Below are 56,775 nucleotides of genomic sequence, written 5' to 3'. Positions count from 1 at the left end.
CTTCACCGGCAACTCGTTCATGGCCTGCCCCCACGGGTACGTGATCGAGGGGCGCGGGCTCTACCGGACGCAGGCCGCCCAGCCGGGCGGCAACTCCTCCCACTACTCGTGCACCCTGGCCACCGGCCCCACGGACACCATCACGCCCGAGCAGATCAACGCGGTCCGCGTGCTGCGGCAGTGGCTGATGGAACCCGACACCTCCATCTCCGGCAAGGTGTTGGGCCACCGTGACTTCATCTCCACGTCCTGCCCCGGCGACAGGGCCTACGCGATGGTCAAGGACGGCACCTTCGCCAAGGCCCCCGGAAACACTGAAGGAGACGACGACATGCCCTCTCACCGCAGGTTCGAGAAGGACAAGGCGCAGGCCCTCGAACCGGGCACCTGGGCGAGCCTGGCCTTCGACAAGCGGCACGACGGCGAGACCGGCGAGTTCTACGCCCTGGTCGGGGTCGAGGAGACCAAGGGCGCCTACTACGACATCTCGGTCGGGGTGACCCTGGAGGGGGTCAGCTCCGGCGCGGAGGTGCAGATCAGGGTCACCGAGTACGAACCCGACGGTGACGGCGGCTGGAGGATCGCCCGCAACCGGCCGCTCGACAGCCCCGTGCACGTGGGCGGGAAGGCGCACTTCACCTACTCGTGGAAGGGCAACCTCGCCGCCAAGCGCCGGGTGCGCGTGCGCGTGGCGCAGTTCGGCGACACCGAGGCCAGCATCACGTCGGCCACCGCCGACGTCTTCTACTGGAAGCGCTAGCGCAAGGACACCGGCCCGGCCCCGGGGCGACCACCGGGGCCGGGTACGCGGTGGTACCGCACAACGACTACGATGCGTCGTAGTTTGTCGTGGTCCGCTGACATGGGCGGACGTGTGGTGTACCCCGAGCGGAGGCGGCGTGGTCGACTGGCTGACCATGACCATTCAGATGGTGTCGTTGGCGATGGCCGTGTGGTGCCTCGTCTCCACCTTCCGCGACCAACCCATGCTCGTGCCACACCTGGTCGGCGTGGGTGTGCTGTGGCTGCTGGTGCTCGGGCAGGTCGGCGCGATCACGGTGGCGATGGTCGGCGGCGAACGCCCCGGCGAGACCGTCATGCTCGTCTCCTACCTGGCGACCGTGGCGCTGCTGCCGCCCGCCTGCGCCGTGTGGGGGTTCATGGAGCGCAGTAAGTGGGGCCCGGCCGTGATCGCCTTCGCCTGCCTCATCCTCCCCGTCCTCCTCGTCCGGATCGAGCAGATGTGGAGCCCCGTTGCCTGAGGTGACCGACCCCGCGGGCGACCGCACCCTGCGCACCGGCCCCGGCCGTCTGCTGGTCGCGGTGTACGCCGTGTTCGCGCTCGCGGCGACCGCCCGCGGCTCCTACCAGCTGGCCACCCGGTTCGACGAGGCTCCGCTGGCCTACGGCCTCTCGGTGCTGGCCGGGCTGATCTACCTGGTGGCGGCGGTGGGCCTCGCCCGGGCCGGTCGCACCTCGCGCATGGTGGCCCTGGTCTCGGTCTCCGTGGAGATGGCCGGGGTGCTCGTGGTGGGCGCGCTGAGCGTGTTCGCCGCCGGGGCGTTCCCGGACGACACGGTGTGGTCGCACTTCGGCAGCGGCTACCTGTTCATCCCCCTGGTGCTGCCCGCGCTCGGTCTGTGGTGGATTCTGCGCGTCCACCGCATGGACCGCGCCGCCGTCTCCTAGACGCTCTGTCCTGGACGCCGTCTCCTGGACGCCGTCTCCTGGACGCCGTGCCCTGGGCGGCGCCCAAACCCCGACCCCCTGTGGTGTACCCGACCCGACCGAACCGGCATGGATCGCCACCCTCCGGGCATGGACGTGGCCTATGGAGGTACACACCGGAACACGCGGCCCCGGCAGGGCTCCCCTCTCCCCGGCGGCGGTGGGCGGGCCCGTCGTCCTGGTCATCGGCCTGACACTGGCCCTCGTGGCCTGGAACGACCCGGTACCCGACCCGGACCGGCACCGGATCTTCCTCTCCCTGTGGTTGCTGGGCGCCGCCGTGCTGGCGGTCCGGCTGTTCCTGGACGGCCTGCCCTCCGCCCCGTTCCTGCCCCGGTGCGCGGTGACGTTCGGGATCGGGGTCGTGGGCGCCGCCTCGGCGGCCACCATGCCGTGGTCCGACCTGGGCTCGGTGTTCTGGTACCAGCTGTGGTTCTCCGTCCCGCTGCTGACCGGACTGGCGTACGCGGCCTTCGGCCCCGGCCCCACCACGTCGGCGCACGGTCCCGACCCCGGCCCCGACAACTGACGCACCGGCCGCCCCTCAACGACCCCGCGTCCCCTGCCGCCACCGAGCGTCGGGGCGCGGCGACTCTCCGCCAGGGCCGCCCACTAGGCTGTCGCCATGTCCGATCAGACACTGTCCCTGCCGGTGGCCGTCTCCGCCGCCTGGCTCCGTGACCACCGCGACGAGATCGTCCTCGTCGACTCCCGCTGGTACCTCGACGGCCGCTCCGGACGCGAGGCCCACCTGAACGGCCACATCCCCGGTGCCGTGCACGCCGACGTGGACACCGACCTGGCCGCGCCCGCCAGCGACGAGGGCGGCCGCCACCCGCTGCCGGCCGCCGCCGACCTCGCACGCACGCTGGGCCGCCTGGGGATCGGCGACCACTCCGCGGTGGTGGTCTACGACGACGCGAACGGTTCCGTCGCCGCACGCATGGTGTGGATGCTGCGGGTGCTGGGCACCCCCGCCGCGTTCCTGGACGGCGGCCTCCAGGCGTGGTCCGGAGAGCTGGAGCGCGGCGAGGTCCGCGCCGAGCCCGTGCACCGGACCGCGTTCCCCTGGCCCGCCGACCGGATCGTCGGCACCGAGGAACTCCAGCGCGAGCTCGCCGACCCGGACCAGCTGCTCCTGGACGCCCGCGTCCACGGGCGGTTCACCGGCGAGGAGCCCGCTCCGGTCGACGCGCGCGCCGGTCACATCCCGGGGGCGCGCAGCGCCGCATGGCCCGCCAACCTGGCCCCGGACGGTCTGCTCGCCTCCCCCGAGGTCCTGCGGGAGCGCTTCGCCGCCCTCGGCGCGGACACCGCCGGGACGGTCACCGCCTACTGCGGTTCGGGCGTGACCGCCTGCCACGACCTCCTGGCGCTGGAGCACGCCGGGTTCACGCACACCCGCCTGTACCCGGGTTCGTGGAGCCGCTGGGGCGGGGACGACTCGCTTCCGTTGGAGACCGGCGACCCGCTGGCCTGACCCGTCCCCCTCCGCCTTCCGCGCCCCCTTCGACCCTCTCCGCCACCACCGGCACCCGAGCCGCACCTCCGACAGCCACGCCGCCACGGGGCCCGCGCCGCACGCGCGGGCCCCGTGGCGGTTTCGTGGCGGCCCCAGCACGCTGCGTACAGGTCCCCCAGAAAGGCCGAAAACCACCTAGGCTGGGAAGGGACAACAGTCCGAATCATCCGGAACGTGCTGGTCCCGTGTCCGCCGACACCCCCGTGACGAGTGCCCCAGAGCCCTCCCTTCCCTGACCCGATCCGGCCAGGAGCGGAACCACACCACCAGGACCGGCGTCATACCGGACAGTAGGGCCGCCCGGTCCCGGGAGAACCCCCAAGACGTGCTTCACCGCGAAACGAGGAACACTGGTGATCGAACTCCTCCTGCTCCTGATTCTCATCGCCGGGATCGTGATCGCGGTCCTGATATACAAGCAGCGCTCCACCGCGCAGAAGCAGGACACGCCTCCCCCGCCTCCCCAGGACCCCTTCGCCGCGTCCGCCACCACCGACACCGCCGGTGACCCGCGCAACATCAAGGCGGGCGACATGATCGACTGGGGCAACGAGCGCACCTGGATTCGCGGCACGCTGCGCCTCTCCGAGGGCGGCTACGTGTGGTCCGAGCACTTCCTCGAGGTCGAGGGCGGCAAGCGCTGGCTCTCGGTCGAGGAGGACCCCGACGTCGAGCTGGCCCTGTGGACGGGCCGCCCGGACCTGACCATGGTCCCCCAGGGCAAGACCATCGAGCTCGAGGGTGTCACCTACAAGCTCGAGGAGAAGGGCTCCGGCTCCTACCGCTCCGAGGGCACCACCGGCCTCAAGGCCGAGGGCGGCATGGACTACGCCGACTACGAGTCCGAGGACGGCCAGCTGCTCGCCTTCGAGCGCTTCGACCACGGAAGCTGGGAGGTCAGCACCGGAACCAAGGTCGCCCCCGGTACCTTCACGATCTTCCCCGGGAGCTGACACCCACATGCGCGCGAGCATCAGCGCCCCCTTCGTCGACACCCAGGCCGACGACCTGGTCTGGTCCCTGAACCACCCCGTGGTCGAACCCCTCGCGACCCGCACCGTCACGGTGTCGGGCAGACGGGTCGAGCTCCGGGTCCTGGGGGCCTCGCACCAGGTCGTGATCCGGTCGGGTTCCGACGACGGGGAGCTGGTGGAAACGGTCGCCTGTCTGCCGGGTTCCTCCGGCGGGCTACCCGGCAACGCCGAGCACCCTCTGCCTGGGGTGGGCCACTACCGCTTCGACTCGGTCGTCGAGTCGTTGCCTCGCGCCGCACTCACCCGCCGGGTGGCGGAGGTCCACGACGTGACCTCCGACTCGCCCGGCGGGCTGCTCGTCGCCTTTCCCGGTGATCCCCTCGCGATCACGGCGCTGCACCTGACCTCCGGCAGCGGGGCGTCGCTGCGCTGGCGTACCTGGCACGCCTACCCGCAGAGCGACGAAATGGTGACGACGACCACGACCCTGACCCCTTAAGAGGAGGCCATCATGGCCACGACCACGACCCGGGGAGCCCGCGCTCCCAGACACAGAATCGCCGCGATCGGCGGGGCCACCGCCCTGCTGATCCTCCTCTCCGCCTGTTCGGGCGGCAACAACAGCGCCGACTGCGAGCCCAAGGCCGAGCCCAGCTCCAGCGCGACCAGCTCCACGACCTCGACGGGCACCACCGGTTCCACGACCTCGGCCTCCGGCCCCACGCCCAGCGCGTCCCCCACCGAGGAGTGCTCCAGCCGCAGCGGCGGCGGTGGCGGCGGTTTCTTCTTCTTCGGCGGTTTCGGCGGCGGCGGAAACAACAACAACTCCAACAGCGGCGGCAGCGGCAGTGACAGCCGCGGCGGCGGCTCGGGCTTCGGCAAGTAGTCCGCACGGTCGGGGGGTCGGGCCGGTCTGCGGTCCGGCCCCCCGACGTCCGTCGAGCCACCCCTTCCCTTCCCGAGAGAGCAGTTCCTTGAGCGAGACCACGGCCCACGCACGGCCCCGACTCCCGGTGCCGCCCCGTGCGGCCCGGTTCTTCGTTCTGCTGGCGGTGTTCATCTGCGCCGCCTGCGGCCTGGTGTACGAGCTGGCCCTCGTCGCGATCGGCAGCTACCTGCTGGGCGACACCATCACCCAGGCCTCGGTGGTCCTGTCGGTGATGGTGTTCGCCATGGGTGTGGGGTCGCTGCTGTCCAAGCGGTACCAGGCCCGCCCCGCGCTGTCGTTCGCGGTGGTCGAGGGGTTGTTGTCCCTGGTCGGCGGCTTGTCCGTCCTGTTGTTGTACGGGTCGTTCGCCTGGCTGTCGGCCTCCGCCTACCAGCCCACCCTGGTGCTGCTGGCGTTCGTGATCGGCACGCTGATCGGTATCGAGATCCCGCTGCTGATGACGCTGATCCAGCGCATCCGCAAGCAGGACGCCTCCGAGGCGGTGGCCGACCTGTTCGCCGCCGACTACGTGGGCGGGCTGATCGGTGGTCTGGCCTTCCCGTTCCTGCTGCTCCCGCTGCTGGGGCTGCCCAAGGGCGCGCTCATGGTGGGTGTGCTCAACGCGGTGATCGGTGTGGCCGTGGTGCTGTGGCTGTTCCGCACGGACCTGACCCGGCTCGCCTACGTGGGGCTGACCGTCGGGCTCACGTTCATCGTCGCGGTGCTGGGCCTGGCCTACTACTTCGCCGAGAACTTCGAGGTGGACGCCAGGCAGGCGATGTACCGCGACCCGATCGCGCACGCGGAGCGCAGCGAGTACCAGGAGATCGTGCTCACCCAGTCGCTGGACGGCCGGGACGTGCGCATGTTCCTCAACGGCGACCTCCAGTTCTCCACCCTGGACGAGTACCGGTACCACGAGTCGCTCATCCACCCGGCGATGGACGGCCCCCGCGGCGACGTCCTGGTGCTCGGCGGCGGTGACGGCCTGGCCATCCGGGAGCTGCTGCGCTACGACGACGTGGAGTCGGTGACCCTGGTGGACCTGGACCCGGCGGTGATCGAGCTGGCCTCCACGGAGCCGGTGATCCGCGACCTGAACGACGACTCCTTCCAGGACCCGCGCGTGGAGGTCGTGAACGCCGACGCGTTCCAGTGGCTGCGTGACAACCCGGACGACTTCGACGTGGTGATCGCCGACCTGCCGGACGGTACCGACGTGGGCACCTCGAAGCTGTACACGATCGAGTTCTACTCGCTGCTGGAGCAGGCGTTGGAGCCCGGCGGGCGGGTGGTGGTCCAGGCGGGTTCGCCGTTCTTCGCCTCGGACGCGTACTGGAGCGTGGGGCGTTCGCTGGAGGAGGCCGGGCTCGCCGTCACGCCGTACAACGTGGACGTGCCGACCTTCGGGAACTGGGGTTTCTACCTGGGGGCGTCCGCGGACGAGCCGGGCGGCGCGCCGGAGCTGGCCCTGCCGGAGGACGTGCCGGAGCTGCGGTTCCTGGACGACGACCTGCTGCGGGCGGCGCTGGTCTTCCCGATGGACCGCCGGGAGGGTGAGGTGGAGCCCTCCACGATGATGCACCCGAAGATCATCGGCTACCACCAGGACCGCCAGGCCTGGCGCGGGTACTGACCCCGCTGTCTCTGGCTCGAACGCGGTCGGCGCCCGTACCGGGGGTACGGGCGCCGAGCCGTGTCTGACACCGCGCGACCTGGAACCTTGGGCCAGTGGGCGGCCACGCGGTGGATCTGGGAGGCGGGACGGGTCGCGCGCGGAGTAGCCGGTTCTGTCGGTTCTCCCCCTGCGGCCCGGTGCCCATCCTCGCCCGGGTGGTGCGGGGCGTACGCACGCCACGCCGCCCGCATCGCCCCACATGACAACCCTTGGTACGGACTTACCGATCCTTGCCGGAAAGGGCTGTTTCCCGCCCCGTACACGCCCCGCCCTCCCCAGCCGTGTGCTGGGCGGCTGATCAGCGCTGGATCAGGCGGCTGTCGAAACCGGAGGCGACGAGGGAGTCATAGGCGTCGCGCACCGGCTGCGGCACCTCCTGCTCGATGGCGAAGCCGATCCGGGGATACTCGATGACGCGTTGGAGGTCACCGACCATCATGTCGATGACGGCCCCGGCGTCTCCCGCCCTCTTGGCGTAGTCGCGCAGGCCGAGCGGGGCGGAGGAACACACCACCTCCACGTCGGGCCACTGTTTCCGGGCGGTCGCATACGCTCGCCGCTCCATGTAGGGCATACAGAGCAGAAGCACGCTGTCGGGGAGAACTCCGTCGGCTAGCAGGGCGGCGTGGGAGTAGGTGATGTTCTGGCCGGTGTTCGACGCCTTGGTCTCCACGAGAATCGACGCGTCGGGGACACCGAGTGCCAGTGCCCGCTCACGGAAGTGCACCGCCTCTCCTCGAGGAAACACCCCAGCGGTCGAAGGGCTGTTCCCTCCGGTGAACACGAGGAGGGGGAAGAGACCAGAGTGGTACCGCTCGGCGGCGTGCTCGGCAACGCCAATGTCGTTACATCCGAGAGCGACCGCCACGTCGCACGGCCGGGCCGGGTGGTGCATGCGGTGGTACTCCCAGATCAGTTCCGCGTGCTGCCACTGCTCCTGGGTGATGGTCCGTGTGTCGTCCGCCATGTCTTCCTCCTCTGGCCCTTGGACCAGGTCTCCCGGGTACCAGAACTCTGCGGGGTCCCCAACCCACCTGGAGGTTTTCGCCTGGAAGAGCAGAGCCCGACCGTGCGAGCTGCCCCGTCATACGGCTCTTCACAGCGGGCGATCCGTGCGAACAGGGTCGCACTGAGGACCTCCGCCGACACGACGCCCCATCACGCTCCGGGTAGGGACACGGCGCTTGACGAACTCACCCGTTGCCCCGCCAGTGCTACGTGGACTCGATCCGAGCGACCTTACGGCCAGCCTTCAAGAAGACCTGGACATCCTCCGAAACATGACCTCCCGAGCTGAGGGCCTTGGTCAGCACCTCGTTCAAGGGCCGCTGAACGTCGTCCTCGGCAAGCGGAACGGCGTCCTGGCGTTCACCGGTCTCGATGACGAGGCGAAGACCGTTCTGCTTGGCGATGCGGCGGGCCGCCGAGATGCTCGGGGTGAACTCCAAGGTCCGGGCCAGCACGGTTCCGACCGCCTCCTCAGCGGAATCCGTACCGATGACCGGTAGCGTTCCGATGGCACCGAACGTACGTCGAGAGAACTGGGCCGTGAATCCGGCACGGGCCGCCATAGCGCTCTCGACCCCGTGCAACGCGGCGACGGCCTCACCGGCCAGAACCTTCTTCAGGTCCATCGGGTGCAGCGTCTTGTCCTCGATCCGCGCGGTGACGGCGTCGATTTCCTGATCGCTCCACTCGGTCCAGGCGCGCAGGTAGGGGGCGACCAGTCGGTCGGGGATCGACATGACCTTGCCGTAGACGTCCCCGGGTGTGGCGCTGAGGGCAATGTAGTTGCCCATGCTCTTGCTCATCTTCTTTCCGGTGCCGTCAGTGCCCTCGATCAGCGGCATCGCGACGACGAGTTGGGGCTTCTGGCCGGTGATCTCCATGACCTTGCGGCCCATCTGCATGTTGAGCAGCTGGTCAACACCACCGAGCTCGATGTCGGCCTCGATCTTGACGGAGTCGATGGCCATGACCACCGAGTAGATGAACTCCGCGGTGCTGAGCCCCTGGCCTTGGTCGAGGCGGGTACGGAAGTCCTCACGCTGCATCGACATCGACACCGGAACCTGCGCGAGAATCCCGATCAATTCGGGGAGCCGGACCTCAGCGAGCCACGTGCTGTTGTGCTGGAAGTCCGCCTGAGCGAAGTCGAAGAACGGGCTGACCTGATCCCGGTAGGTTGCCAGATTGCGAGCGATGTCGGCCTCGGTCAGGGCGGGTCGGTCACTGGAGCGTCCGGAGGGATCACCGATCTTCGCTGTCACGTCGCCGATGATCAGCACGACGTGGTGACCCATGCGCTGGAAGCGACTCAGGACGAGCATCGGCACCGCGTGTCCCAGATGGACATCGGCCGAAGTGGGATCGATACCCAGTTTGACCGTCAGAGGGCGCCCCTCAGAGCCAGCTGACTCGATGCGTTCGCGCAGACCTTCGACCGAGGGGAGGACGTCGACGGTACGGCCCGCGATCAGTTCCGCTTGTTCGGCCGGTCCGAGATCGGAGAGGTCCAGGCTCCTTCGGACGGCGCTCTCGGCGAGCAGCGCCTCAACGAGTTCGTCCGAGGAAAGGTCCTGCCGAAGCAGGCGGAGGGCGCGGGATATGGATTCGCCGAGGCGTGTCATGGCGTCCTTGCAAGGGAATGGGAAATGGTTCGTTCGATCGCTGTCAGAGTGTACCGGGGAGCTCCCCACGTGCTGTTCCATCTCAGGGCCACAGCTCTTTGACGTGCACGAGGTAGTCGACGAATCGCCCTTTTTCCGCGTCCCATCTCCGTGATCCCTCGCGACAGGCCTGGTGGATGGTCAGCAGCTCCTCGTAGGAGGTGTAGGTCATCTGATACATGAGTTGAAACACGGGGGACAGCGCGGGATCTCGCGTGAGGTCCGATGTGACCAGCTGCCGGATCTCGTCGGCATCGGACTCCACGGTGATCCCTGACCCCGGGATGCTCTTGGAGGACTTCGGGTGCCCATGGAACCCCCGGTTCATTCGCGTATAGATCGCGGATAACAAAAAATCACCGCACAACGGGACATCTTGGTCGAAACGTCCTTTCACTTGTTGTGCGAAGCGCACGTACTTGTGCTCGTCGACACCGAGTAGGACCAGAACCGCGTCATAGCTCTGACCGAGGGAGACGAAGTCCGCAGCCATGAGCGCGAGGGACAATCGACGGCGAAACGTCATGGTCTCGTCAACGAGGCCCCTCGACGCGTAGTAGGGGTGGTTGTCCTCTTCGGCAGCGTCGAAGTCAGCGTCCTCGGTGTAGCGACCCAGCAGGTACATGGTCGTCAACACGTCGACGCTGGTGGCCTGATCGCGCAGGACCCCGCGTGCGTCGTCGAACCCCAGCCGCGTGGCGAAGGCGCGGAACCGCTCGGCGAGCTCGCGGGTGAACCCGTAGGAACGGGTGCGTCCGTTGTAGGCGTCCATGTCCCCGAGGACGATCTGGCACGCCTCGCCACCCTGTTGCAGTCGGACCATCTTCATGATCTGCGAGGCGCTGGCCATGTGAGGTGGCCCTGACATGCCGAACCCTGTCGTGATGATCCGTCTACGGATATCGGTCGTGGCGAATCGGTCGGCCGAGTGGTGACACAGGTAGCGGAGATTCAGCTCATCGTGCTCGATACCTGCGATGGAGAAGTCGAATCGCCGAAGGTCGAAGGTGTCGTAACCGTACTCCCGCACGACGTTCTTGTAGTAGTCCTCGGAGTAGAACACGGGGGGTGTGGACAACGGGGCCTCCTGTTCGAGGATGGTCATGACGCGATGGCGCCTTCGGTTGTGAGCACTGCCTTGAGGGGTCGGTCGGAGTCGCAGGTACGCATCCGTTCAAGGACCTCGGGAAGCTCATGGAGGGGATAGCGGTCACGGGTGAGTGCCGCTGCCCACTCCGGTCGCGCCGCGAGGAGGTGCAGGGCCTCGGCGAAGTCGTGGCCGTCTCGGCGGCAGAAGGAGAACGACCCGGTGATGGTGAGGGACCGGCGAAAGACTTCCCTCAGGTCCCGGCCGAGACGGACACCGGGCTCGTAGGCGTTCTGCACCACCACGTGGCCCCCGTCCCGGACCAGAGTGAGAGCACTGTCCAGTGGTTGGGCATCGCGCCCGCTGGCGGCGTCCACCACGGCGTCGAAGTGCGAGTTCGGGAAAGCCCCGACCAGGCCGAGGGTGGCGTCGTCGAGCTTGCCCTGGAGCACCGCCACCCTGGACATGTCGCGCACCATCAGGCTGACGTGCCATCCGAGGTGGACGGCATAGGCCGCTGTACAGATCGCCACGGCGCCTGAACCGATGACGGCCAGACGACCGCCGAATGTGGGGGGCAGGGCACAGCGAAGGCCGTGGATCGCGACGGCCAAGGGGTCGGCCAGGACTCCGTACGCCAGGTCCGCTTCCTCGGGCAACTCGGTCACGGCGGTTCGTGGAACGGTGAGGAAGTGGGCGAAGCCACCCGGAAGGTCCCACCCCAGGCGCCGAAGCTCTGGACACAGGTGAGTCTCGCCGCGGGAACAGCGGACGCAGTCGTCGCAGGGGATGAGGGGGTCGATGACCACGGGGCGGGCTGAGGAGCGCTCGAGGTCCCACCCGGTGACCTCGTGCCCGGGGCACCATCGGCGTTCGGGGACGGCGATGGGTGAGCGGTTGAGCTTGGCGAGGTCGCTGCCGCAGACTCCGGCGAAGGCGACCTTCACCAGAATCTCGTCCGGCCCGGGTGTCGGAGGCTCCTGCGTGCCCCATCTCAGACGGCCAGCGAGGGCGCTCCAGGACCCCGTGCGGGAGTGTGCGTGCCTCATGTGCCCTCCCCGAAGAGAGCGCAGCTTGGGAGGTCCTCGACCCGCGCGAGCATCGGACCGTTCCATTGCTGTGCCCCGAATGCCAGGGCTCCGTGGCCGCCCCTGCGCCGGACTCCGATGGCTCGCAGCCCGACCGCGACGGCGCCTCTCAGTTCGTCGCCTCCTCCGTCCCCGCAGTACGACAACCGTTCGGGGATGATGGCCAGCTGAGCACTGACGCGGGAGTAGAGGTCGGGGTGGGGTTTGATCCGTCGGGCTTGGCAGCTGAACACTGCGGCGTCCACCACCTGGGCCAAGCGGCAGTGGGGCCACTCCTGGGCGATGTCGGCGGAAGCATCGCTCAGCACTCCGACCCTCAATCCTCGCGCTCGAAGGCCGCGCATCAGGTGGATGACGCTGTCGTCGGCCTCCAGTCGTTCGGCCGCTCGCCGCTCCAGGAGCCGTTCAACTTCGTTGGTCATGCTCGGGGCACCGCAGCGGCGTGCGAAGTGGGAGGCGAGTGAGGCCCGGGTCCGCAGCCGCCCGTCGTGGCGTTCGGCCCAGCTGTCGACGAGGAGCGTCTCGACGGCTTCGTGACGAGCGTCGGTGACCGTCGCGATCTCCTGCGCCATGGCCCGCCGATCCTCGCTCGTGGGGGCGTCCACGAGTGTGCCGAACAAGTCGAAGACGACGCCTTGATGGGTCGAGGTCATCCTTCTCCTTCCGTCTCTGCTGCTTCCCTGCCGAGAGTGCTCAGCGGTGCGGTTCCGAACACTCACGGGAGAGCCGACCGTTCGCGGAGTCTTCGGGGCCTACGGGCACGGCGAGCTACGTCCATGGGCACTCGTAAAGGTCGTGGTGCGCGGCCATGACCATCTCGTGCTCCGCCCGGCGGTGGTCGGCGAAGTCCGCGTGCCCATTCGTGGAGCCGTCGGCGTCCCCGTGAGTGACCGCCCGGTCCAAGGCCCGCAAGAACCGCTCGCCGTAGGCGTACGCGTTGCCGTCCGACCAGTCGAACCACACGGGCTCGGGCACCAGCTCCTCGTGCTGCCGGTATTGCTCGTGCAGGTATCCGACTGTGGAGACGATGGGCAGGAGGCCGAGGTCGAAGGCGAGTTCAAGCTGACCGGAGTGTGTGCCCCACCTGTAGGGCAGTATCAGCGCGTCGCAACCCGCGGCGGTTTCGGCCACCTCCGTGTCGGTGGGGAAAGGAGCGATGTCCACTTTCAGCCGGGGTTCCGTCACCGCCATCGACGAGATCAAGCCCCAGAGCCGGCGTTCTCCGTCGTGTTCGAGGTTGACTGACGCGGGCGCTCGTAGCAGCAGTTCGAGGTCCGTCTCACGCTGTTGGCGTCCGAACCTCCAGTTGTGGAGCACCGTGGAGACGTCTCGGTTCTCGCGCAGCGACCCGAACATCAAGTACCGGAACCGGCGCTTGGTCTCCCGCGCCAGTGGCGGGAGCTCGTCGGGCGAGACGACGTAGCCGTGCGGCGCGATGACCGTACGCACGGAGGGACCCAGCTTCGCGTGTAGTTCGGCCGCGGACCCCGATGTCAGACAGACGAACGGGACGTTCCACTCCACCAGCGTCCGCAGCTTGTGCTGGTACAGCCGCCGTGAAGTGAACACCGGCGTTACGTCGTGCGCCGTGAACACGACGCGTCTTCCCGCGCGGGCGCACTCGGAGAGCACGAGCCGCAGAGCGGACAGGTCGTCGAATTCGACATGGTGCAGGTGCAGTACGTCGAACCAGGTGAAGGGGCGTCGCGCGAGTATGTGCCTCAGGGTGAGATCGCGGGGAACTCCCTCAGATCCGTTGAGTATCCGCACGTGCGCGCTCGTAAGCTTTCGGGCGTACGGAGTGCGTGCAGGGACGTGTGCCACTCTGAGTCGGGCCATCACGACCTCCCCGCCAGGTCGAGCAGCATGTCGGCGGCTCGCCGAGGGCTGGCGTATCCCGGTACCGGGCCTGAGAGTCGGCCTGCTCGCTCCCGGGCCCGCGTGGAGCCGATGGCCGCCTCTACCGCTCCGCCCAGGTCGCAGGGATCGGGTGGCCACGGGACCTGGACACCGCACCCGGCCCTCGAGACCGCTTCGGCGACGTAGTGCTGGTCTCGGCCGCGCGGCGCCAGTACGAGAGGGCGCCCCCACCACAAGGCTTTGCTGACCAGCCCGTATCCGGCGGTGGACACCACAACGTCCACGTGGGGCAGCAGAAGGGTGTGGGAGGTGTAGCCGGAGATGACCGCGTTCGAGGGAACGTCGGCCCCCAGGTCGTGTTTGGCGGCCACGGTGGCGACCACGTCCACGTCTTGATCCGCCAAGGCGGAAAGAGTCGCGCGCACCAGGGCGAGGTCGTTCTGCCAAGCGGAGCTGTTGGCCACGAGGACTCGAGGGCGCCTTGGCGTCCTGATCGGCCGCGCTGGCGGGGCGACGTCCGTTTCGGTCTCGTCCCACGGAGGAAACGAAGTCCGTGCCACATAGCGGGGAGGTTCGCTCGGTCCTCGGCGGAGTAGCGGGTGTCCGAGCAGGAAGGTCAGGTGCGGAGACATCCGCAACCAGGGCGAGTCCTGTGGAGGCCGGGTCTCGGGACCCATGCTCACACAGCCGCGCAGGTCGTCCCACCAACGGCGATAGGCTTCGTGCTCTGGTTCAGGACCCTCCCACCAGATGCGGTGCATGGCGTCCACCTCCGCGCCCTCGTCGAAGAGGTAGTGCACGTAGGATGCCCAGGCGATGTTCTGGCACTCGGCGGCCAGACCCGCACCGACCACGAATGAATCCGCGAGCAGCACGCTGGGGCCAAACGACGAGGCCGCGCGTTCGACCTCCAGGAACTCAGCCCGTACGCGCTCGCTGAACCATGATCGGCCGAGGGCCTGCGGCCCCAAGGCGTGTCCGTCGGACTTTCCTCGTTCGGACCAGTCGTAGGAGATGCCCGAGGTGTACGGCCGGAAGCCGACCCCCAGCGTTCTGGCCAGGTGTTCCAATCCGCTCGGCCCGAGGAGCAGGACGTCCTTTCCTCGCCGCCGCAGTTCTTGGACCAGTGGCACGACGGGGTAGATGCTTCCCCTCTGCGCGTAAGGGACCCACAACACGCGGTCCGCGCTCAGTGCCCAAGGCGTTCCCCAAGGTCTCATGAGCGTTCCTCTCGCAGTTCCGCGAGCTTCTCCGCCGCTTGGCCGTCCACGATGACGCCCCACGCCCGCTCATACCCCTCGGCCAGATCTGAGACGAGCCCGGCGGCGTGCAGAACCAGGGCCGCATTGAGTGCGACGACGTGGACGTGTTGTGGATTTCCTCGCCCCCTCACCGCCTCCAACGCCCACCGCAGTGCCTCGTCCTGAGACTCGGGAGCGCTCAACGCACCGCTCCGAACCGCCTCGGTCCCGGGCATGGCGTCCGCTGAAAGAATCCGCGTCTCACCAACCTCCCCGTCCCGAAGCTCGCACAGGAGCGAGGCGTCGCCCACGCCCAGCTCGTCCGAGAAGTAGCCGGCACGGCATTGCGAGCCGACCACCACCGCGTCGCGGATACCAAGCTGGCGAAGCACGGACGCGGCAAGATCCACCCTCGGGTGCGACAAACCGAAGATCAGCTTGTCGCCGACCACCGGTGAAGCCAGGCCAGCGAGTCCGAACCCGAAGGGGGTGAGCACATGGAACCTCCCCCCGTAGACGCTGTCCAGGGTCGGGATCGTTTCCTCAACCGGGACGAACGCGAACCCGTGGCGTCTCACCGCGCTCAGCGCGGCCCCACTGGTTCGGCTCTGCCGCAGGCCCATCCGCGAGGCGAAGTCTCGGGACCCCATGATCGAGGACGTCGCGTAGGAACCGATCTTGATCACGTACGCGCCACCGGCCGCCGCGACGATGGCACTGGACGTGGAGATGTTGAACGTCTTGAGCCCCTTCTTCCCGCTGCCCGCGAGCACTACGAGCCCTTGGACGCCGTGCTCCAGAGGGGTCGCTGGAGTGACCGTGTCGAGGACGAGCGCCGCCCGAACGAGCTCCGTGACTTCACTCTCGGCAGGACCGCGAGCCATCAGTCCGGACATCAGGGAAGCCAGGAGATGTTCCTTGGCGAAGGACTCCAGGCCAAGGAGCTCGATCAAAGATCCCGCCAGCAGGCCAGGCGGCAGTGGAGAGCCCAGGCTGATCCGATAGATCGCTTCACGGAGCATCGCCGGTGGTGCCGTTTCCGGAACGCTTCCATTCCCCTTCGGGTACTCACCGCCGCACAAGGCCGGCCTCGAGGCGCGCATCGTATCTCCTTCAACATTCGGGGGGTAATGGGGTCGCGCTTAAGCAGACAAGGAATATGGATTCAGGAAATAAGGCAATTCCAGAGAGACAGCATGGAACCTAGACCAGGAAAATATCTCCGGACTGAAGCGACCCCAGGCCAGCCCGAAGGGAAGCCCCAAAAATGCGAGTACCACTCATAACAACCAAAGGGTGAACCGGACACCCTTGCATTCATTGAACCTTTCCATACTTCACGAGATCACCTGATGAACAGGAGGAATATTCGGCGCTCGAGCACGAGAGGATCATCCTTCTTCGGAACCTCGGCGTGCCGGTGCCGTGGCCAGGCGGCCTCAGCAGCGATGCTCAGAGGAGGGAGCATGACCTGTTCAGTCGTTCGCCATGAAGTTGCTGGGAGTTGGGATGCGGATCTTCTACGACACGGAGTTCTGTGAGGACGGGGTACGCCTGGACCTCATCTCGATCGGACTGGTTCGCGAGGATGGTGTCGAGTACTACGCGGTCAACGAGAATGTCGACGGGGGACGCGTCTTGGACAATCCCTGGCTGCGAGAACACGTGGTTCCCCATCTGCCACTGATCAACGAATACGGGACCGAAGGTTTTGCACTGGACAGCGTGGATGACTCGGTCAAGCCGCGTTCGGTGATCGCCGACGAGGTAGCGGCGTTCATCTCCGCCACACCCCACCCCAGTTTGTGGGCGTGGTTCGCGTCCTTCGATCACGTAGCTTTGACTTGGCTATTTGGCCCGATGGTGAATATGCCCGAAGAGATTCCGATGCGCACCAATGACCTCAAGCAGGAGGCGGAGCGGCTGGGCGACCCGATTCTCCCCGAGCAGCGGGCGGATCTTCACCACGCGCTGGCCGACGCTCGGCACAACCGCGTGGTCGCCGACCACCTCGATCGCCTCGCGGCCTCACGAGACCGTTGAAGCGCGCGCGTGAATGGCGCGTGAATCACCCGGGACAGTCCGAGGCCGACATGCACCGAGGGCTCGTCAGCGTTGACGCCGGAGTCGGTGTCGGCCGAGATCGTCTCGCCGACCAGCCCGACGGGTCGATGGAGGCGGGAAGCCAGAAATCTCACCGCGGGGCCTCCGCCAGGACCGATTCTCACGACGTGGGGGTGCTGTGCCCACAACCGTTTCAGCGCCCGCAACACCAACAACCCCTTCTCTTCACCATGGGTGTTCGCCGCAACATCCAGATAGCCGGGGGCGGACTTGTGCTCGGTAGCGAAGACAGCCAATGGGAACCTCCTCGGTCGGGGCACCGATGCGCCCCGCCGGTCAACTACGAGGCGGGACGGTGCCGGGCCACTTCAAGGAGAACCGAGATCGCCCAGGTGAGGCCAGAATGAAAGAGGTTCAATCACGATTCACTCATACGATCACACTCCGTGTGCGCGATAATCATCCGCATGACCCCCTCACCTCACCCTGCCGACTTCCCCACTGCGCTCGCCTACTGGCGCAAGCTCCGCCGACTGACGAAGAAGGCCCTCGCCGAGGCGATGGGCTTCGACCCCTCCTACATCAGCCACGTCGAGTCCGGGCGCTATCCGGCCAGTGAGGAGTTCGCGCGCCTGGCCGAGCAGAAACTGACCAGCGCGGGAGAGCTCTGGCGTTCCTGGCAATCGGCCCCCCACGCACGCCCCACGCCCGCCGGGGACGGTGAGTTGTTCGTCGACCTCGATCACGCCGAGCTGCGCTATCACAAGGGCACCTACACCGCCTTCATGCGGCGCCGTGTGGTCAACGGCGGCAACGAACCCGTCACCCGCTACCTGGCACGCATCAGCGTCGACCGCTACCCGGGCCAACCCGAACTCTCGAACGAGCTCTACCGCAACCATCCGCTGACGTGGGAACGGCTGAACCTGACCGCCACCTGTGACGGCGAGCCCATGACTTGGGTTGCCAAGCACGACCGGGACTCCTTCAAAGAGGTCTGGCTGAGCTTCGAGAACCAGAACTCGATGTTCCCCCTCTACCCGGGGCAGTCGGCCTCGCTCGAATACTCCTATGTCGTCGGCTCGGACCAATGGGGACAGTGGTTCCAGCGCGCCATCCGGCTACCGACCCGGGCGGTGAGCGTGGAGCTACGCTTCCCGGCTTCACTTGAGCCCGGTGTCTGGGGAACCGAGACCTCGACCACGGCGGCGGCCGTACCGCTGCGTTCGGCGATACGGCGCCGAGAAGACGACGGCGAAGTGATCTTCAGCTGGCACACGAACGATCCTCCGATCGGAGCCCGCTACCGGTTGGAGTGGCGATGGCGCGGCAACCCCGATCGCGACATCGACGCTCTCCCGGCGCTTCGCACGGCCAGCGACCGTATGCGGGCCGCGGGGATCGCGCAGGAAGGCGAGGAGATACTCGCACGGCCCGCGAAGCCCTTCCGCCTGCCCGAACAGGCGCAACAGGCCGAGGAGGTCGTCGATCAACTGCACCGCGCCGTTCAGCGAGTACGCGACCACCACCACTTCGGCAAGGGCATGGGGTTGGCCGCGCCTCAGATCGGAATCGATCACGCGGCGGCCATCGTGCTTCCGCCGAACCCCGACGCCGCAACGGTGCTCCTGCTCAACCCTGTGATCATCAACGAGACCGGCCAGACCGATTCCCAGTACGAGGGATGTCTGAGCTTCTTCGATGTGCGGGGACTCGTCCCACGTTCACGCCGTATCGAAGTCGAGCACACCAAGCCCGACGGATCGACCACCATCACGGTATTCACGGACGCCCTGGCCCGACTGGTGGCACACGAGGTGGATCATCTGCACGGCGTGACGTACAAGGACCGGATGGCCGAAGGAGTCTCTCCGATCCCGGTAGAGGAATACCGGGGCACCGGCAAGTCCTGGAGCTATGACCAAAGAACCGCACAAACGCCGCCGATGGAGGAGTCCCAGAAGCTGCCGTCATCGCCAATCCAGCGTTCGCCGTGCCGCGCTGATGACGTGGTGGGCTTCGCCCCCGTAGACCGCCGACTCACCTAGAGTGCGCCAGACCTTCGAGTACAGCGCCATGTTGTCGTCATCGTCAAGCCACAGCTCGGCGTGCCAGTCCTCCGCCACCACCAGACGGTCGTCGAGGAGCCAGAAGCCGTTGGCGGGAACGATCTTCACAGACGCCGCGAACGGGACAATGCCCAGCTCGACCGTGTCCATCCCGATCATCCCTGTAAGCCGGTCGAGCTGGGCTGCCAGGACCGCCGATGGGCAGATGAGCGAACGGAGCGAGGCCTCCCACATGAGCACGCGCACCTTCCGCCCCGGCTGGTAGAGCCAATCCTGCCTGCGCGCCCGCGAGCGAACCGCTCCCTCAACGTCACCCACGCCACCCAGTAGCCGGGCAAAACGTTCGACGACGTGGCGTGCGTACTCGGGGGTCTGGAGCAGACCGGGGACGACCGCCTCCTCCCAGATCCGTATCTCGGTGCTGCGGTCGATCTCGATGCTCAGCGACTCGTGCAGAGGTGTGAAGCCGTTGGCCAAGGCCTTTCGCCACGACCTGATGTGGGACTCGAACCCGGCCAGGCGGTGGACGAGCTCACCCCGGACCTCCGGTTGGCCCGTCGCCTCGGCCCAGGCACGCAGGTCGTCAGGGGTGGCCGTCTGCTTGCCGTTCTCCAGTTTGCTGACCTTCGAGCTCGGCCATCCCAGGCGGGCGGCCAGTTCCCTGCCGGTGAGCCGGCCGTCGGGGCACGTGAACCTCAGCTCTCGCAGCCGTGCGCCCAAACGCTTCTGGACTGCTGGTAGTCGGTGCTCAATGCCCCCCGGCCTCACGTCATCCGGTCGCTGTGAACTCGTCGTAGGACACCGCGTGATGCGTCGCCGCGTCGCGGATCATGGCGTAGCGCACCACCCGAGCGGGCTCGGTGACGAGCTCGATGCCCGTGATGGTGTCGGCCTCGTCGAAGCGGATCACCGCTACCAAGCGGGAGTCGAAGATCCAGAAGTCCTCGTCGCCGAGGCCCTTGGCGTCCTCGCGCCGAAGGTACCGGATGTCCTCTCCGACAGCCGCGTTGTGGCGTGCGTAGTCGAGGAGGAACAGCTGTTCGACGGTCATCGGGTGGTCGGCGACCCGGACGCGACCGACCGTCTTACCTGCCTGGGTTTGGGCCTTGATGTTGCCGAACCAGGGTTCGGTGAAGTCGCACGGGGCCGACCCCGTCTTGAGGAACTCCTGGAATTCGGGGTCCTCGCGGTCCGACGCGTATCCACGGCGGGTTTCCAGCCGCCAGGCGGTGTGCTGGAAGGTCTCGAACAGTCGGCGGAAGGTCGGTCGATCAACGAGGTCCGGCTTCTGGTCGGTCTTGGCTGGCCCCCAGTTGACGAGCAGCTCGGCCGGGACCGCCACGGCTGCCTCGCCCTCACCGAAGTGCCTGAGCTGCGCGAGGTCGGCCGGGTCGGTGATGGGCGTGCCCTGAACGATGATCTCCCCGGTGCCCTCGTCGGTGTGCAGGGCGGGACATCCGTCGACCTTGTTGGTGCGGATGGAACCGAGGGCGGCGGCCCACTCAGGACCGGAGAAAGCCAGGGGGCCCAGGTCGCGATTCTGGGTATCGCGGACCAGGTGCTCACCGGGGAGGTCGGCGACCTCCACGCAGTTACCACCGCCGCCATCGCTGTAGCTCGACTTGTGGAAGATGAGTTCGTCGATGTGAGGGTGCATGAGGGCGACCTCCGTTGAGGGTGAGGGCACTGACTGACACATGCTGGTACTGCCCACACCTGGGCCCCGTGCTCAGAGGAAGACATCCTGAGCCTCCGCAGCGGCGGGCCAAGGTCTGGTCTCAGACTTCCTGGTCGCCATACAGCAGGGTGTGTTCGCGGGGCGAACACCGGGGAGCCCTCGTTGGCGCAGGGAATCCCACTTTCCAGCTTACGATCGCGTGCTGCGCAACAGTGCGACCCACTCCGGCACGGAGAACGGCAGGTAGCCGTGCTCGGGGTACTTGGAGTCGCGGACTACGGTGCCACCGGGTACGTCCGCAACTTCAACGCAGTTTCCACCCGTGCCATTGCTGTAGCTCGACTTGTGCCAGCCCGTCATGAGAATCCCTCGCTTACTCCCCGAACAGGTTCAGATCTGCCGCGGGCCACTGCATCCCTAGAGGCGCACAGCCTCCACGAAAGCCTTCCACTCCATCCAACTAGCCTCAAGGTGGCCGAGGTGGAGATTCTTCGTGTCACGGATACCGGTGACCAGCCCTTCCGCAACCTCCACACAGTCACCACGCGCGCCGCTGTAACTGGACTTGTGCCACTCCGCCATGGGTACCCTCACTTGCTTGCTGAACGACTCCCAGGGGGACAATGAGATCCCCACCACGATCTCACTTCCGCAGGTTGATGGGAAGAAGCTTCTTCCCTCGACCGTTGAGTTCCCAGCACCTGAGCGGCAATGCGGCGTTTGTTGCGGATGGATTTCAGGCCTTTGGTCCTGGATGCGTGTGTCATCCCCGAGGTCTCTGATCCGGCAGTATGCAGAACGGTCCCCGCTCAACAGGCCTGAGCGGCTACGGTTCTGCGTGCTGCTACTGGCCGCGTAATGCTGCTACCAGGGCCGCCCACTCTGGAGCTGGGGCGTCCAGGTGGCCCAGGTGACGGTTCTGAGTGTTGCGCCCAGGCGCGGTAAGATGGTGGCCGGGTATTCAGGCAAGTCCCCGACCTCACAGCAGGTCGGGGACTTTTCTGTTGCACGAGCGGCTACGTCTGGGTACGGACTGTGGTGGTCATCGCGACCCACTGGTCGTGGCTGAACAACAGATGGCCCAGCTCGCGGTGCTGGGTGTCACGTACTGCGGTCGCCTCGGAGAGATCAGCGACCTCCACGCAGTTGTTGCTGCTGGCTGCGGAGTAGCTGGACTTGCGCCACGAGGCGTTGTTGAGGTCCATGGGGTCCTCTATTCAGGTTGGGCATTCAGGGTTGAGCGGTGAGCGCCTCCATGAACCCATAGCTGTCTTCGACGGACAACGCTGCTGCCTGGAGGCGATCAAACACCAGCGTATAGCGATTGAACTTCTCCGGTTCCTCCACGTACAGGCCGTCCTGGTCGGTCTCGATGTAGGCAACCACGCGGATGAGCGGGTACTCATCTGTGGAGGGAAGGGACAGCCTCGCCTCTCGACACTGTCCGAAGGAGATGGCCGCGACGCAACTGCTTTTGGTCCTAGGTTTCGTCGGGAGGTCGCGGGTATCCTGTCCCGGTACACAGAACCGGACCCCGCCAGCTCCGATGGCGGGGTCCGGTCGTTCGTGGGCTAGGAGGTCGCAGCCTTAACGAACGCTGTCCACTCCGCCGATGAGGCGTCGAGGTGCCCTAGGGGCCGGTTCTCAGTATCCCGCACGAGAACGGTTCTCCCCTCCGCCACCTCCACACAGCTGCCGTTGGCAGTGCTGTAGCTGCTCTTGTGCCAATCACGCTGTGGATGCTCTGTACTACTCATCTAGCTCTTCCTTGACCTTCCTGATGAACTCTGCGGACTGCCTCGGGGACAGGGCCTCCGCCTGGACAGCGGTGAACACCGCCAGGCAGGCCTGGACTCTGCGGCTGTCGTCCATCTGAATCTCGCCCTGCTGATGCTCTGCCGACGCCATCATCGGCTTGTCCGGGAAGGAATATACGCGGAACGGTCCTGCCGCTCCGGGGTGAGTCCCCGGGTTTGGGGGCACCACCTGTACTCGTACTACCCGGTTTTCCATGAGCGACAGCACACGATCGAGCTGCTGAGAGAGGATTCGGCGGCTCCCGATCACTCTGGTTACAGCAGTCGCTTCCAGGACCATGTAGATCAACGGTGGGTTGTTCTCCAGGATCACCTGTCGCCTCATGCGCGACTTGATCATCTCATTCAGCTCGGCCTCGTCGATCCCAGGTGACGTGTCAAAGTTCGCGGACCGCGCGTAGTCCTCGGTCTGGATCAACCCCGGGATCACCTGACTCTGGTACTCCCGAAGCTCGCTGATCATCAGCTCCAAGTGCTCTACCTCTGGATACCAGGAGGGTACCCCCGCAGGCTTGTGGGCGGCCTTCCACGCCCGATGAACTACACCGGAGCTTTTCAGGTGGTGGTCGATGTTCAGGGCCATCTCCTCAGACATCGCCCGGGTGCCGTGCTCATACGAGGAGAGGGTTGAGGGCACGATGCTTAGGGCGCTGGCCAGCTCTTTCTGCTTGACACGGGCATCATCGCGGGCGGCCTGCACCACAAGCCCTAGTTCCACCAGTTTCGGCTTGGCCAAGCGGGTCACGGGAAACCTCATTCACAGGGGTTCTACCAGGATGACCAATTCTGGGTGAAGTCTTCACCGAGATCCACCCTCTTCACGTCATTGTGACCGCTCAGTGATATCTCTGGCGCGGAGCGTGTTCGATCTTTCAGGGTGGTTTCCGACACCCGATGTGTTCAGAAACCAAAAAGCTCCGGTGGCCGATGTGGAAGGCGGCCGCCCGGAGCTGGCCCCCACCCCGACAGCACCGAGGTGAGAACGAATGCAGTGTACCGCCCCCAAACCCGTACACACCAGGTCGATCACAGAAGCCTGCCGCCGATTCCCCGGCCAGCGCGACCACGTGCGAGAAGTCCGCATCTGGGCCCGCGAGACGCTCTCCACATGGGGAGTCGGCGTCCCCGAGGACCTCGCTTTGGTGATCACGGAGCTGGCCACCAACGCGGTGGATCACACGTTCAGCGGGGACGAGGGCGGAATATTCACCGTGCGTCTCTACCTCCACGGAGACCATGTACGTGTCGTTGTTCGCGACGCTGGTCCCCGGGCGGGACGCACCCCCACCCGCCGGACCCCGGTCCCGACGGCCTTGCACGGCCGTGGGCTCACCCTGGTCGCTGCGTGCTCCACCTCCTGGGGTGCCTTGCGGTACGGCACCGGAGTCTTCGCTGAGGTCCCTCGGTGAGCCCTTCCCAGCTCTCCCAGAGAGCTCTCACAAGATTCCGCGGGTGAGGAAACCCCCTGGCCTCTGTCCGTCTGACTTCGGCTCATTCGACACATACAGATACAAAGCCCAGGCCCAAGCACCCGGCGCGAAACCCACCGCCCAGGGCTCACTCAGCCAACCCAACTCACGTCCGAGAAAGCAGAACCATGAACCCCGACCATCTGAGGCCCCCGCCCGAATGGCCCACCCAAGCGCCCCACAGTCCTCCCGGCCGCCTGCGAGGCCCGGTGATTCCTTCGCCTCGCAGGCCCGTCGAAACCGTCCCGGTGGAGGTCCTGCGCAAAGTCCTGGCCGGACTGCGACGCCTGGAGGTCACCCCATGAGGCCCGCTCCGCCGTTCTCCCCCGAACTCGCCCACCGCGAAGTGATGGCCCCCGTGGCGAGCTTCATCAAGCCGTTCCACTCCCACTACTTCTCCCGAACCGTCGGCCCGCCCTACCGCAAGCGGCAGTACTCCTTCGCCGGGTTGCCCGGTCTGATGCCCCTGGTCCGCGCGTTCCTGGACACCAGCGCGGCGGAGCGGTGTGAGGAGTTCCAGTTCCTGTTCACCCTGCTCGGATCGGAGTTGGCGAACAACGCCATCGCGCACAGTCGGTCGAGTGAGCGGGGCAGCACCTACACGTTGACGGTGGATCGGGGTGCGAAGGGGATGACGTTGATCTGCCGTGACCAGGGCAGCCGTCTGCCGCAGGAGAAGGGCAACTTCACCGCCGCCACGTTCGCCGACATCGAAGCCGGAACTGCGACGGGTCGGGGGTTGGCGCTGATCGACGCGTTGGCGGATCGGTGGGGCGACAACGGCGACCCGAAGTTCCGGCAGGTGTGGTTCTTCCTGGCCTACGACCTGACCGACAACCCGTGGATGCAGATCGACACCGAGAACGTCGACGACGCCGAGGTCATCGGTAGGAACGGGGTGGGGTGCTGATGTTGGACATCGACACCAGGGACCTGCTCGCGTGCGCCGGAGACGCCCTGACTGCTCCGGGGCACTTGACTCCCGCGCAGGTGGACGTGTGGCACAACCACACCCTCCGCAACCGCATGCCTCTGGTTCTGGAGGCGCTGCGGATCGCCGGAGACGAAGGCGACGCCGAACGGGCCATAGCGCTCATCGACCAGGCCGTACACGACTACCCCGCCCCCACCCGGATTCCCGGCAACAGGCCGGTACCGGGGTCCCGGCTGCTGGCTCAGCGCCACCGCGCCGACCACGACGACCCGGAACCCCCGAACGCCGCCTGAGCGCTCCGCGCTGCTCGAAGGCGTTCATGAAAAAGGCTCTGGCGGGTGCTGGAACACCCCCAGAGCAGGCCGACAAGCTTCACCCCTTGAAGAGAAAGAGATTGCCGACATGGCCATTGTGCCGCACACCCCTGCCCTGAACCACACGGTCGCCCCGCCCGAGCCCGCCGTGCGGTGGGAGTGCCGGGTCTACCCCGGACAGCTCTCCCACACCAGCCAGGTCCGGACCGACCTGAACACCGACCTCAACCGCATGACCGGGATTCCGGCCGAGGCGCGAGAGGAGATGGTGTTGTGCGTGAGCGAGATGTTCGCCAACGCCTGCGAGCACTCCCGCTCCGGGCAGGACCCGGACGGCAGGGTGGTCCGCACCCTGGAAGCACCGGTTCCGGGGCTGGTGAGGGTGTCGATCATCGACGACGGTGCCAGGGCAGGTACCGTCGTGGACTCTCTCCCGAGGGTCCCGCGCAGGAGGACCAAGCACGAGTGGGAGCAGGCCGAACGCGGACGGGGCCTGCTGATGGTCGGCCACCTCGCGGCCCGGTGGGGGTTCCGGCCCGTGCTGGACTTCCCCTTCTGCGAAGGACTGGGCACGGTCATCTGGGCCGAGTTCACCCTCCCGGCCCTGGCCACCGCTAGGGGCAACCGATGAAGGCGCACGTCAGCGCTCAGGTGCGGTCGGTCCTGACCGCACCCCGAGGCCACCGCTTCACCCGACCAGCCGGGCCTCCCCTGCGGGCCCTCCCGGTTCCGCCGAAGGCACCCCAGACACAGGCACCTCAGGCGGAGGTTTCCCGCTCGGAGATGCCCTGGGAGGAGACCCACCAGGCCCGCCAGGAACGCCTCCTGCGCCAGATGCACGACAACCCCCGGGTCGCCTACATGCTCCAACACGGACCCGTCCCGCACTGGGTCAAGGTCGCCCGCCAACACCGCGAACAGAAAGCCCGCGAAGCCCGACAGGCCGCCACCGAGGCCCGAACCGAGCCCGAGGCACAACCGGTCCGCACCCGGGGCCGTCACCGTGCACCCCGCCGCTGGTGGGGCTGGCCCGCCACCGCCCTCGGAGCAACCCTCCTCCTCGGACAGACCGCCATGGAAACCCTGGGAGCGAGCCTGGCCCCCGACATCGGCATCCCGATCTAACCCGACATCCACAAGCGGGGCCCGGCACACACCGGGCCCCGCACCACCTCAGCTGTCGAACCCCATGCCCACGGAGTCCAGCCCCCGCAACCACAGGTTGCGCCGCCCCCCGTTCCGGTCGGCGGCGGCGGTGGCCCTCAGGGTGAGTTCGATACCCAGCGACCGCACCGGCTCGGGCGGGAACGGCAGCGGCTTCTCCCGCACCATCCGCAGCCGGGTGCGTTCGGTGTCCAGCCCGTCGAGCCGGTCCAGCATCACCTGCGCGCCGAACCGGGTGGCTCCCACACCCAGCCCCGTGTACCCGGCGGCGTAGGCGAGGCGCCCCCCGTAGGCGTCGCCGAAGAACACGGAGAAGCGGCTACAGGTGTCGATGACCCCGCCCCAGCTGTGCCCGAACCTGATCCCGCGCAACTGCGGGAAGGTCTCCAGGAAGTGTTCGGCCAGCCTCTGGAAGGTCTCCGGGCGCTGGTCGTACTCGGGCCGCACCTTCCCCCCGTAGTGGTGCACCACGTCGTACCCGCCCCAGAGGACGCGGTCGTCGGCGGTGAGCCGGTAGTAGTGGAAGAGGTGCGCGGAGTCCGAGACCCCCTGCCTGTGCTCCCAGCCGATGGACGCCCGCTGCTCGGCCGTCAGGGGTTCGGTCACCAGCGCGTAGTCGTAGACCGGAGCCAGGTAGTGGCGCAGGCGGCGCAGCGGCCCGGGGAAGGCGCCCCCGCCCCAGGCGACCCTGCGCGCGTGCACGGTTCCGGTGCGCGCCTCCAGGCGCAGCCCGGCGGGCACGGAGCGGATCGAACGAACGGGCGTGTTCTCGAAGAACCGCACCCCCAGGCCCTCGGCCGCGGCCCGCAACCCCCAGGCGAGTTTGGCGGGGTGCAGCATGGCGACCCCGTCCGGGTCGTGGAAGCCGCCCACGTAGGTGGGTGAGTCGACCTGGGCGCGGGTCTGCCCGGCGTCCCACACGTGCGCGGTGCGCCCCTGGGCCCGCAGGGCCAGGGCCTCCTCCTCGAACCCCTCGGCCTGCCAGGGCTCGGTCGCCACGAGGGTCTCGCCGGTGCGCTCGAACTCGCAGTCGATGCCGTACCGCCGGACGGTCTCCTCGATGGCGTCGAGGTTGGCCATCCCCTGGCGTTCGAGTTCGTCGATCTCCTCGGGCCAGCGCTCGGCCCCGTTCTCGCGGCCGTGGGTGAGGCTGGCCGCGCAGAACCCGCCGTTGCGCCCGGAGGCCGCCCAGCCGGTGGTGCGGGCCTCGACCACGACCACGTCGCGGTCGGGGTCGCGTTCCTTGGCGATCAGCGCGGCCCACAGCCCGGAGTACCCGGCGCCGACCACGGCCAGATCGGCGTGTACGTCCCCCAGCAGTGGCGGCGCGGGTTCGGGCACCTCGTGTCCGGGGACGTCTGGGTCCAGCCAGAAGACGCGGGGACGGGCCCCCTCCAGGGCCCGTGCGGCCGCGCGCGCGGTGTCGTCGGTCAAGGCTCTCCCCCGGTCAGCCGATGTAGCTCATGACGTGCTTGATGCGGGTGTACTCCTCGAACGAGTACGTCGACAGGTCCTTGCCGTAGCCCGAGTGCTTGAAGCCGCCGTGCGGCATCTCGGCCGTGATCGGGATATGGGTGTTGATCCACACGCAGCCGAAGTCCAGTCGGCGCGAGACGCGCAGCGCGCGGGCGTGGTCGCGGGTCCACACGCTGGAGGCCAGCCCGTACTCCACGGAGTTGGCCCAGGCCACGGCGGTGTCCTCGTCGGTGAAGCGCTGGACGGTGAGGACGGGACCGAAGATCTCGTCGGTGACCAGTTCGTCGCCCTGGCGCAGCCCGGAGACGACGGTGGGCGCGTGGAAGAAGCCCTCCCGCCCGACCCGGGTGCCGCCGGTGAGGATCTCGGCGTGGTCGGGGACCCGTTCCAGGAACCCGGTGACGCGGGCGAGCTGGTCGGCGTTGTTGAGCGGACCGTAGGCGGCGTCGGGACGGTCCGGTCCGGCGGTGACCGTGTCGCGGGCCCGCTCGGTGAGCGCGGCGGCGAGGTCGTCGTGGACACCGGGGGCGGCCAGGACGCGGGTGGCCGCGGTGCAGTCCTGGCCGGCGTTGAAGAACCCGGCCTCGGCGATGCCCGCCGCGGTCCGTTCGACGTCGGCGTCGTCGAAGACGATCACGGGGGCCTTGCCGCCGAGTTCCAGGTGCAGGCGCTTGAGGTCGCGCGCCCCGGCGCGGGCGACCTCGAACCCGGCCCGGGTCGAGCCGGTGAGGGAGATCAGGGCGGGGATCGGGTGGTCGACCAGGGCGCGTCCGGTGTCGCGGTCGCCGCACACCACGTTGAACACCCCGGCGGGGAGGAACTCGGCGGCGATCTCGGCGAGCAGCAGGGTGGAGACCGGGGTGGTGTCCGAGGGCTTGAGGACGACGGTGTTCCCGGCGGCGAGCGCGGGGCCGATCTTCCAGGCCGCCATGGCCATCGGGTAGTTCCAGGGGGTGATCTGCCCGACCACGCCGAGGGGTTCGCGGCGAATCCAGGAGGTGTGGTCGCGCAGGTACTCGCCCGCGGCGCGGCCCTCCAGGTTGCGGGAGGCCCCGGCGAAGAACCGCAGGGCGTCCAGGACCTGGCCGATCTCCTCGGTGCGGGTGAGTCCGACCGGCTTGCCGCAGTTGCGGACCTCGGCGGCGACGAGTTCGTCGGCGCGGGCCTCCACGGCGTCGGCGAAGCGGTTGAGCGCGATCTGCCGTTCGGCCGGGGTCCAGTCCCGCCAGCCGCCGTCGAAGGCGCGGCGCGCGGCCCGGAACGCGGCGTCGACGTCCTCGGGCCCGGAGACGGGGGCGGTGGCGAAGACCCTCCCCGTGGCCGGGTCGACGAGGTCGCTCCGGCGGCCCTGTGCGGTGTCGGCGTACCCGCCGTCGACGAAGTTGCGCAGGTGGTCGGGTCGGGGACCTCGGGTCACGGCGGCTTCCCTGGGGTCGGGCGCGGCGGGCGCGCGGGTGCGGGTGGACCGGGACTGGTCACACTGTCACCCCCGCGCGGCGACTTCAAGCGGCCCCGTCGGGTGCGGTGCCCGCGTCTACGGACGCCTCGGTGGCCGCCGTGGCCCGTGGCCGCCTACCCGAGGTACTCGGCGCGCACGGCGTAGATGGCGGCCTCGGTGCGCGAGTGCACCTGGAGCTTCTCCAGGATGTTGCGGACGTGGTTCTTCACGGTGTTCTCGGTGATGAACAGGCGTTCGCCGATCTCCCTGTTGTTCAGGGAGCGTGCCAGCAGTTTGAGGACCTCGGTCTCCCGGGGCGTGAGTTCGGGGATGGCGGGGGCGGCCCTGGGGGCGCGCTCCTGTTTGGCCAGCCCGGCGAACTCGCCGATGAGCTTGATCGCCATCGCCGGGTTGATGAAGGACTGGCCCTCGGCGATGGCGCGGACGGCGCGGGCGATGTCGGTGACGGCGATCTCCTTGAGGAGGTAGCCGGTGGCCCCGGCCTTGAGGGCCTCGAAGAGGTCGGCCTCGTCCTCGCTCATGGTGAGCATGACGAACTTGACCTCGGGAACGGCCGCGCGGATTCTCGGGCAGGCCTCGATGCCGGTGGAGTTGGGCATCATCACGTCCATGAGCACGACGTCGGGTCGGAGTTCGGTGGCGAGCACCACCGCCTCGTCGCCGTCGGCGGCCTCACTGACCACGTCGATGTCGGCTTCGTCGTTGAGGACCGAGACCAGGCCGCGCCGGAAGAGGGCGTGGTCGTCGACCACGAGTACCCGGATGGGGGCGCTGGGGGCCGTGGCCTCTTCTGTGGCGTAGTTCAACCGAGCGGGTGACGGGGGGTGGGGACTCACCAGAACTCCTATTGCGCATAACCGAAATACCGGGTTTCCGGATCGGCTCGCTGACGGCGGGTTCAAGAATCCAGACAAAGGGGGATTTCACTAGTGAATCCTCCCCCAGCGAGGCTCTCCTTACTGTCCCATAAGTGTTCAGGGAACGGTATGTGCTTGGAATTCCCCGACCGGTTCCGCCCGACGGTCCACCCGGCTATCCGCCCTGCTCGGCACGCTCCAGAGCGGCCAGCGCGGTCACCGCCCCCAGCTCCCAGCAGGCCTCCCGGGCCCCTGCGTCCGGTCGGCCCGTCACGGTGACCGGCGGGCGGTGTCGGTGCCAGCCCATACCCTTGGCCACCGACTCCACCGAGCGGACCGCTCCGGAGGTGTCGTTGTCGCCGTGAACGTACAGCGCGTACGGAAGCCCCTGGGTATCCACCTGCACGGGGTAGTACACGGAGTCGAAGAAGTGCTTGAGGGCCCCCGACATGTAACCGATGTTGGCGGGGGTACCGAGTACCACCGCGTCCGCTTCGAGCAGGTCGGTCGCGTTCGCGGAGAGTGCGGCCTTGACCTGCACTCGTACGCCTTCGATATCGTCTGTTCGGGCGCCGTCGAGCACCGCGTCCAGTAGTTCCCTGGTGGCGGGTGAGACCGTGTGGTGAACGATGAGCAGTCGTGCCATGCCCCCACAGTAGGCAGATCCCCCTGGCGTGGCCCGGTCACACGCTCCCGCTCACCGTGAGCACCGCGCAAGAAAGCCAAGGACACCATGACTCAGCCTCCTCCTCACGGACAGGACCCCTACCAGGGCCCTCCCTACGGTTCCTCCACCGGCGGCCAGCCGCCCATGGGCCCCTCCACCGGCGGTCAGCCGCCCATGGGCCCGCCCCCCGGCGGGATGCCCCCTGGCGGGATGCCGCCGATGGGTCCGCCGCCCGGCGGCATGCCTCCGGGTGGAATGCCCCCCGGTGGCATGCCCGGCGGACCGCCCCCGATGGGCCCGCCCCCGGGCGGTATGCCCCCGGGCGGCCCCGGCGGCCCCTACGGCGGCGACCCCTACGGCCCGGGCCCCGGCCCGGAGTTCGGCGGCGACCCCTACGGCGGCCAGTACGGCCCGCCCACCCCGCCCCCCTCCAAGGGCAGCGGCCCCTGGCTGTGGATCAGCCTGGGCTGCGGCGGCCTCTTCGTCATCGGCGTGGCCCTGGTCGTGCTGCTCGTCTTCTTCTTCGCCGACAACGAGGGCGGCGGTGACGGCGGCGGCGGAACGACCGGCGGCACCGAGGAGACCGAGGGCACGGACGGTACCGACGGCTCCGGAGGGTCGACCGGCGGCGACACCAGCACCGGGCTCGGCAACGCCGAGCGCTCCAACCCGGACCTGCCGGGCATGGGTGAGGAGGTGGAGCACAACGGCATGCTCTTCACCGTCACCGAGGTCGAGACCGGCGTCACCGAGGTCGGCTCGTTCACCCCGTACGGCGAGTACGTCGTGGTGTGGGTGGAGGTCGCCCCGGCCGGGAGCGACCCGATCACGTTCTGGCGCGACGAGCAGAACCTCTACACCTACGACGGCACGGCCATCGGCGAGGACTACGCCGCCACCCTGGAGTTCTCCAGCGAGATGATGAACGTCTCGATCGACCCCGGCGACTCCCTCGTGGTGCCGATCGTCTTCGACGTCGACGACGCCTCCGACATCTCCTACATGGGCCTGAGCGCCGAGACCTTCGGCGGCTCCGAGGTCGAGGTGGACGTCACCGGCTGACCCGCCTCCCCCGGCCGCTCGCGCACCGGAACACCGCTGGCCGAGGGCGGCCGGGCACCCGCCCGGCCGCCCTCGGCCGCATGTGCGAAGGCACGAAATCGGCGACCGCCCTCCCCGCCAAACCTGTCGGTTCGGCCGAACCGGAACCGCCCGGCACGGGACACGGGTGAACCCTGGCCACGGCAGTCACCGGGGCCACCCGTTTCTTTCCCGTCCGCCGGGATGTCGGACGTTGACCGGCCAATCTCCTCTTACCTAGGGTGCGACCTCTACGACGCACCGACCCCGCCCGCGACCGGCCCTCCCCGAAGAGCGGGGGCACCCGGTCGCGCCGCGGTCGGAGGCGGACGCACCAGGCGTTCTTCGCCGCCAGCTGTCGGGGCGGCGCTCGAAGAGGAGCGAGGGAACCATGCCGCACACCGTCCGGGCCGCACTCGTCCAGACCGAGTGGACCGGTGACGCCGAATCCATGACGGCCGCCCACGAGAGATACGCGCGCGAAGCCGCCGCCCAGGGAGCACGGGTCATCGGCTTCCAGGAGGTCTTCAACGCCCCCTACTTCTGCCAGGTGCAGGAGGCCGAACACCACCGCTGGGCCGAACCCGTCCCCGGCCCCACCGTCACCCGTTTCAGCGCCCTGGCCAGGGAACTGAACATGGTCATGGTGCTGCCCGTCTTCGAGGTCGAGGGCCCCGGGTTCTACTACAACACCGCCGCCGTCATCGACGCCGACGGCACCTACCTGGGCAAGTACCGCAAGCACCACATCCCCCAGGTCAAGGGCTTCTGGGAGAAGTACTACTTCCGCCCCGGCAACCTCGGCTGGCCGGTCTTCGACACGGCGGTCGGCCGGATCGGCGTCTACATCTGCTACGACCGGCACTTCCCCGAGGGCTGGCGGGCCCTCGGCCTGGGCGGGGCCCAGATCGTCTACAACCCCTCCGCCACCAGCCGGGGCCTGTCCGCCTACCTGTGGAAGCTCGAACAGCCCGCCGCGGCCGTGGCCAACGCGTACTACGTGGCCGCCATCAACCGGGTCGGGGTCGAGGAGTACGGCGACAACGACTTCTACGGGACGAGCTACTTCGTGGACCCGCGCGGACGGTTCGTCGGCGACGTCGCCTCCGACACCGACGCGGAACTGGTCGTGCGCGACCTCGACCTGGACCTGGTCGACGAGGTCCGCCAGCAGTGGGCCTTCTACCGCGACCGCAGGCCGGACGCCTACGGTCCGCTGGTGGAGGGGTGACGCCATGACCCGAACCCTCATCAGCGGCGGCCTGGTCGTCACCTCCGCCGAAGAGCTGGAGGCCGACGTCCTCGTCGAGGACGGCCGTGTGGCGGCCCTCGCCCTGCGCGGCAGCGACCCGGCCCGGAGCTGGGCCCGGAGCGGCGCCGCGACCATCGACGCCACCGGCCACTACGTCGTCCCGGGCGGTGTGGACGGCCACACCCACATGGAGATGCCGTTCGGCGGCACCCAGTCCGCCGACACGTTCGAGACCGGCACCCGGGCCGCGGCCTGGGGCGGCACCACCACCATCGTCGACTTCGCGATCCAGCGGCCGGGCGAGTCCGTGCGTTCCGGGGTGGAGGCCTGGAGGGCCAAGGCGGACGGCAACTGCGCGATCGACTACGCCTTCCACGCGATCCTGTCCGACGTCAACGAGTCGTCGCTCAAGGAGATGGACGCCCTCGTCGACGAGGGCGTCACCTCGTTCAAGCTGTTCATGGCCTACCCGGGGGTGTTCTACAGCGACGACGGGCAGATCCTGCGGGCCATGCAGCGCGGCGCCGCCAACGGGGCGCTCACCATGGTGCACGCGGAGAACGGCATCGCCATCGACGTGCTGGTCGAACAGGCCCTGGCCGAGGGCCGGACCGACCCCCGGTACCACGGAGAGGTCCGCAAGGCGCTGCTGGAGTCGGAGGCCACCCACCGCGCCGTGCAGCTCGCCCGTGTGGCGGGCGCCCCGCTGTACGTCGTGCACGTGTCCGCCACCGAGGCCGTGGCCGAGCTGGCCCGCGCCCGCGACCTCGGCCTCAACGTGTTCGGCGAGACCTGCCCGCAGTACCTGTTCCTGTCCACCGACAACCTCGCCGAACCCGGGTTCGAGGGCGCCAAGTACGTGTGCTCCACGCCGCTGCGCCCCCGCGACCACCAGGAACACCTGTGGCGGGCGCTGCGCACCAACGACCTGTCCGTGGTCTCCACCGACCACTGCCCGTTCTGCTTCGTCGGGCAGAAGGACCTGGGCACGGGCGACTTCTCGAAGATCCCCAACGGCATGCCGGGCGTGGAGCACCGGATGGACCTGCTGCACCAGGCCGTGGTGGAGGGCCGGATCAGCCGCCGCCGGTGGATCGAGCTGGCCTGCGCCACCCCGGCGCGCATGTTCGGGATGTACCCGAAGAAGGGCACCGTGGCCCCGGGCGCCGACGCGGACCTGGTGGTCTACGACCCGAACGCGGAGCAGACCCTCTCCGCCGCCACCCACCACATGAACGTGGACTACTCCGCGTACGAGGGGAAGCGGGTGACGGGCCGGGCCCGCACCGTGCTCTCACGGGGCCGCGTGATCGTGGACGACGGCACCTACCTGGGCGCGGCCGGTCACGGCTCCTACGTGCCCCGGTCCACCTGTCAGTACCTGGTCTGAGGAGGAACCCATGGACTTCGGACTCGTCCTCCAGACGGACCCGCCCGCCGACCTACTGGTCGAGCGCATGGTGCGCGCCGAGCGGCGGGGGTTCACGCACGGCTGGACCTTCGATTCGGTGGTGCTCTGGCAGGAGCCCTTCGTCATCCACAGCCGGATTCTGGACCGGACCGAGCGGATGGTCGTCGGCCCCATGGTCACCAATCCGAGCACCCGCTCGTGGGAGGTGACCGCCTCGACGTTCGCCACCCTCAACGACATGTACGGGAACCGGACGATCTGCGGGATCGGCCGGGGGGACTCGGCGATGCGCGTCGCCGGGCGCGGACCCGCCACGCTGGCCCGGCTCTCCGAGGCGATGACGGCGATCAAGGACCTCGCCGAGGGCCGCGAGGCCGACGTGGACGGCGCGACCCTGCGCATCCCGTGGGTGCGCGACGGTTCCCTGCCGGTGTGGATGGGCGCGTACGGCCCCCGGGCCCTGGAACTGGTGGGGCGCAAGGCGGACGGGTTCGTCCTCCAGCTCGCCGACCCGTACCTGACCGAGTGGATGGTGCGGGCGGTGCGGTCCGCCGCTGTGGCGGCCGGGCGCTCCCCCGACGAGGTGAGGGTGTGCGTGGCCGCGCCCGCCTACGTCACCGACGGCTCCGAGGAGGGGCTGGCGCACGCGCGGGAGCAGTGCCGGTGGTTCGGGGGGATGGTGGGCAACCACGTCGCCGACCTCGTGGCCCGGTACGGAGAGCACTCGGACATGGTGCCCGAGGAGCTCACCGACTACGTCAGGGCCAGGAAGGGCTACGACTACAGCCACCACGGCCGGGTGGACAACCCCGACACCGACTTCGTGCCCGACGCTATCGTGGACCGGTTCTGCGTGATCGGGACGGTGGCCGAGCACGTCGAGAAGCTGGAGCGGCTGCGTGCGGCGGGGGTGGACCAGTTCGCGGTCTACGCCATGCACGACGACGTCGACGGAGTGATCGACGCCTACGGGCGGGAGGTCGTCCCGGCGCTGTCGGGGAGCCCCACGACCTGACGCCGACGCCCCGCCGAAGCGCGGGCCGGGCCCACGGGGCGGGACCGGCCCGCGCCCCCTCCGGTGGACGTCAACACGGCACGGATGACGTGCGAAGATATTCGACGGTCTACAACAGACCAGGATCTTTCGGGCGCGCCCGGGATCACCTCCCGGGCCGCGCGCGTGGGCCCGGCGCCCGCGCCCCGCCCTCCGTCAGCACCACCGAAACACAGGTGTCCCGTGTCCGAAGCCCCCTCCACACCAGAGTCGACCTCCCAGGTCGTGCACCCCGACGGGCGCGTGTCGATGCCCGAGGGGACCACCCTCCCCGACAGCCCCTACGTCAACGACGACCTCCAGCCCGTCCCCATGTCCAAACGGACCTGGGGCACCGGGAGCTTCACCGCGCTGTGGGTGAGCATGTCGGTGAGCATCCCCGCCTGGACGCTGGCCAGCGGGCTGATCGCCGCCGGAATGGACTGGCGCCAGGCCATGGTCACCATCGTCCTGGGCAACCTGATCGTGCTCCTGCCGATGGTGCTGACCGGTCACGCCGGAGCCCGGTACGGCATCCCGTTCCCGGTGTTCGCCCGCTCCTCCTTCGGGCTGCGCGGCGCGAACCTGCCCGCGCTGCTGCGCGGGGCGGTCGCCTGCGGCTGGTTCGGCATCCAGACGTGGGTCGGCGGGCAGGGCGTGTACGTCCTGGCCGGTCGCCTGTTCGGCGACCCCTGGACCAACGCGGCCGCATTCGGCGACCACCCGTGGACGCTGTGGCTGTCCTTCGGCCTGTTCTGGCTGGTGCAGGTCGCCATCATCCTGTGGGGCATGGAGGGCGTGCGCAAGCTCCAGGTGTGGGCCGCGCCGCTCATGGCGGTCGGCGGCGTCGCGCTGCTGGTGTGGATGGCCGTCGAGGCGGGCGGGTTCGGCCCGATGCTCAGCACCGAGAACAGCCTCGGCTGGGGCCCGGCGTTCTGGGTGCTGTTCTTCCCGTCGCTGATGGGCGTGATCGGCTACTGGGCGACGCTCACCCTCAACATCAGCGACTTCACGCGCTTCGCCTCCTCGCAGCGCTCGCAGGTCGTCGGCCAGTCGCTGGGCCTGCCCACCACGATGACGCTGTTCTCCCTCATCGCCGTGATGGTCACCGCCGGAACCTCCGTCGTGTACGGCGAGGCGCTGTGGAACCCGATCGACGTCGTGAACCGGATGGGCAGCGGGATCGGCCTGCTCTTCGCGATCTTCGTGGTGCTGCTGGCGACGGTGTCCACCAACATCGCCGCGAACCTGGTGGGTCCGGCCTACGACCTCGCCAACCTGAAGCCGAACTGGTTCAGCTTCCGCGTCGGCGCCATCACCACGTCGTTCCTCGGGGTCATGATCTTCCCCTGGAAGCTCATGGAGGACGAGAACGTCTACATCTTCGCGTGGCTCGGCACGGTGGGCAGCCTGCTCGGCGCCGTGGCGGGCATCCTGCTCGCCGACTACTGGCTGCTGCGCCGCACCCGTGTCGACCTGCCCGCGCTCTACACGCGCGGTTCGGTGTACTGGTACGCGAACGGCTGGAACTGGCGGGCCCTGGTCGCCTTCGGCGCGGGCGCCCTGCTGGCCGTGGGCGGAGCCGACCTGCCGGTGGGGTCGGAGGGCCCCTTCATCTCGTTCCTGGCCCCGCTCGCCGACTACGGCTGGGTGGTGGCCCTGGTCACCGCGCTGCTGCTGCACTGGGCGCTCGGCACCCTCCTCCCGGACCGGCGTCTGCGCGAAGGCGACCCGACCTCCCCGGAGGCGACGACCGCTCCCGCCGCCTGAACCGGACGGGCGCCGAGGGGCGCCGCGCGGGGTCGGTCCCCCGCGCGGCGCCCTCACCCGGCGGTGCCCCCGTCGACGCCTCCAGGACGCGCCGAGGGCCAGAGTGGTTGCCCACACCGCCGCTGGTGGCCACATCCGGCATACCGCCCCTCATCGGACGACACGCGCGCAACCGCCCCGACCGGCACCCGCCCCAGGGTGCGACCGTGCCCAAGAGCACGGCATGTTTCGTTGTTTTCCGTGGTCAGAGGGGGGTAACGTCGAAAATCGCGCACATCCTCCGTGCAGCGGACGCAAGGGGTCGGCGACCACAGAGCCGCTCAGGCACGCACGCTTCGCCGCGTCACCGTGGACATCCGCCCTACCGGCGCGTAAACCAGTTCGTGCCCCATGCCGTCATCAATGTGGTGTTCCCACGCGAACCAGGCGTGAACACCAGAACAACGTCAGTACACCATCCGCGCAACCCCACCCCTCTCGGGTGTCACGGTTAACCGCGTCTCGGCCTGACGTGCCGCCACCGTGCACGTTGTTCCCCCAAGGTCGGGCACCGAGTTCCCACGAGTTCCACGGGAGACGAACTTGCCTGATATCACCGCCTCGCGCCCCAAGCCCGCGCCGGCCACCCGTACCGTGGCCGTGGTCCTGGCCGGAGGCAGCGGCCAGCGCATCGGCCTCGCCACGCCCAAACAGCTGCTCAAGATCGCCGGGAAGACGATCCTGGAGCACACGCTCACGGTCTTCGAGCAGGCGCGGGGCGTCGACGAGGTCATCGTGATGATGAACCCCGGGTTCGTCGCCGACGCGCAGAACATCGTCGACCGGGCCGGGCTGGCCAAGGTCACGCAGGTGATCCCCGGCGGCACCTCCCGCAACGCCACCACGCAGCTGGCCCTGGACGCGCTGGCGCACCTGCCCGCGCAAACCACCAACGTCCTCTTCCACGACGCGGTCCGGCCGATGCTCTCCCAGCGCGTGATCGACGACTGCGTCACCGCGCTCGACACCTTCGAGGCCGTGGACGTGGCCATTCCGTCCTCGGACACGATCATCGAGGTCGACGACGAGCTCATCACCGACGTCCCGACCCGGTCGCGGCTGCGCCGGGGGCAGACACCGCAGGCCTTCCGCCTCGCGACCATCCGCGACGCCTACACGCGCGCGTGGGAGGACCCCGACTTCGAGGCCACCGACGACTGCTCCGTCGTCCTGCGCTACTCCCCCGGCGTGCCGATCCACGTGGTCGCGGGCGAGGAGCAGAACATGAAGGTCACCCAGCCGGTGGACATCTTCATCGCGGACAAGCTCTTCCAGCTGGCCACCTCGTCGACCCCCGAGTTCTCCGAGGACGACTACGCCCGCGAGCTCGCCGGCAAGACCGTGGTGGTCTTCGGCGGCAGCTACGGGATCGGCGCCGGGGTCGCGGACCTCGCCGAGCTGCACGGGGCGCGGGTCTTCCGCTACTCCCGCAGCGCCACCCGCACCAACGTCGCCAACCCGGACGACGTGGCGGGCGCCCTGGAGCAGGCGCACTCCGCGACCGGACGCGTCGACTACGTGGTGAACACCGCCGGGGTCCTGCGCATCGGGCGGCTGGACCAGACCGACCCCGCCGAGGTGGAGGACACCCTGCGGGTCAACTACCTCGCGCCGGTGAACATCGCCCGCGCCGCGTTCCCGTACCTCAGACAGACCGGCGGCCAGCTGCTGCTGTACACGTCCAGCTCGTACACGCGCGGACGCGCCGAGTACAGCCTGTACTCCTCCACCAAGGCCGCCACCGTCAACCTCACCCAGGCGCTGGCCGACGAGTGGTCGGCGGACGGGGTGCGGATCAACTGCATCAACCCCGAGCGGACCCAGACCCCCATGCGCACGAAGGCGTTCGGCGAGGAGCCCGCCGGGAGCCTGCTCAGCTCCGACCAGGTCGCCCGCACCTCCGTGGACGTGCTGCTCTCCGACCTCACCGGCCACGTCGTCGACGTGCGCCGCGAGAGCCCCGCCCTGTCCCCGGCCGGCGCACGCGCCCAGGAGAAGGAACGGGAAGGGGCCAAGTGAAGAACTACCTCTCGCGGATCGGCCTGGACCGCACCGCGCTGGCCGTCCTCGGGATCATGGGCCTGACCTTCCTGCTCCAGGCGGTCGAGGTCGCCATGGCCCAGGTGTGGGTCTTCGGCCTGCTGGCGCTGGTCCTGTACGCCACCGAGTGGCTGGTGTCCCAGCGCGTCACCGTGCTCAACAAGGTCCTCAGCCGCATCCGGGTCGGGCTGACCGTGCGCACGCTGGCCCGCCAGGCGCTGGTGCTCGCGCTGTACGTCTCCATGGACGCGGTGGGCACCCCGGCCTACTGGTGGACGGCGGGCGGCGTGGCCGCGTTCTTCGTGCTCACCCTGGTGTACGACCTCGTCCGCCACCAGGTGTTCCGCCGGGCGCGGACGCCGGTCAAGACCCGCAACCTGGACCTGCCCGGGATCTCCATGCCGGAGATCCCCGCGCCGCTGCGCTCCCTGCCGATGAGCCGCGTCCTGCTGGCCGACCTCCCGCTCGTCCTGGGCGCGGTCGGCCACCTGGCGGGCGGCCCCGCCGCGCTGGCGGCGGCGGGAGCCTCGCTCACGGTGCTGCTCGCCCTGGGCGCCGTCCTGTTCGCGACCCCGGTGTTCCTGGCCCACCTGCGGGCGCCCTCCGACGAGGAGGTCATCGAGGGGGTCAACCGCGCGCTGCGCAAGACCCGGCCCGAGGTGGTCCTGTACTTCACCTTCGGTGTGGGCGAGCAGAACGCCGTCTACCAGGCGAACATGTGGTTGGACGCCCTGGAGAAGGCCGACCGGCGCGCCCTGGTGATCTTCCGCGAACGCGGGAACATGCCGCACTTGGAGCCGACGTCGCTGCCGGTGGTGTGCGTACCGCGCGCCGACGACCTGGCCGCCCTGGACCTGTCCGCGGTCCGGGTGGCGCTCTACCCGGGCAACACCGGCAAGAACATCCACCTGATCCAGCGCGCCGAGATCAAGCACGTGTTCGTCGGGCACGGCGACAGCGACAAGCTGCCCAGCAGCAACCGCGTGAGCCGCATCTTCGACGAGATCTGGGTGGCCGGCCGCGGCGGACGCGACCGCTACGAGCGGGTCCGGCACGCCATCGACGACCGCGACGTGGTCGAGGTGGGCCGCCCCCAGCTGGTGGCCGTCCAGGGGCACCGGCCGCCCGAGCGGCGCGCGGTACCCACCGTCCTCTACGCGCCCACCTGGGAGGGCGTGGACGACAACAACTACCTCACCTCGGCCGACACCGCCGGGCTCGAACTGGTCGAGCGCCTGGTCCGGGGGGCCGAGCCGGTCCGGGTGATCTACAAGCCGCACCCGCTGCTGGGGCGGCGGGCGCCGTCGGCCGGGGCCGCGCACCGCAGGATCATCGAACTGATCGAGGAGGCCAACGGCCGCCTGGACCCGGTCTCACCCGAGGCCGAGCGGGAGCTCGCCGCACTCCGGGAGCGCGTCGACGCCTTCCGGGAGAGCGCCGCCGAGCAGCACCTGACCGCCGAGGACCTGGTCGGCTACCGGGAGCTCCTCGACCGCTGGCACTCCCTGTACTGGGCCTCGTCCGGTCCGCTGCGCCACCACGTCGTCACGGGGACGGTGCCGTCGCTGTTCTCGTGCTTCAACGAGTCCGACGTGATGGTCAGCGACATCTCCAGCGTGGTCGCCGACTTCGTGGCCAGCGGGAAGCCCTACGCGATCGTGGAGATGCAGGGCACCGACGACGAGGAGTTCCGCCGCCAGTTCCCCTCCGCGGGCGCGGGTTACGTGCTGCGTCCCGGGCTGGCCGGGCTGGAGACCGTCCTGGCGGCGGCCCGCGAGCCGGTCGGCGACGAGCTGGCCGACCGCCGGGCGGTGCTCAAGCGGTACCTGCTGGGTCCGGACCACCCGGACTCGCTGACCCGTTTCAACGCGGCCGTGAACGACCTCTACGAGAGGGCGCTGCGGGACTTCCCCATCGGCGTCTTCGCGGAGCCGGTCCCGGCCGACCCCTTCCGGGGCCAGACCGGCACGCCGGTGTCCGTGGGCGACTGACCGGGGACGACCGACGACTCGGAAGGGGGCCCGCGCACACCGCGCGGGCCCCCTTCCGTGTGACCGCCCACACATGTCGTCCCTGCTCAGGGATACGCATTCACACAGATTTCATCTCGACTCGACAACAGCACACGTCCCTCACACGGGACACACCCCGATGCTGCTGATACTGGACCGGCAGGGCCTCTCCCTCAGCCCCACCACACTCCTGGTACACAGGCCGTCACTCCGACGGCCCGGCTGCCCCCTGCCCTCCTTCGAGCCCGAGGCAGACCCGTGTCCGTTCCCGCCCTGAATCGCGCCCCCGACGCCGTCACGACCCGCGTGACCGCCCCGGGGAGCCGTCGCCGCCCCGACATCGAAGGGCTGCGCGCCGTCGCCGCCCTGCTGATCGCCGTCTACCACATCTGGTTCGGCACGGTCTCCGGCGGTGTCGACGTCTTCCTGCTCCTCACCGGATTCCTCATCACGGGGTCCCTGGTCAGGGCGATGGAGCGCGACGGCCGCGTCGACCTCGCCGCCTTCTGGACCAAGTTGGTGAAGCGGCTCTTCCCCGCCGGGGCGGTGGTGCTCGGCGCCGTCCTGCTGATGGCGTACGCGTACTTCCCCCGCTCCCAGTGGACCACCGTCATCGACGACGTGTGGGCCGCGGCGCTCTACTACGGGAACTGGCACCTGGCGCTGGGCTCCGTCGACTACATGGCGGAGAACTCCGCGGCCAGCCCCGTCCAGCACTTCTGGTCCCTGGCGGTGCAGGGGCAGTTCTACCTGCTGTGGCCGCTCCTGGTCTGCGGGGCCGCGCTGCTCGCCGTCCGGCTGGGCCGGTCGGCGCGCCGGGGCGCGGCGGTGGCCGTGGGCACGGTGTTCGCCGTCTCGTTCGGCTACTCGCTGTGGATCACCGCGACCGCGCCGGTGTGGGCCTACTTCGACACCGGGGCCCGCTTGTGGGAGCTGGCCCTGGGCGGCCTCCTCGCCCTGTTCGTCCACCGGGTGGACCTGCCGGGGTGGGCGCGCACCGTCGCGGGGTGGGCCGGCCTGGCCGCGCTGGTGCTGTGCGGTCTCGTGATCGGCGACTCCCTGCCCTACCCGGGGTACGCCTCCCTGTGGCCCACCCTGGCCGCGCTGCTGATCATCCTGGCGGGCGCGGGCACGGCCGCCAACGGCAGGCTGTCCGCCAACCGCCTGTTGGGCGCGCGCCCGCTGACCTGGCTGGGCGGCCACGCCTACACCCTGTTCCTGTGGCACTGGCCGGTGCTGGTCCTGCACCTGGAGCTGACCGGCCTGGAGCGCCCCACCCCCGGCGGAGGCCTGCTGGTCCTGGGCGTGTCCTTCGCGGCGGCCCTGGCCACCAGCTGGATGGTGGACGGCGGCGTCAGCCGGGCGACACGACGGCTGCGCACCCCGGCGTGGTCCCTGGCCGCCGGGGTGCTCTTCGTGGTCCCGGTACTGGTCGCGGGCTCCCTGTGGGCGCAGTCGATCGAACGCGACCGGCAGCTGCGTACGGAACTCAGCTCGAACCCGCTCGCCTATCCGGGGGCGGCGGTCCACCTCGACCAGGACCTGGCCAGGAACCTGCCCTCCCTGCCCGTCTACCCGGACACGACCACGGTCGCCCGCGACACCATCGACCAGACCCGCGCGTGCAACGCCCTGATCGACCAGACCGAGGTGGTCACCTGCGAGTTCGGCGACCCGCGCTCCGACTACACGATCGCCCTCGTCGGCAGCTCCCACGTGCGGCACTGGTTCCAGGCGCTGGAGACCCTCGCCGACCAGCACGGGTGGCGGCTGGTCACGATGACCAAGAACGCCTGCCAGTTCAGTTCCGGCGAACAGCGGTACCGGGGCGAGGTCTTCACCGAGTGCGCCCAGTGGAACGACGGCGTCATGGCCGCCCTGGACGAGCTGGAGCCGGACACCGTCTTCACCCTGGCCTCGCTCACCAGCGTGCGCAGCGGCCCCGAGGAGCACGTCCCCGAGGGGTTCGTGGAGCGCTGGCGCCAGCTGGACGCACGGGGGATCGACGTCGTCGCGGTGCGCGACACACCCCGGTTCTCGTTCCGCGTCCCCGACTGCACCGACCGCAACCACCGCTCGGAGTGCTCCGAACCCGCGTCGCACTCGATGGCCGAACGGGCCCCCTACCTGGAGCTGGACGACGTCCCGGCCAACACCCGGTTCCTGGACATGACGGGCTACCTGTGCCAGGACGACGTCTGCCACGGGGTGATCGGGAACCAGCTGGTGTACTACGACACCAACCACTTCTCGTACTCGTTCTCGCAGTCGCTGGCCGCGGTCATGGAGCCGTACCTTCTGGAGGCGGCGGGCCGGGCGCCCGAGGCGGAGCTCACGCTGGCCGAGGCCGCCCTGTCCCCGGAGGAGGCCGCGGAGGCGGCGCGGGAGCACGACGGGAGTTCCTGAGCGCCCGAACCGAAGCCGTCAGCCGAGCTCGCCCCGCAGGCGGCGCAGGTGGAGGCCGCGCAGGCGGTCCACCCAGTCGTCGAGTTCGGGCGGGTGGAAGTGGTTCTGCTCGCCCCACTCCCGGCCGGGCCGCCGGAAGCGGGTGGCCCTCACGTCGGCCAGGGTGCCGAGCAGACCGCTGTCCTCGAAGACCGTGTTGCCCTGGCCCGGGCCCACCCCGAAGTCGGTGAGGACCAGGGTGGGCACCCGGTGCGCGAGGGCCTCCATCACCGCCGTGGACCCGACCGCGGCCAGTCCGCGCGCCCGGTCCAGCTGGTCGGACAGACGGCCGGAGCGGAACACCAGGACGTGGTCCTCCACGAGTTCGGCCCGGACCAGCGACCGCCAGGTCTCCACGAACGGGAGGCGGTCGCCCGGTTCGCGGCCCAGGTGGACCACGACCTCCAGGTCGGGGCGGTCCTCGGCCAGCTCGGTCAGGGCCAGCAGCACGTCGCGGCGCCCCCGCTCGGTGTCCGGCGCCCCCGGGTGGGCCGCGTACACCACACGGTCGCGCCGCGCGGCCCGGTCCGCGTCCGGGCGGCCCAGCGGAAGACTGCCCAGCCCCACCTCGCCCCGCACGCCCAGCCGCTCGCCCAGGTCGGCGTAGGCGGCGACCTCGCGCCGACTGTGCGCCACGAGCAGGTCGACCCGGGAGCGGTGCAGCCACTCCCCCTCCGAGGCGGGCAGGGACAGGCCGGGGAGCGCGGAGACCACCACCGGGCGGTACCGGCGCACGACGGACCCCAGGGAGCAGGAGAGCGTCTCCACCAGCGGCCCGGAACAGTTGAGCAGCACGACGTCGGGGCGGTGGCGCCGGACCAGGGCACGGACCTGGCGCGCGGTGAGCACCGGCACCCGCAGGCCCGCCTGGCGGCTGCCCTCGGTCTCGTCGCGGATGCGCGCCGGGGAGGGGGTCCGGTCGGTGCGGGCGACGGCGAGTCCGACGGTGGTACCGGCCCCGGAGAGCCGGTCGAGCATGGCGACGGTGAGGCCGACCCGCTCCGAGGAGTCGGCCACCGCCAGGATCGTGGGCGCCCCGACCCGGGTGGCGGGGCGGCTCCGAGTGGGAATGAGGGTCACGCGGCCGTCTCCTTGGCGCTCGGAAGGGAACACCAGGCTACACACGGAGAGTGACCACTCGGGAACACGTGGTGGGTTCACCGCCGGGCGACGCCGACGGCGGCCGCCCGGCTGGGACGGCCGCCGTCGGGGCCGGGTGGGCGCTACTCGCCCTTCCAGACCGGAGCGCGCTTCTCGGCGAAGGCGATCGCCCCCTCCATGGCGTCCTGGCTGACGAACACCGGACCCGCCAGCTCGTTCTGCCGCTCCCACATCTGGTCGCCGGACCAGTCGTCCGAGGCCTGGATGATCTCCTTGGAGACCTTCAGCGCCAGCGGACCGTTGGGCGTGATGCGGGCGGCCAGGGCCCGCGCCCCGTCCAGGGCGCCGCCGCTCTCGGTGAGCTGGTTGACCAGGCCCAGCTCGGCCAGGCGCCGCGCCCCGACGAAGTCGCCGGTCAGGGCGAACTCCATCGCGATGTTGCGCGGGATGCGGTGATGCAGGCGCAGCAGACCCCCGGCCCCCGCCACCAGGCCGCGCTTCACCTCGGGGATGCCGAACCGCGCGTCGTCGGCCGCCACGACCAGGTCGCAGGCGAGCACCGCCTCGAACCCGCCCGCGAGGGCGTACCCCTCGACCGCCGCGATCAGGGGCTTCTTCGGGCCGCGCTCGGCGAAACCGCCGAACCCGCGCCCCTCGACCACCGGGACCTCGCCCTTCATGAAGGCCTTGAGGTCCATCCCGGCGCAGAAGGTCCCGCCCGCGCCGGTGATGATGGCGACGTGCACGTCCTTGCGGGCGTCCACGTCGTCCAGGGCCTGGGCGATGCGCGTCGCGACCGCCGCGTTCACCGCGTTCTTCGCCTTGGGACGGTTGATGGTGATGACGGCGACGCCGTCCTCAGCCGTGTAGAGAACCTCGTCGGACACGGTGTCCTCCTACTTCGGGGGCATGCGGAGGCCGCCGTCGATCCGGACGACCTCGCCGTTGACGTAGCTGACCTCCAGCAGGGTCCGGGCCAGCTTGCCGAACTCGGCGGCGGTGCCCAGGCGCTTGGGGAAGGGGACCGGGGCGGCGAGGCGCTGCTTGAACTCCTCCGAGCCCGGGCCGTCGCCGTAGATGGGGGTCTCCAGGATGCCGGGGGCGATGGTGTTCACGGTGACGCCGATGGCCGCGAGGTCGCGCGCCGCCGGGAGGGTCATGCCGATCACGCCGCCCTTGGAGGAGGAGTAGGCGATCTGACCGATCTGACCTTCGATGCCCGCGAGGGAGGCGGTGTTGAGGATGGAGCCGCGCTCGCCGTCCTCGTTGACCGGTTCGGTCTTGGCGATCTCGGCCGCCGACAGACGCAGCACGTTGAAGGTGCCGATGAGGTTGACCTGGATGACCTTCTGGTAGCTGTCCAGGTCGTGGGGGTTGCCGTTCCGGTCCACCGTGCGGGTCGCCCAGCCGATCCCGGCGCAGGAGACCGCGACGCGGAAGGGCTTGCCGGTGTCGACGGCGGCCTGGACGGCGGCCTTGACCTGGTCCTCCTGGGAGACGTCGGTGGAGACGAAGACGCCACCGATCTCCTTGGCGACCGCCTCGCCGCGCTCGGCGTTGAGGTCGGCGACGACGACGGTGGCACCGGCGGAGGCGAGTTCCCTGGCGGTGGCCTCACCGAGGCCACTCGCGCCGCCCGAGACGAGGGCGGAGATTCCGTTGAGATCCATGGCCGCACTCTACAGAGAATGTGACCCGCGCACTAGAACCGGGTTCGGTTAATCATGGGTAACGCCTCTGACCAGTGCCCTTGGCACCCCAGTGGAGCGGGTATGAGGAAGGCACGCTACTTCTGTCGTCACTCAGCGCTACCTTCCTGTCATGCGGAGAACGGCGACACCAGGGTGGCCCCGGGAACCGACCCAGGAGGATTCGATGGCCGAGCCGCTCCCCGACTGGTTCCTCACCCCGCCCGGGGGCTGGACCGCAGATGACATGGACCGACTTCCCCCGGGAGCACCCCGGATGGAACTCATCGACGGAGCGCTCGTCTTGCTGTCCCCCCAGACCCGCTTTCACTCGCACGTCATGCGCCACCTGGCCAACGCTCTGGAGGAGGCGGCGCCGAAGAACGTCGACGTCATCGCGCGGATGACGATGAAGCTGGGCAGGTACCAGCGGCCCGAACCCGACATCCTCGTCTACGAGTTCGAGGAGGGGAAGGACGACCACCTCGACTGGTACCAGGCCACCCACGTCCCGCCCGAGGACGTGCTCATCGCGATCGAGATCGTCTCCCCGGAGTCGCGGGAGCGGGACCGCACCACCAAACCGACGAAGTACGCGGCAGCCGGAATCCCGCACTCCTGGCGGATCGAACCGGAGGAGACGGGACCCGCGATCCACGTGTACGAGCTCGACGGGGTCCGCGCCCCCCGCTACGTCCCCACCACCGTCGCCCGGGACCGGCTCACCCTGGACGTGCCCTTCCCCATCGACGTCGACGTGCGGGCGCTCACCCCCCGGCGCTGACTCACCACCGGGCCCTGCCCAGACGCGGCTGCCTGCGCCGCCTCCTCCCCCTCGGCAGGGCCTCCCGCGCGAGGTCGGCGGCGCCCACCAGCCCCGCCTGGTTGCCCAGGGCGGCGGCCACCACACGGGCCTCCGGCCGGTAGCCCCGGCCGGTCAACCCCCTGGCGAACGCGCTCCGGGCCGGGCCGAGCAACAGCTCGCCCACCTCGGACACGCCACCGCCGATCACGAACAGCTCCGGGTCGAAGGCGGCCGCCAGGTTGGCCAACCCCACCCCGAGCCAACCGCCCGCCTCCTCCAGGAGCTCCCGGCAGGCACGGTCCCCCTTGAGAGCCAACTCGCTCACCAGCGGACCGGTGATCAGCGCCGGCTCCCCGCCCACCGCCTGCCGCAGCGCCTCGGCCACCGGAGACCCGGCCGCGACCAGCTCCCGCGCCTCCCGGGTGAGCGCGTTACCGCTGGCGTACTGCTCCCAGCAGCCCCGGTTCCCGCACTCGCAACGGTGCCCGCCCGGCACCACCGTCATGTGACCGAACTCGCCCGCGATCCCGTAGCGGCCGCGCCGCAACTCCCCGCCCAGGACGACCGCGCCCCCGATTCCCGTCCCCAGGTTCACCACCACGACGTCGTCCACGCCGCGCGCGGCCCCCGCGCGCACCTCCGCCCAGGCCGAGGCGTTCGCGTCGTTCTCCACCACCACCGGCAGCCCCAGGCGCACCGACAGCGCGTCCCGGAGCGGCTCCTCACGCCACGACAGGTGCGGGGCGAACAACACCCGGGAGCGGCGCTCGTCCACGAACCCGGCCGCGCCCACGCCCACGGCCCGCACCCGGTACTCGCGCCGCAGCTCGGACACGACCGCCACGATCGTGTCCTCCACCACCGACGCGTTCCTGCTCCGGTCGGGAGTCTGTGTCCGCAGCCGCGCCAGCACCCTCCCGCCCGGTGTGACCACCCCGGCGGCGACCTTGGTCCCGCCGATGTCCACACCGATGGTCAGGGGGTGCCCGTACCGCCCGTCCGCCGCCATGCCCGCTCCACTCCGTCGTCCCAGGGCCGCGGGGCCCCGGTCGTCCGACCCTAGGGAGCGGCCCGCCCCGGGCCGCCCCACCACACCGCACACACACGAAAACGCGCACCCGGGCCACGGTGTGCCCGGATGCGCGCGCTCGTCGAAACGTCTCCCTAGCCGAGGGCGGAGCGCACCACGGCGGCGAGGCGCTCGGCCACCGCTGTGGCCTGCTCCTGCTCGGGGGCCTCCACCATCACGCGGACCTTCGGCTCGGTCCCGCTGGGCCGGATCAGCACCCGGCCGGTCTCGCCCAGCTCGGCCTCGGCCGCGCTGACGGCGGCGGCCAGCTCCTCGGACTCCGCCGCCCGCGACCGGTCCACGTCCGCGACGTTGATGAGCACCTGCGGGAGGCGGGTCATCACCTTGGCCAGCTCGGCCAGGCCCTGGCCCCGGTGTGCCATCGCGGCCAGCAGGTGCAGCCCCGTCAACAGGCCGTCGCCGGTGGTGGCGTGGTCCAGCAGGATCACGTGGCCGGACTGCTCGCCGCCCAGCCCGAACCCGGCGCGCTTCATCTCCTCCAGCACGTAGCGGTCGCCCACCGCCGTCTCCACCACGGTGACGCCCTCACGCGCCATCGCCAGCTTCAGACCGAGGTTGGACATGACCGTCACCACGAGGGTGTCCTTCGCCAGGCGCCCGGCCTCCTTGGCCTCCGTGGCCAGGATCGCGAGGATCTGGTCCCCGTCCACCACGTTGCCCTCGGAGTCCACCGCCAGGCAGCGGTCGGCGTCGCCGTCGTTGGCGATACCGGCGTCCGCGCCGTGCAGCCGCACCGCCTCCTGGAGCGCGCCGAGGCTGGTGGAACCGCAGCCCTGGTTGATGTTGTGGCCGTCCGGCCGGTCGCCGATCGCGATGACTTCGGCGCCCGCCCGGCGCAGCGCCTCGGGCGCGACCGTGCTGGCGGCGCCGTGGGCGCAGTCCATGACGACCTTGAGCCCGTCCAGGCGGTGCGGGAGCGAGTCCAGCACGTGCCGGGTGTACAGCTCGGCTCCGTCGTGGGACTCGGTGACCCGGCCGACAGCGTCGCCCACGGCGGGGGTCGACGGCACGCCGAGCATGCCCTCGATCTCCTCCTCCAGGGCGTCCTCCAGCTTCTGGCCGCCCCGCGCGAAGAACTTGATGCCGTTGTCCGGAGCCGGGTTGTGGCTCGCCGAGAGCATGACGCCGAAGTCGGCGCCCAGGGTCCCGGTGAGGTAGGCGACGGCCGGGGTCGGCAGCACGCCGACCCTGACGACGTCCACGCCGGTGCTGGCCAGACCCGCGACGACCGCGGCCTCCAGGAACTCTCCGGACGCCCGGGGATCGCGGCCGACCACCGCGAGCGGACGCCGCCCCCCGTCGGCGGCGCGCGTCAGCACCCGCGCCGCGGCGATGGACAGTTCCAGGGTGAGAGAAGCGGTCAGGTCGCGTCCCGCGAGACCGCGTACGCCGTCGGTTCCGAACAGCCGAGCCACAGGCGACAGCCCCTTTCGAAAGCGGTGCCGGAGAGAGCCGGCACCGGTGAAGTTCAGCGTGGCGGAGAAAGCCACCGAAAAAACAGCGAGCCCGCACGCCGTTCCCGACAGAGGGAACGGCGTACGGGCGAAAGCTCAGCCGAGCGGAAGCCGGCGCATGAGCATTAGCGCTTGGAGAACTGCGGAGCCTTGCGCGCCTTCTTGAGACCGGCCTTCTTCCGCTCGACCTCGCGGTCGTCACGGGTGAGGAAGCCGGCCTTCTTCAGGGTGGGGCGGTTGTTCTCGGCGTCCAGGGAGGCCAGGGCACGGGCGATGCCGTGACGCAGGGCTCCGGCCTGGCCGCTGGTGCCGCCGCCGTCCAGACGGGCGGAGACGTCGTAGGCGCCGTCGAATCCGAGGGAGACGAAGGGGTCCTTGACGGTCTGCTGGTGGACCTTGTCCGGGAAGTAGACGTCAAGCGGCTTGCCGTTGATCTTCCACTCGCCCGTACCGGGGGCGATGCGGACGCGGGCGACGGCCTGCTTACGACGACCGGTACCGGCGCTGGGGCCGGAGGCGGTGGGAACGTAGGCGGCGGTCGTCTCGTCCGACTCGCTCGTGTACTCGGAGGGGAACTCCTCCGGGTTCTCGGCGATTTCCTGCTCGACGGCTTCGATGCCGGTGGGCTCGGCCACGGTTATCCTCGTGCTTCCTGTGAAAGTCTGCGAACGCCTAGGCGGGCTGCTCGATCTTCTTCATTTCGAACGGAACCGGCTGCTGGGCCTGGTGCGGGTGCTCCGCACCGGCGTACACCTTGAGCTTCTTGCCCATCTGACGGCCGAGGGAGCCCTTGGGGAGCATGCCCTTGACAGCCTTCTCGATGGCCCGCTCGGGGTTCTTCTCCAGCAGGTCGGCGTACGCGATCGAACGCAGACCGCCGGGGTAACCGGAGTGCCGGTAGGCACGCTTCTGGTCCAGCTTCTTACCGGTCAGCGCGACCTTCTCGGCGTTCACGACGATGACGAAGTCGCCGGTGTCGATGTGGGGCGCGTAGTAGGGCTTGTGCTTGCCCCGAAGCAGCGTGGCGACCTGGCTCGCCATACGCCCGAGCACGAGATCGGTAGCGTCGACAACGTGCCACTGACGCTGGACATCGTTTGGTTTGGGGCTGTATGTGCGCACGATCGTTCGCCTTCGCTCTTCCAGTCGGCTGCCCCATCCCGAACGGGATGGTGGACTCGTATTACGGAACACCCCTACGGGTGCGGGGCCGAACAGCCGCCGCGGGTGCGGGGCTGTTACGTGGCCGGATGTCCCATGTCCAATCAGGACGACCCGGTCGTGAGTGCGCAGACGATGGTGCGTGGATCGGCACCCAGCTTCGGGAGTTTGGGGCCCACGGCAACTCAACGCACAACGACGAAATATCCTACCTGTCCACCCTAACGCAGGTCAAAGAGCGCGTAGGGCCGACCGATGGGATACGTCTGGCGGGAAAGCGCCGGGACGGGTTCACATCCGTGACCTCTCCGCCTTTTATTATGCCTGTCGCCGGGAGTGCTTCGTCCTGCTCTCGCCCGCGCGTTGGTTACCCTTGCACCAAAAGGCCGGTATCCGCCCGGTACCACGGGCGGCGACCCGCACCTTGGAGACGCCCGTCACGATCGCCGAACGTCCGCTGACGCAGTACGGAAGCCACAACGCGGACACAGGCCAGGGTCCCGGCGAACCGCGGCCCAGTCCCACCCTCAGAGCCTTCGGAGACTCCCATCAGCACCCATCCGAACCCGCCTCAGTACGGCCCAGACGGACGACCTCTCCAGCCGGAGGCAGGCGACGGTCGGGACCTGCTCGGGGCGCCCTCCCAGCCCGAGGGCCAGCATTCCACATCCGGACCGCAGTGGCCGCACGCCACACCTGCCGCGGCCCCCTCCGGGCCGCAGTTCCCGCCGCACGCCGGGCCGAGCGGCCCGCAGGCGCCCCCGCCCGCGCCGGGCCTCCCCCCGCACGGCCAGTTCCCGCAGCCGCCCCGGGGAGCTACGGCGCCACAGGGTGTTCCCGGTGCGCACAGCGGTCCCCAGTTCCCGCCGCACGCCGGGCCGAGCGGCCCGCAGGCTCCGCAGACGCACGTCGGGCCGCCCCGTGGCGGCCTCCCGCCCGGAGCGCCGGGCGGACCCACCGGCGGCCACCCCGGAATGGGACATCTCACTCAGAGCGGGCCCAACGCGGCGCCCGGAGTGCCGCAGGGCGCCGTTCCCCCGGGCGGCCCCCAGGGACCCGCAGCGGTGCCCGGCAGGCCGGGCACCGGACCGCAGGCGCCCGGGCCGACCCCTCCCGGGCAGCCCCGACCCGGACAGCCGCATCCCGGGCAGACGCTTCCCCCCGGAGCGCCCCGGCCCCACCCCGGGCAGGGCGCCCCGCCGCCTCCGCTCACCCAGGGCCGCCCGCCCCAGCCGCCGACCGGTCCGCACCCGGGCCAGGCCGGTCCTCCTCCCGGCCATCCCGGGAGCGGCGCCCAGGTGCCGCCCGGCGGCCCCCAGGCCATGCCCACCGGCGGTCAGCCGTCGATGCGCGGCCCGATCCCTCCCCCGCCGAACGCGCTGCCGCCCGGCGGCCCCGGGACACTCCCCGGCGGCCCCGGTCCCCAGCCGCACGGCGGTCCGGGCGCCCCCGGCGTGCCCCCGCACGGAGCGCCCTCCTACCCGGCGGCGCCGACCGAGCCGCCCCGGCCCGCCGAGGAACCGGTCTTCCCGCCCGACGCCATGGGCGCGACCCAGAACCTGCGCGCCGTCCCCGCCGCGCCCGCGGGCAACGCCCGGCCGCTCTACCGGGACGAGGTGCCCGAGGACGCCGGAGCCGACACGGCCCAGTTCGACGTCCAGAGCGTGCGTGACGAGTACGACGACTACGACGACTACGACGACCGGGCCCCGCGCAGGCGCCCCCGGAGCCAGCTCATCCTCCTGGGCGCGGGCTTCGTCGCCCTGCTCGCCATCGCGGGCGGCGGCGCCTTCTACTTCGGGTTCGGTTCCGGCGGCTCCGGCTCTCCGGTCGCCGACGAGGACGCCGACTCCGGGTCCCTGGCGCCCGACGGACTCTTCCCCGAGGAGATCGAGATCGAGGGCCAAGGCACGTTCAGCCGCGTGGCCGTCGACGACACCGAGGACTGCGCCACCGGTACCCACGGCGACTACGGCACGGTCCTGGCCGACAACGACTGCCGACAGCTGGTGCGCGCCTCGTACCTGAGCGAGGACCAGAACCGGGCGGTCACGGTCGGGATCGCCGCCATGCCCAGCGACTCCGAGGCCGAGACGGCCCTGGGCGCGCAGGACCTGGTCGGCGCCGAGTGGTTCGCGGGCCTGCCCGGCGAGGAGGGCACCCCCGCCGAGCGCCTGGGCTACTCCGGCGGCCACGGCAGCAGCGGTCAGTGGGGCCGCTACCTCCTCTTCTCCCTGTCCGCCAACAGCGACGGCAGCGACGAGGAGACCGAGGACGGCTCCGACGCCACCGAGCTGCGCGACATCGGCGAGGGGTTCATCGAGAACGTCCACCAGGCGCTGGCCGACGACCGCGCCTGACAACGGCCGCCGCGCACGCGAACGGCGCCGCCCCCGGTCCACGGTCCGTGGTCGGGGGCGGCGCCGTTCCGCTTCGGCGGACTACTCCGCGTGGCCCTTGCAGGGCAGCTCGCGGACCCGCCGGGTGAGGCTCGCCCGGCCCGCCAGCTCCTCGTCCGCCGGATAGCGCACCTCCTCCAGGCTCAACCCCTGGGGGCCCACCACCTGGACCGACGAGTCGCGCACGGCGGCGCCCAGGACCCGACCCGGCCAGTCGACACCGCGCCGCCCGTCCCCCACCGTCACGAGAGCGCCCACGAGAGCGCGCACCATGTTGTGGCAGAACGCGTCGGCCTGGATCGTCCCGGCGATCAGGTGCTCGTCCTCCCGCACCCACTCCAGACGCAGCAGTTCCCGGATGGTGGTGGCGCCCTCACGCTTCTTGCAGAAGGCGGCGAAGTCGTGCTCACCGAGCAGCAGCGCGGCGGCCTCGTTCATCCGGTCGACGTCCACCGGGTGCCGGTGCCAGAGCACGTCGCGGCGGCGCAGCGGCTCCACGCCGTAGGGGGCGTCGCTGATCCGGTAGACGTACCTGCGGAACAGGGGCGAGAAGCGCGCGTCGAACCCCGGCGGCGCCACCCGGACACTGTTGACCCGCACATCCCCGGGCAGCACGCCGGCGAGCCTGCGCAGCACCCGCTCCCCCTCGGCCTCCCAGGTCGCCAGCGGCACGTCCACCTGCGCCACCTGGCCGCGCGCGTGCACACCCGCGTCGGTGCGCCCGGCGCACGTCACCGAGGCCGACGGCAGCCGCAGCACCTTCGCCAGCGCGGACTCCAGTTCACCCTGGACCGTTCGCCGGGTCGGCTGGGCCGCCCACCCGGAGAAGTCCGTGCCGTCGTAGGCGATGTCCAATCGCAGCCGGACGGTGGTCGTCTCGTTCTCGTCCATCCCCACCCCGCATCCGGGCGCACCCCCGTGGACGCGCCCCGGCCACCCCGGGGTCGCCGCGGCGACCCGGGTGACCCCGTGAAAAGAGAAGTGCCCGACCCCCGCGAGGGTCGGGCACTCGGCGAGCCTGGTACGCGGGCCCCTTGGCCCTGCGCACGGCAGCCCTACTTGCTCTCGGAGCTCTCCTCGGTGGCCTCGGGGGCCTCCGTGGCGGTGTCCTCGGCCGTGGCGGTCTCCTCGACGGGAGCGGCGGCCGGAGCGGCGGGAGCGTTCAGCGCCTCGACCAGCTCGATGACGGCCATCGGGGCGTTGTCGCCCTTGCGCGGACCGATCTTGGTGATACGGGTGTAGCCACCGGGACGGTTCTCGTAGCGCGGGCCGATCTCGGTGAAGAGCTCGTGCACCACGGACTTGTCCGTGATCTTGGTCAGCACCTGACGGCGGGCGTGCAGGTCACCGCGCTTGCCCAGCGTGATGAGCTTCTCGGCGTACGGACGCAGGCGCTTGGCCTTGGCCTCCGTGGTGCGGATACGGCCGTGCTGGAACAGCGAGGTGGCGAGGTTCGCCAGGATGTGCCGCTCGTGAGCGGGCCCGGAACCCAGACGGGCGCCCTTGGTAGGCGTGGGCATGGTGTCGTTCTCCTAGTGATGCGGTCCACGGCCGCACTCGGCCGGGGACCTTGGGGCGACGAAGGTTAGTACTGCTCCGTCTCGACGAAGGACTCACCCTCGTCGTCCTCGGAGCCGTAGGAGTCGGCCGCGGTGCTGGGGTCGAATCCGGGCGGGGAGTCCTTCAGGGACAGGCCCATGTCGATGAGCTTCTGCTTGACCTCATCGATGGACTTGGCACCGAAGTTGCGGATGTCCAACAGGTCCTGCTCGGAGCGGGCAACCAGCTCACCAACGCTGTGGATGCCCTCACGCTTGAGGCAGTTGTAGGACCGGACCGTGAGGTTGAGGTCCTCGATCGGCAGCGCCAGGTCCGCCGCGAGCGCGGCGTCCGTGGGCGACGGGCCCATGTCGATGCCCTCGGCGTCGACGTTGAGCTCACGCGCCAGACCGAACAGCTCGACCAGGGTCTTGCCCGCGCTGGCCACGGCGTCACGGGGACGGATGGCCGGCTTGGTCTCGATGTCGACGATCAGGCGGTCGAAGTCGGTGCGCTGCTCGACTCGGGTGGCCTCGACCTTGTAGGTCACACGCAGCACCGGCGAGTAGATGGAGTCGATCGGGATGCGACCGATCTCCTGCCCCTGCTGCTTGTTCTGCGTCGCCGAGACGTAACCGCGGCCGCGCTCGACCGTCAGCTCCATCTCCAGCTTGCCCTTGCTGTTCAGCGTGGCGATGTGCAGGTCGGGGTTGTGCACCTCGACACCGGCCGGCGGAGCGATGTCCGCGGCGGTCACCACACCGGGGCCCTGCTTGCGCAGGTACATCAGCACCGGCTCGTCGTGCTCGGAGCTGACGACCAGACCCTTGAGGTTGAGGATCATCTCGGTGACGTCCTCCTTGACCCCGGGCACGGTGGTGAACTCGTGCTCGACGCCCTCGATGCGGATGCTGGTGACAGCCGCACCGGGGATGGAGGACAGCAGCGTACGTCGGAGAGAGTTACCGATCGTGTAGCCGAAACCCGGCTCCAGCGGCTCGATGACAAACCTCGAACGCAGGTCCGAGACGACTTCCTCGGTGAGCGTGGGACGCTGTGCGATCAACATGGTCCGTGACTTCCCTTCCACATGGCCGCCCGCTATTTGACGGCCACCGGACGGACACCACCGGAAGCGGTGGCGTCCCCTGTTCGGATTCCTACCCGGTCCGCGCCGCTTCCCCACAGGGAGCGGCGGCGGACCACATCGCGGGGTGCCCGCGCGGTAGGAGGCGCGGGCACCGGTGCCGATCAGACGCGGCGGCGCTTCGGCGGACGGCAGCCGTTGTGCGGAACCGGGGTGACGTCCTGGATGGAGCCCACCTCGAGGCCGGTCGCCTGGAGCGAACGGATGGCGGTCTCCCGGCCGGAACCCGGGCCCTTCACGAAGACGTCGACCTTGCGGACGCCGTGCTCCTGGGCACGGCGGGCCGCGGCCTCGGCGGCCATCTGCGCGGCGTAGGGGGTGGACTTACGCGACCCCTTGAAGCCGACCTGACCCGAGCTGGCCCAGGCGATCACCGCACCGGTCGGGTCGGTGATGCTCACGATCGTGTTGTTGAACGTGCTCTTGATGTGAGCGTGCCCGTGGGCGATGTTCTTCTTTTCCTTGCGGCGCACCTTGCGCGCGGCACCCTGACGGCCCTTAGGCGGCATGAGCGAAACTCCCAGAGATCATCGGTCCGTGTGTATCTTCTCGGACGCGGTTGACAG

At 69.6% G+C, this 56,775-nt stretch carries 57 protein-coding genes (1 of these 57 running past the window's edge); 26 read left to right on the top strand and 31 right to left on the bottom strand.

Translation table 11 applies throughout. From position 1 onward, the window contains the following. The 9 genes from ABZ635_RS08090 to ABZ635_RS08050 form a co-directional block, all read left to right on the top strand. On the top strand, positions 1–760 hold the final stretch of the coding sequence (locus tag ABZ635_RS08090) for an N-acetylmuramoyl-L-alanine amidase (RefSeq protein ID WP_357760713.1). The gene continues 977 nt to the left of window position 1, outside the view; the window shows 760 of its 1,737 coding nt (coding positions 978–1,737); its start codon lies beyond the left edge, outside the window; it ends in the stop codon at positions 758–760. A 139-nt stretch (positions 761–899) separates the two neighbouring features. Further along, positions 900–1,262: a hypothetical protein gene (locus ABZ635_RS08085; RefSeq protein ID WP_357760710.1), complete on the top strand. Its 363-nt coding sequence runs from the start codon at positions 900–902 to the stop codon at positions 1,260–1,262. A gap of 1 nt (position 1,263) precedes the next feature. Further along, on the top strand, positions 1,264–1,689 hold the full coding sequence (locus ABZ635_RS08080; protein ID WP_357760811.1) for a hypothetical protein: 426 nt from the start codon (positions 1,264–1,266) through the stop codon (positions 1,687–1,689). A gap of 142 nt (positions 1,690–1,831) precedes the next feature. Next, complete coding sequence (locus ABZ635_RS08075; protein WP_357760707.1) at positions 1,832–2,257, top strand: hypothetical protein; 426 nt, start codon at positions 1,832–1,834, stop codon at positions 2,255–2,257. Between the two features lie 96 nt (positions 2,258–2,353). Further along, complete coding sequence (locus ABZ635_RS08070) at positions 2,354–3,208, top strand: sulfurtransferase (protein WP_357760704.1); 855 nt, start codon at positions 2,354–2,356, stop codon at positions 3,206–3,208. A 395-nt stretch (positions 3,209–3,603) separates the two neighbouring features. Then, positions 3,604–4,203, top strand: a complete 600-nt coding sequence (locus ABZ635_RS08065; RefSeq protein WP_357760701.1) for a DUF4178 domain-containing protein — start codon at positions 3,604–3,606, stop codon at positions 4,201–4,203. A 7-nt stretch (positions 4,204–4,210) separates the two neighbouring features. After that, the gene (locus ABZ635_RS08060) at positions 4,211–4,723 is read left to right on the top strand and encodes a DUF2617 family protein (RefSeq protein WP_357760698.1); all 513 of its coding nucleotides are present in this window, start codon (positions 4,211–4,213) and stop codon (positions 4,721–4,723) included. Between the two features lie 12 nt (positions 4,724–4,735). Continuing rightward, complete coding sequence (locus ABZ635_RS08055) at positions 4,736–5,110, top strand: hypothetical protein (RefSeq protein WP_357760695.1); 375 nt, start codon at positions 4,736–4,738, stop codon at positions 5,108–5,110. Between the two features lie 88 nt (positions 5,111–5,198). Next, complete coding sequence (locus ABZ635_RS08050; protein WP_357760692.1) at positions 5,199–6,788, top strand: polyamine aminopropyltransferase; 1,590 nt, start codon at positions 5,199–5,201, stop codon at positions 6,786–6,788. 340 nt (positions 6,789–7,128) lie between these two features. Here the strand turns inward: ABZ635_RS08050 and ABZ635_RS08045 are convergent, their stop codons facing one another. The 8 genes from ABZ635_RS08045 to ABZ635_RS08010 form a co-directional block, all read right to left on the bottom strand. Beyond that, on the bottom strand, positions 7,129–7,797 hold the full coding sequence (locus tag ABZ635_RS08045) for a YdcF family protein (RefSeq protein WP_357760689.1): 669 nt from the start codon (positions 7,795–7,797) through the stop codon (positions 7,129–7,131). 247 nt (positions 7,798–8,044) lie between these two features. Beyond that, positions 8,045–9,460, bottom strand: a complete 1,416-nt coding sequence (gene tyrS / locus ABZ635_RS08040) for a tyrosine--tRNA ligase (RefSeq protein WP_357760686.1) — start codon at positions 9,458–9,460, stop codon at positions 8,045–8,047. Between the two features lie 82 nt (positions 9,461–9,542). Further along, entirely contained in the window at positions 9,543–10,604 is a 1,062-nt protein-coding gene (locus ABZ635_RS08035) for a hypothetical protein (protein WP_357760683.1), read from the bottom strand. Beyond that, on the bottom strand, positions 10,601–11,635 hold the full coding sequence (locus ABZ635_RS08030) for an alcohol dehydrogenase catalytic domain-containing protein (RefSeq protein ID WP_357760680.1): 1,035 nt from the start codon (positions 11,633–11,635) through the stop codon (positions 10,601–10,603). Before ABZ635_RS08030 ends, ABZ635_RS08035 begins: the two co-directional genes overlap by 4 nt. Further along, on the bottom strand, positions 11,632–12,327 hold the full coding sequence (locus ABZ635_RS08025; protein WP_357760677.1) for an HAD family hydrolase: 696 nt from the start codon (positions 12,325–12,327) through the stop codon (positions 11,632–11,634). The genes ABZ635_RS08030 and ABZ635_RS08025 overlap by 4 nt, the downstream gene beginning before the upstream one ends. A gap of 115 nt (positions 12,328–12,442) precedes the next feature. After that, positions 12,443–13,444: a hypothetical protein gene (locus tag ABZ635_RS08020; protein WP_357760674.1), complete on the bottom strand. Its 1,002-nt coding sequence runs from the start codon at positions 13,442–13,444 to the stop codon at positions 12,443–12,445. 68 nt (positions 13,445–13,512) lie between these two features. After that, positions 13,513–14,667, bottom strand: coding sequence for a nucleotide disphospho-sugar-binding domain-containing protein (locus ABZ635_RS08015; RefSeq protein ID WP_357760671.1), 1,155 nt, complete (start codon positions 14,665–14,667; stop codon positions 13,513–13,515). An 83-nt stretch (positions 14,668–14,750) separates the two neighbouring features. Beyond that, positions 14,751–15,878, bottom strand: coding sequence for a hypothetical protein (locus ABZ635_RS08010; protein WP_357760668.1), 1,128 nt, complete (start codon positions 15,876–15,878; stop codon positions 14,751–14,753). A 406-nt stretch (positions 15,879–16,284) separates the two neighbouring features. Here ABZ635_RS08010 and ABZ635_RS08005 point away from each other — a divergent pair, with 406 nt between their 5' ends. Together ABZ635_RS08005 and ABZ635_RS08000 are read left to right on the top strand one after the other, a co-directional pair. After that, positions 16,285–16,818: a hypothetical protein gene (locus ABZ635_RS08005; protein WP_357760666.1), complete on the top strand. Its 534-nt coding sequence runs from the start codon at positions 16,285–16,287 to the stop codon at positions 16,816–16,818. 488 nt (positions 16,819–17,306) lie between these two features. Next, positions 17,307–18,887, top strand: coding sequence for a peptide deformylase (locus ABZ635_RS08000; protein WP_357760663.1), 1,581 nt, complete (start codon positions 17,307–17,309; stop codon positions 18,885–18,887). On the opposite strand, the gene ABZ635_RS07995 is transcribed toward ABZ635_RS08000, so the two are convergent. From ABZ635_RS07995 to ABZ635_RS07960, 8 genes are all read right to left on the bottom strand, one after another. Next, positions 18,810–19,628 carry a helix-turn-helix transcriptional regulator gene (locus ABZ635_RS07995; protein WP_357760661.1) on the bottom strand — a complete coding sequence of 273 codons (819 nt, stop codon included), beginning with the start codon at positions 19,626–19,628 and terminating at the stop codon, positions 18,810–18,812. The two genes, ABZ635_RS08000 and ABZ635_RS07995, sit on opposite strands and share 78 nt — an antisense overlap. Before the next feature lie 49 nt (positions 19,629–19,677). Next, positions 19,678–20,565 (bottom strand): DUF397 domain-containing protein, encoded by an 888-nt coding sequence (locus ABZ635_RS07990; RefSeq protein ID WP_357760657.1) that lies wholly within the window; start codon positions 20,563–20,565, stop codon positions 19,678–19,680. A 210-nt stretch (positions 20,566–20,775) separates the two neighbouring features. After that, complete coding sequence (locus tag ABZ635_RS07985) at positions 20,776–20,946, bottom strand: DUF397 domain-containing protein (protein WP_357760654.1); 171 nt, start codon at positions 20,944–20,946, stop codon at positions 20,776–20,778. A gap of 57 nt (positions 20,947–21,003) precedes the next feature. Next, the gene (locus ABZ635_RS07980) at positions 21,004–21,168 is read right to left on the bottom strand and encodes a DUF397 domain-containing protein (protein WP_357760651.1); all 165 of its coding nucleotides are present in this window, start codon (positions 21,166–21,168) and stop codon (positions 21,004–21,006) included. Between the two features lie 434 nt (positions 21,169–21,602). Continuing rightward, positions 21,603–21,791: a DUF397 domain-containing protein gene (locus ABZ635_RS07975; RefSeq protein ID WP_357760649.1), complete on the bottom strand. Its 189-nt coding sequence runs from the start codon at positions 21,789–21,791 to the stop codon at positions 21,603–21,605. A gap of 25 nt (positions 21,792–21,816) precedes the next feature. Then, positions 21,817–21,972 carry a Scr1 family TA system antitoxin-like transcriptional regulator gene (locus tag ABZ635_RS07970; protein WP_357760646.1) on the bottom strand — a complete coding sequence of 52 codons (156 nt, stop codon included), beginning with the start codon at positions 21,970–21,972 and terminating at the stop codon, positions 21,817–21,819. 185 nt (positions 21,973–22,157) lie between these two features. Further along, on the bottom strand, positions 22,158–22,343 hold the full coding sequence (locus ABZ635_RS07965) for a DUF397 domain-containing protein (RefSeq protein ID WP_357760643.1): 186 nt from the start codon (positions 22,341–22,343) through the stop codon (positions 22,158–22,160). Further along, positions 22,336–23,148 carry a helix-turn-helix transcriptional regulator gene (locus ABZ635_RS07960; RefSeq protein ID WP_357760640.1) on the bottom strand — a complete coding sequence of 271 codons (813 nt, stop codon included), beginning with the start codon at positions 23,146–23,148 and terminating at the stop codon, positions 22,336–22,338. The genes ABZ635_RS07965 and ABZ635_RS07960 overlap by 8 nt, the downstream gene beginning before the upstream one ends. 241 nt (positions 23,149–23,389) lie before the next feature. On the opposite strand from ABZ635_RS07960, the gene ABZ635_RS07955 reads away from it, so the two are divergent. The 5 genes from ABZ635_RS07955 to ABZ635_RS07935 all read left to right on the top strand — a co-directional run bounded on the left by ABZ635_RS07955 (position 23,390) and on the right by ABZ635_RS07935 (position 26,245). Then, positions 23,390–23,812 carry an ATP-binding protein gene (locus tag ABZ635_RS07955; RefSeq protein ID WP_357760637.1) on the top strand — a complete coding sequence of 141 codons (423 nt, stop codon included), beginning with the start codon at positions 23,390–23,392 and terminating at the stop codon, positions 23,810–23,812. Positions 23,813–24,173: 361 nt separating this feature from the next. After that, the gene (locus ABZ635_RS07950) at positions 24,174–24,782 is read left to right on the top strand and encodes an ATP-binding protein (RefSeq protein WP_357760634.1); all 609 of its coding nucleotides are present in this window, start codon (positions 24,174–24,176) and stop codon (positions 24,780–24,782) included. After that, the gene (locus tag ABZ635_RS07945) at positions 24,782–25,099 is read left to right on the top strand and encodes a hypothetical protein (RefSeq protein WP_357760631.1); all 318 of its coding nucleotides are present in this window, start codon (positions 24,782–24,784) and stop codon (positions 25,097–25,099) included. Before ABZ635_RS07950 ends, ABZ635_RS07945 begins: the two co-directional genes overlap by 1 nt. Positions 25,100–25,208: 109 nt before the next feature. After that, the gene (locus ABZ635_RS07940) at positions 25,209–25,751 is read left to right on the top strand and encodes an ATP-binding protein (RefSeq protein ID WP_357760628.1); all 543 of its coding nucleotides are present in this window, start codon (positions 25,209–25,211) and stop codon (positions 25,749–25,751) included. Positions 25,752–25,903: 152 nt separating this feature from the next. After that, a complete protein-coding gene (locus ABZ635_RS07935) occupies positions 25,904–26,245 on the top strand; it encodes a hypothetical protein (protein WP_357760625.1) in 342 nt (113 codons plus the stop codon). Between the two features lie 48 nt (positions 26,246–26,293). Here ABZ635_RS07935 and ABZ635_RS07930 read toward each other — a convergent pair whose 3' ends face one another. From ABZ635_RS07930 to ABZ635_RS07915, 4 genes are all read right to left on the bottom strand, one after another. After that, positions 26,294–27,718 carry an FAD-dependent oxidoreductase gene (locus ABZ635_RS07930; RefSeq protein WP_357760624.1) on the bottom strand — a complete coding sequence of 475 codons (1,425 nt, stop codon included), beginning with the start codon at positions 27,716–27,718 and terminating at the stop codon, positions 26,294–26,296. 13 nt (positions 27,719–27,731) lie between these two features. Next, positions 27,732–29,177: a gamma-aminobutyraldehyde dehydrogenase gene (locus ABZ635_RS07925; protein WP_357760621.1), complete on the bottom strand. Its 1,446-nt coding sequence runs from the start codon at positions 29,175–29,177 to the stop codon at positions 27,732–27,734. 155 nt (positions 29,178–29,332) lie between these two features. Continuing rightward, positions 29,333–30,055, bottom strand: a complete 723-nt coding sequence (locus ABZ635_RS07920) for a response regulator transcription factor (RefSeq protein WP_357760618.1) — start codon at positions 30,053–30,055, stop codon at positions 29,333–29,335. Between the two features lie 196 nt (positions 30,056–30,251). Beyond that, complete coding sequence (locus ABZ635_RS07915; RefSeq protein WP_357760614.1) at positions 30,252–30,722, bottom strand: flavodoxin; 471 nt, start codon at positions 30,720–30,722, stop codon at positions 30,252–30,254. 87 nt (positions 30,723–30,809) lie between these two features. Between ABZ635_RS07915 and ABZ635_RS07910 the strand changes: the two genes are divergently transcribed. From ABZ635_RS07910 to ABZ635_RS07875, 8 genes are all read left to right on the top strand, one after another. After that, complete coding sequence (locus ABZ635_RS07910) at positions 30,810–31,805, top strand: DUF4352 domain-containing protein (RefSeq protein WP_357760611.1); 996 nt, start codon at positions 30,810–30,812, stop codon at positions 31,803–31,805. A gap of 409 nt (positions 31,806–32,214) precedes the next feature. Further along, positions 32,215–33,054 carry a nitrilase-related carbon-nitrogen hydrolase gene (locus ABZ635_RS07905; RefSeq protein WP_357760608.1) on the top strand — a complete coding sequence of 280 codons (840 nt, stop codon included), beginning with the start codon at positions 32,215–32,217 and terminating at the stop codon, positions 33,052–33,054. 4 nt (positions 33,055–33,058) lie between these two features. Then, on the top strand, positions 33,059–34,465 hold the full coding sequence (gene hydA / locus ABZ635_RS07900) for a dihydropyrimidinase (protein ID WP_357760605.1): 1,407 nt from the start codon (positions 33,059–33,061) through the stop codon (positions 34,463–34,465). 10 nt (positions 34,466–34,475) lie between these two features. Further along, positions 34,476–35,501: a TIGR03842 family LLM class F420-dependent oxidoreductase gene (locus tag ABZ635_RS07895; RefSeq protein ID WP_357760602.1), complete on the top strand. Its 1,026-nt coding sequence runs from the start codon at positions 34,476–34,478 to the stop codon at positions 35,499–35,501. Positions 35,502–35,723: 222 nt separating this feature from the next. Next, complete coding sequence (locus tag ABZ635_RS07890; protein WP_357760599.1) at positions 35,724–37,289, top strand: NCS1 family nucleobase:cation symporter-1; 1,566 nt, start codon at positions 35,724–35,726, stop codon at positions 37,287–37,289. Positions 37,290–37,871: 582 nt separating this feature from the next. Next, positions 37,872–39,347, top strand: coding sequence for a bifunctional cytidylyltransferase/SDR family oxidoreductase (locus tag ABZ635_RS07885; RefSeq protein WP_357760596.1), 1,476 nt, complete (start codon positions 37,872–37,874; stop codon positions 39,345–39,347). Beyond that, positions 39,344–41,359, top strand: coding sequence for a glycerophosphotransferase (locus ABZ635_RS07880; RefSeq protein ID WP_357760593.1), 2,016 nt, complete (start codon positions 39,344–39,346; stop codon positions 41,357–41,359). Before ABZ635_RS07885 ends, ABZ635_RS07880 begins: the two co-directional genes overlap by 4 nt. A 279-nt stretch (positions 41,360–41,638) precedes the next feature. Further along, entirely contained in the window at positions 41,639–43,786 is a 2,148-nt protein-coding gene (locus ABZ635_RS07875) for an acyltransferase family protein (RefSeq protein WP_357760591.1), read from the top strand. Between the two features lie 18 nt (positions 43,787–43,804). Here the strand turns inward: ABZ635_RS07875 and ABZ635_RS07870 are convergent, their stop codons facing one another. The 3 genes from ABZ635_RS07870 to ABZ635_RS07860 form a co-directional block, all read right to left on the bottom strand. Next, positions 43,805–44,905 carry a DUF6716 putative glycosyltransferase gene (locus ABZ635_RS07870; RefSeq protein WP_357760588.1) on the bottom strand — a complete coding sequence of 367 codons (1,101 nt, stop codon included), beginning with the start codon at positions 44,903–44,905 and terminating at the stop codon, positions 43,805–43,807. A gap of 143 nt (positions 44,906–45,048) precedes the next feature. After that, positions 45,049–45,813 (bottom strand): crotonase/enoyl-CoA hydratase family protein, encoded by a 765-nt coding sequence (locus tag ABZ635_RS07865; protein ID WP_357760585.1) that lies wholly within the window; start codon positions 45,811–45,813, stop codon positions 45,049–45,051. A gap of 9 nt (positions 45,814–45,822) precedes the next feature. Continuing rightward, positions 45,823–46,596 carry an SDR family NAD(P)-dependent oxidoreductase gene (locus ABZ635_RS07860; protein WP_357760582.1) on the bottom strand — a complete coding sequence of 258 codons (774 nt, stop codon included), beginning with the start codon at positions 46,594–46,596 and terminating at the stop codon, positions 45,823–45,825. A gap of 205 nt (positions 46,597–46,801) precedes the next feature. On the opposite strand from ABZ635_RS07860, the gene ABZ635_RS07855 reads away from it, so the two are divergent. Then, complete coding sequence (locus ABZ635_RS07855; protein ID WP_357760579.1) at positions 46,802–47,398, top strand: Uma2 family endonuclease; 597 nt, start codon at positions 46,802–46,804, stop codon at positions 47,396–47,398. A gap of 1 nt (position 47,399) precedes the next feature. Here the strand turns inward: ABZ635_RS07855 and ABZ635_RS07850 are convergent, their stop codons facing one another. The 4 genes from ABZ635_RS07850 to rplM all read right to left on the bottom strand — a co-directional run bounded on the left by ABZ635_RS07850 (position 47,400) and on the right by rplM (position 51,085). Continuing rightward, complete coding sequence (locus ABZ635_RS07850; RefSeq protein WP_357760576.1) at positions 47,400–48,428, bottom strand: ROK family glucokinase; 1,029 nt, start codon at positions 48,426–48,428, stop codon at positions 47,400–47,402. A 155-nt stretch (positions 48,429–48,583) separates the two neighbouring features. Then, the gene (gene glmM / locus ABZ635_RS07845; protein WP_357760573.1) at positions 48,584–49,924 is read right to left on the bottom strand and encodes a phosphoglucosamine mutase; all 1,341 of its coding nucleotides are present in this window, start codon (positions 49,922–49,924) and stop codon (positions 48,584–48,586) included. A 164-nt stretch (positions 49,925–50,088) separates the two neighbouring features. Beyond that, a complete protein-coding gene (rpsI, locus tag ABZ635_RS07840; RefSeq protein WP_357760570.1) occupies positions 50,089–50,598 on the bottom strand; it encodes a 30S ribosomal protein S9 in 510 nt (169 codons plus the stop codon). A 37-nt stretch (positions 50,599–50,635) separates the two neighbouring features. Beyond that, positions 50,636–51,085, bottom strand: a complete 450-nt coding sequence (rplM, locus tag ABZ635_RS07835) for a 50S ribosomal protein L13 (protein ID WP_357760567.1) — start codon at positions 51,083–51,085, stop codon at positions 50,636–50,638. Between the two features lie 1,337 nt (positions 51,086–52,422). On the opposite strand from rplM, the gene ABZ635_RS07830 reads away from it, so the two are divergent. Further along, entirely contained in the window at positions 52,423–53,484 is a 1,062-nt protein-coding gene (locus ABZ635_RS07830; protein ID WP_357760564.1) for a hypothetical protein, read from the top strand. A gap of 81 nt (positions 53,485–53,565) precedes the next feature. On the opposite strand, the gene truA is transcribed toward ABZ635_RS07830, so the two are convergent. The 4 genes from truA to rpsK form a co-directional block, all read right to left on the bottom strand. After that, positions 53,566–54,414, bottom strand: coding sequence for a tRNA pseudouridine(38-40) synthase TruA (gene truA / locus ABZ635_RS07825; protein WP_357760561.1), 849 nt, complete (start codon positions 54,412–54,414; stop codon positions 53,566–53,568). Between the two features lie 164 nt (positions 54,415–54,578). Then, a complete protein-coding gene (gene rplQ / locus ABZ635_RS07820; protein WP_357760558.1) occupies positions 54,579–55,043 on the bottom strand; it encodes a 50S ribosomal protein L17 in 465 nt (154 codons plus the stop codon). A gap of 65 nt (positions 55,044–55,108) precedes the next feature. After that, positions 55,109–56,131 carry a DNA-directed RNA polymerase subunit alpha gene (locus ABZ635_RS07815; protein ID WP_357760555.1) on the bottom strand — a complete coding sequence of 341 codons (1,023 nt, stop codon included), beginning with the start codon at positions 56,129–56,131 and terminating at the stop codon, positions 55,109–55,111. Between the two features lie 182 nt (positions 56,132–56,313). Further along, positions 56,314–56,718, bottom strand: coding sequence for a 30S ribosomal protein S11 (rpsK, locus tag ABZ635_RS07810; RefSeq protein ID WP_017542982.1), 405 nt, complete (start codon positions 56,716–56,718; stop codon positions 56,314–56,316). Between the last annotated feature and the right edge of the window lie 57 nt (positions 56,719–56,775).

The organism is Nocardiopsis sp. NPDC007018 (assembly GCF_040635075.1).
Classification (GTDB): Bacteria; Actinomycetota; Actinomycetes; order Streptosporangiales; family Streptosporangiaceae; genus Nocardiopsis.
The sequence above is the reverse complement of the archived record's forward strand: the minus strand, read 5'-3'. Positions and strand labels throughout refer to the sequence as shown.

Excerpts from the sequence above, each read along its gene's own strand:
- ABZ635_RS08075 (WP_357760707.1), top strand. The coding sequence starts at position 1,832 with ATGGAGGTACACACCGGAACACGCGGCCCCGGCAGGGCTCCCCTCTCC.
- ABZ635_RS08070 (WP_357760704.1), top strand. The coding sequence starts at position 2,354 with ATGTCCGATCAGACACTGTCCCTGCCGGTGGCCGTCTCCGCCGCCTGG.
- ABZ635_RS08060 (WP_357760698.1), top strand. The coding sequence starts at position 4,211 with ATGCGCGCGAGCATCAGCGCCCCCTTCGTCGACACCCAGGCCGACGAC.
- ABZ635_RS08055 (WP_357760695.1), top strand. The coding sequence starts at position 4,736 with ATGGCCACGACCACGACCCGGGGAGCCCGCGCTCCCAGACACAGAATC.
- ABZ635_RS08045 (WP_357760689.1), bottom strand. The coding sequence starts at position 7,797 with ATGGCGGACGACACACGGACCATCACCCAGGAGCAGTGGCAGCACGCG.
- tyrS (WP_357760686.1), bottom strand. The coding sequence starts at position 9,460 with ATGACACGCCTCGGCGAATCCATATCCCGCGCCCTCCGCCTGCTTCGG.
- ABZ635_RS08035 (WP_357760683.1), bottom strand. The coding sequence starts at position 10,604 with ATGACCATCCTCGAACAGGAGGCCCCGTTGTCCACACCCCCCGTGTTC.
- ABZ635_RS08030 (WP_357760680.1), bottom strand. The coding sequence starts at position 11,635 with ATGAGGCACGCACACTCCCGCACGGGGTCCTGGAGCGCCCTCGCTGGC.
- ABZ635_RS08025 (WP_357760677.1), bottom strand. The coding sequence starts at position 12,327 with ATGACCTCGACCCATCAAGGCGTCGTCTTCGACTTGTTCGGCACACTC.
- ABZ635_RS08010 (WP_357760668.1), bottom strand. The coding sequence starts at position 15,878 with ATGCGCGCCTCGAGGCCGGCCTTGTGCGGCGGTGAGTACCCGAAGGGG.
- ABZ635_RS08005 (WP_357760666.1), top strand. The coding sequence starts at position 16,285 with ATGCGGATCTTCTACGACACGGAGTTCTGTGAGGACGGGGTACGCCTG.
- ABZ635_RS08000 (WP_357760663.1), top strand. The coding sequence starts at position 17,307 with ATGACCCCCTCACCTCACCCTGCCGACTTCCCCACTGCGCTCGCCTAC.
- ABZ635_RS07990 (WP_357760657.1), bottom strand. The coding sequence starts at position 20,565 with ATGCACCCTCACATCGACGAACTCATCTTCCACAAGTCGAGCTACAGC.
- ABZ635_RS07985 (WP_357760654.1), bottom strand. The coding sequence starts at position 20,946 with ATGACGGGCTGGCACAAGTCGAGCTACAGCAATGGCACGGGTGGAAAC.
- ABZ635_RS07980 (WP_357760651.1), bottom strand. The coding sequence starts at position 21,168 with ATGGCGGAGTGGCACAAGTCCAGTTACAGCGGCGCGCGTGGTGACTGT.
- ABZ635_RS07975 (WP_357760649.1), bottom strand. The coding sequence starts at position 21,791 with ATGGACCTCAACAACGCCTCGTGGCGCAAGTCCAGCTACTCCGCAGCC.
- ABZ635_RS07965 (WP_357760643.1), bottom strand. The coding sequence starts at position 22,343 with ATGAGTAGTACAGAGCATCCACAGCGTGATTGGCACAAGAGCAGCTAC.
- ABZ635_RS07955 (WP_357760637.1), top strand. The coding sequence starts at position 23,390 with ATGCAGTGTACCGCCCCCAAACCCGTACACACCAGGTCGATCACAGAA.
- ABZ635_RS07950 (WP_357760634.1), top strand. The coding sequence starts at position 24,174 with ATGAGGCCCGCTCCGCCGTTCTCCCCCGAACTCGCCCACCGCGAAGTG.
- ABZ635_RS07945 (WP_357760631.1), top strand. The coding sequence starts at position 24,782 with ATGTTGGACATCGACACCAGGGACCTGCTCGCGTGCGCCGGAGACGCC.
- ABZ635_RS07940 (WP_357760628.1), top strand. The coding sequence starts at position 25,209 with ATGGCCATTGTGCCGCACACCCCTGCCCTGAACCACACGGTCGCCCCG.
- ABZ635_RS07935 (WP_357760625.1), top strand. The coding sequence starts at position 25,904 with ATGCCCTGGGAGGAGACCCACCAGGCCCGCCAGGAACGCCTCCTGCGC.
- ABZ635_RS07915 (WP_357760614.1), bottom strand. The coding sequence starts at position 30,722 with ATGGCACGACTGCTCATCGTTCACCACACGGTCTCACCCGCCACCAGG.
- ABZ635_RS07910 (WP_357760611.1), top strand. The coding sequence starts at position 30,810 with ATGACTCAGCCTCCTCCTCACGGACAGGACCCCTACCAGGGCCCTCCC.
- ABZ635_RS07905 (WP_357760608.1), top strand. The coding sequence starts at position 32,215 with ATGCCGCACACCGTCCGGGCCGCACTCGTCCAGACCGAGTGGACCGGT.
- hydA (WP_357760605.1), top strand. The coding sequence starts at position 33,059 with ATGACCCGAACCCTCATCAGCGGCGGCCTGGTCGTCACCTCCGCCGAA.
- ABZ635_RS07895 (WP_357760602.1), top strand. The coding sequence starts at position 34,476 with ATGGACTTCGGACTCGTCCTCCAGACGGACCCGCCCGCCGACCTACTG.
- ABZ635_RS07860 (WP_357760582.1), bottom strand. The coding sequence starts at position 46,596 with ATGGATCTCAACGGAATCTCCGCCCTCGTCTCGGGCGGCGCGAGTGGC.
- ABZ635_RS07855 (WP_357760579.1), top strand. The coding sequence starts at position 46,802 with ATGGCCGAGCCGCTCCCCGACTGGTTCCTCACCCCGCCCGGGGGCTGG.
- ABZ635_RS07850 (WP_357760576.1), bottom strand. The coding sequence starts at position 48,428 with ATGGCGGCGGACGGGCGGTACGGGCACCCCCTGACCATCGGTGTGGAC.
- truA (WP_357760561.1), bottom strand. The coding sequence starts at position 54,414 with ATGGACGAGAACGAGACGACCACCGTCCGGCTGCGATTGGACATCGCC.
- rplQ (WP_357760558.1), bottom strand. The coding sequence starts at position 55,043 with ATGCCCACGCCTACCAAGGGCGCCCGTCTGGGTTCCGGGCCCGCTCAC.
- ABZ635_RS07815 (WP_357760555.1), bottom strand. The coding sequence starts at position 56,131 with ATGTTGATCGCACAGCGTCCCACGCTCACCGAGGAAGTCGTCTCGGAC.
- rpsK (WP_017542982.1), bottom strand. The coding sequence starts at position 56,718 with ATGCCGCCTAAGGGCCGTCAGGGTGCCGCGCGCAAGGTGCGCCGCAAG.